Origin of the sequence: Citrobacter sp. HN-141, assembly GCF_033341895.1 — a bacterium.
GTDB lineage: Bacteria > Pseudomonadota > Gammaproteobacteria > Enterobacterales > Enterobacteriaceae > Citrobacter.
This window is the reverse complement of the sequence record NZ_JAWPBF010000004.1, coordinates 182,679-240,349: the sequence shown is the minus strand read 5'-3', so window position 1 is coordinate 240,349 and position 57,671 is coordinate 182,679. Positions and strand designations below refer to the sequence as shown.

Below are 57,671 nucleotides of genomic sequence, written 5' to 3'. Positions count from 1 at the left end.
GTGTACCGGCACCTCATGGGGTTCCATTGGTACCGTCGGAATTGCCATGATTGGTGTGGCCATTGGCCTTAATGTCTCTCTGCCCATCGCCGCTGGCGCCATTGTTTCAGGTTGCTGGTTTGGCGATAAACTCTCGCCGGTCTCTGATTCAACCAATATGGCGGCACTGGCTGCCGGTGTAAATCTGTATTCCCATATTGGCCATTTGCTGTGGACCACCGGTCCGGGATTCATTATTTGCTGCGTGGTGTATAGCTATATGGGTATGGGCATTGATGCCTCAGCCAGTGCACCAGAAAATATCACTCATTTAATGAACGCTATCGGCCAGATTTATCAGTTCAACCTTCTGTTGTTGCTACCGCCGATTATCGTTTTGTACGGCTCACTGTCGAAAAAACCGCCTATCCCGATGCTGTTTTTGTCCACCATCGTATCAATGATTCTGGCTCTGGTTTTTCAACAATTCAGCGCATCTTCGGTCGGCGAATCCGTGGTCAGTGGCTTTAAGCTCGCGATGCTTACCGGAGATCATATTCCTGCACTGTCATCTGATGTCTCACGCTTATTAGAGCGAGGCGGTGCAATCTCTATGTTCAGCAGCTTTGTGACCGTCTTCAGCGCCTTTAGTTTTGCTGGCGCCATGAGCGCGACAGGCTCCCTGCACACGGTCATTAACGCGCTGACAAAAGGGGTTCAATCAACATTCCGCCTGGTCGCTACCACCATTGTTACGACGTTCACCATCTGCGCCTGTACCGCCAATGGAACCTTACCGTTGTTATTGTGCGGCGATGCCTTTAAAGATGAATACAAAAAACGTGGACTGGCCGCGAAGAACCTTTCGCGAACCACCGAAGATGCCGGAACCGTTGTCGAACCTATTATTCCGTGGTCTGCTTCGGGCGTTTATTGCGCCACTATGCTGGGCGTGGCAACTCTTGATTACCTGCCATGGGCAATCCTCTGCTACAGCGGCGTTATTTTTGCATTGCTGTGGGCCGCAACCGGTATCGGTATTGCTAAATATGAACCAAATGAAGCTACAGAGCATATGGTTGAGCAAAAATCATAGGCTAATACGTAGCTAAATATTAGCTATCACCAGGGTAAATTTAATATATCAATTAGATATACATAAACATTCTGCGCTTTTTGCGTTGCGTAAACTATTTTCAGAGACTTTCCAGGAGTCAGCAATGTCTTTGTTTGATGATATTGTCACAAGGGATGTTAATTGTCGCAAATACGGACAATTACAACAAATGTACGGTACCAGCGATGTATTACCACTGTGGATTGCGGATATGGATTTTGTTACGCCAGATCCCATCATGAATACGTTACGCACCGTAGTAGAACAGCCTGTTCAGGGCTATAACCTGGATTATCCGCAATGGAAAGAGTCCGTTATCCAGTGGTACGCAAAACAATATAATGCCGAGCTTAAATCGCACTGGCTGCATTTTGTTCCCGGCGTTATAAAAACCATTGTCATGTCCTTGCTGGCACTTACCCGCACGGGAGACAATATATTAACCTGTACCCCAATATATGACCCCTACCCTAACCTGGTGAAAACCAGCGGCAGGCATTTACTCCAGACCCGTCTCATTGAAAAAGACGGTTGCTATGAATTTGACTGGCAAGATTTCAGCGAGAAACTTAAACAGTGCAAAATGTTTCTTTTTCCCTCGCCACATAATCCTGGTGGAATGGTGTGGTCACGGGAAACGCTTGAAAAAATCAGTCACTATTGCCAGCAGGCCGGCGTCATCATTCTCTCCGATGAAGTGCATAGCGATTTAACCCTGCCAGGTAAGCAACACCTGCCCTTTTTTACCCTCGATGACGCAGTAGGAAGTCAGTCAATCGTACTGACCTCTGTTAGCAAGACCTTCAACACGGCGGCGATCCAGGGAGGGATAGCTATTATAAAGAATGATGAACTGCGTCACCGGTTCTATCATTTTCTCGATAACTGTTATCTTGCAGAGACTCACTCACTGCAACAGGCAACGATTTATAGCGCCTATACCCATTGCGGTGACTGGCATCGGGAATTATTGGCTTATCTGGCTGATAATGTAGCATTTGTTAGAAATGAAATCGAAATGCACTGTCCGTTGATCTCGATTGTCTATGGTGGCGCATCCTATCTGCTCTTTCTGAATGCCGAAAGAATGGCGCTTAGCGAAACGCAGCTAAGCGATTTTTTTGTCCATGAAGCCAGACTTGGCCTGTCACCGGGGTCACAATATGGTCCAGGCGGAGAGGGGCACATGCGTCTGAACGTTGGCTGCCCGCGCGCCGTACTGGTAGAGGCGATGAACAGACTAAAAGCGGCATACCAGAAACGGCAGAACGCCTAACGCAGACCGCGACGCTTGCCCTGCTTCGTCAGGGCAACATTGCCCAAAGATAGTGACCGAACTGCTATAAAGTCTTTCCCTTCTGTCGGCTGGTGTTAAACTGGAAAGTGTGATCTTCATCATAACCTGCTTAAACAGAGAAAAGAGACACTGCTATGCAACATATCATTGAGGGCTTCCTCAACTTCCAAAAAGAGATTTTCCCTCAACGTAAGGAACTCTTCCGCAGCCTGGCATCCAGCCAGAATCCTAAAGCGCTTTTCATCTCCTGTTCTGACAGCCGACTGGTGCCAGAGTTAGTGACGCAGCAAGAGCCAGGACAGCTTTTCGTTATCCGTAACGCCGGTAATATCGTACCGTCTTTTGGCCCGGAGCCTGGCGGCGTGTCTGCGACCATTGAGTACGCGGTCGTTGCTTTAGGCGTGACGGATATCGTTATCTGTGGTCACTCCAACTGCGGTGCGATGAAAGCCATCGCAGAAAGCCAACCCCTGGACCCGATGCCTGCTGTCGCCCACTGGTTGCACTATGCCGATGCCGCGAAAGCCGTGGTTGAAAAGAAAACCTGGGCTAACGAAATCGATAAAGTAAATGCCATGGTGGAAGAAAACGTGATTGCCCAGTTGAACAACATTAAAACGCATCCTTGCGTGGCTGTTGGCCTGCGTAACAACGCGATTCGTCTGCACGGCTGGGTCTACGACATCGAAAGCGGAGAAATTCGTACTCTGGATAAGAACAGCAAAACTTACGTTTCGCTGGCCGATAATCCACACGTCCATTTCGAGTAAATCAGTACTGGAGCACGGATGCTCTGGCAATCCTTCCACTACGATTTCTGTTAGTAGACAAACACTCCTCTTGCGACTAGCTTTTAAACTAGCCATCAGTGTGGCCGTCGTGGAACCCGCAATAGATTAAGCGATAAAAAGGAGCAGGTACGCATGCGAACGAAAAATAACAGACTGATTAATATGTTATTTTTTCATGAGTCGTGGGATATTATGATCCTGAAAAATAATGGTTCGCATACCTTTCCCACTAATACGCTGGAAATTCTGAACCGCACCCGAGCCCAACAGCTCAAAAAGAAATATACCTTTCAGGCAGATCCTTTCATTATTGAAAAAGACAATAAAGTTTATGTTTTTTATGAAGCATTAAGCTTTCGTAATTCGCAAGGTATTCTGCGCTGCCGTATCCTTGATGCTAACCTGGTTGAGCTTGAGGATGTGAAACTCGACGGTTTTGATAACCTAAAATGCCATTTATCATTTCCTTTTTTATTTTACAGCAACGATCAGCTTTTCATGATCCCGGAGTCTTCAGAAAGGAAAGAGGTTATCTTATTCCAGTCGATAGAGTTCCCTACGCGCTGGAAACAGGTAAAAGTATTAGTACCTGACCAGGCGCTCACCGATAACGTCGTCGTCTCGTTGCATGAAAATCTTTATCTTTTATCCACCACGATGGAAGATGAGTTAGTTATCCATACAGCCAGTGATGTAACCGGGCCATGGCAAAAAATAATGCCCACGCTTAACCTGTCGAATCAACACCCCCGGGGCGCTGGCGCACCACACTGCGTTGATAATAAACTCTATTTCCTCACTCAGGAATGCACACCAGAGACGTACGGAAAGTCAATTTATATCAAAGAGTTAATCACGCTTAACGCATCCAGCTTTGATGAGCGTTTGATTGCGCAGATCAATGCCAGCATCAACCAAAGCGAGGGCGTCCACACACTGAACTTCACCGATAACTATATCGTGTATGACAGTAAGATAAGCAAATTCAGCCTGTTTTCTATACTTAAAAAAATATCTTATAAATGCCGGGTGAAATATCGGAATTTTTACCTTAACCGACGCCACCCATAACGTTTATTTATGCCGGTGGCATTAATGAATTAATGATAGTTTGCAAAAAATATATCTGGAGACAGTATGGCAATTTTAGTCACTGGTGGTGCTGGTTATATTGGCTCACATACCGTGCTGACGCTTCTGGAAAGAGGTGATGATGTTGTGGTCATCGATAACCTCTCCAACTCCTCACAAACATCCCTCGACAGGGTTGCGGAACTGACCGGTAAAGCGCCCATCGTTTATATTGCTGATGTGCTGAACAACGATGTTCTGAAAACGATTTTCTCTAACCATAACATCACCGATGTCATTCATTTTGCTGGATTAAAATCAGTTTCAGAATCAATAAAAGAGCCGCTTGCCTACTATGACAATAATGTCACCGGCACGCTGGTTTTACTACGTGAGATGCTGGCTGCGGGAGTGAAGCGCTTTATTTTCAGCTCTTCCGCCACGGTATACGGCAACCCGGAAAGCGTTCCATTAAGTGAACAATCGCCAACCGGTGGTACCACCAATCCGTATGGCACATCAAAATTAATGGTCGAGCAAATTCTGGCTGACTTTTCCCGCGCACAGCCCGATTTCCGGATCACTTGCCTACGCTACTTTAACCCAGTCGGCGCGCATCCATCGGGCAGGATTGGCGAAGATCCGAATGGTATCCCCAACAATCTGGTACCGTATATTTCTCAGGTGGCGATTGGCAAGCTGGAAAGCGTGTCGGTCTATGGAAATGACTATCCAACCCCCGACGGTACCGGTGTGCGTGATTACATCCATGTGATGGATCTGGCAACTGGCCATTTAGCGGCCCTGGATTGCCAGGAAAAAGGGGCGGCATACAAAGTCTTCAATCTCGGTACCGGTATCGGGTATTCCGTACTTAACCTGATTGCAGCCTTCGAGAAAGCGGCGCAAACCCGCATTAATTATAAGATTGTGGGCAGAAGGCCCGGGGATATTGCCGAGTGTTGGTCAGACCCGTCGTTAGCACGAAAAGAGTTGGGATGGCAGGCCATCTACACCCTGGATGAAATGATACGCGACACCTGGAACTGGCAAAAAAACAATCCGGATGGCTATCACGTTTAGTTTTCAATGATAAGGAGCCTGATGGCCAGGCTCCTTACTACGGCAGGTTACTTCACCGTTACCGCAGAGACGCGATACCAACCGTTGCTCTGCTTCCCTTCATTGGCAAAGTTAATTCTTGCCGCACCGGATTTATCCACTATCGCCGCTTCAAGAGCATATTTCCCTTTTGGCAGCGTCCCGGGCATCGGCATCGGGTAACTTAGTGGGTGCTCTCCGGGCAGCCACTGACGTATATCTTCCGGGACATTCCCTTGTGCCACCACCTTATTGGCCTCATCAACCAGACGAAATGCCAGCCTGTAGGGCAGGTAAATCGGCGCATTACCCTCATTATACCAGGTGCTTGTCAGGGTGAGTTCTTGTCCACCTTCCCAGACTGACTCATGGCTCAGGGATGCTAAGCGAAACCGATAGCCCAGTTTTGTCAGCGCCTCGTCGACAATTGGACGATACTCACGGGGCACTGTTCTCGATTTCAGGTTAATCGTACTGGTGTGCTGCTTCACCGCCCAGTCAAAAATCCCCTGCACTTCCTCTCGCGTATAGTGAAACGTATTTTTCCAGTCCTGCATGTACGAGCAGATCTCAAAACTCACTGGCGCATGTTTCCAGGCATCGTTAAATCCTGAATAGCTTTTCTGTGCGGCCTGCAGCCGTTGCGGATAATCATCCGCCATATGATTCCATGAAGCAGAAAACACGCGGAGATCGCCCAGGCAGTCCGCCCGCCAGCCCGCCCCGCGCGCGACCGCATTCGCCAGACTTTGCCCACCACTCATCAACATGATTTTTGGCGTGTTGGGGAAAGCAGAGAAATGCATCGTCACATAGCGATCTAACTGCGCCGTGGTGTAGCGCTCCAGCAATGGCTTCAGCATCGGGAAGTTGCTGTTATGCCACTCTCCCCACGCCCCCACCATGCCGATATCCACGAAAGCCAGGTTCTCGTTACCATCATAGCGCTTACCCATCGCGTTCAGCAGGCGCTGGCTATATTCAATAAATAGAGGATCGTCTAAATCAGGGATAAAGGTTTTTTTGTCCGGCGTCCAGGTTCCCTTTACGCCTTTTTTAATCAACCAGTCGGGAATTTGTGAACCGGTTTCCGGCTCAGCAAGCGCCATAAAGCGCAGTCCGACGTTCATCGCCGGTCGATGCGCCGCGGCATACCTGAAGGCGTCATCAACCAGTGCAAAATTGTACTGGCCTTCGACAGGCTCAAGGTCACGCCAGTAAAAGCGCTCATATTCAAAGCCGGTGTCGGGATAATCCGCCAGTCCAAGCGTTTCACCGTATCCCTGATGAAAACTGGCGACCCCGATACCTGGGTTTGTCAGTGGGCCCGTCAATGCTTTGGGCGTTACGGTCGTTAATGCGGCCAGTACCGTCAGCGGACAGAACAGACACAACAGCGCAGAAAACCATTTACACTTCATCGCAGTGACGCCTCCACAGGTTTGTTAACACTAGCGGTCTTTCAGGCTTAACCACCAGTCCCAAATACCCACGTGAAAATGTTGGAATACATCAATACCCAATGCGGATTTGATCATGTATAGCGTCAGTAATACGCAGCAGGTGACAAACAGCGTACCTAGCAGCAGCAAAAAAGTGAGCAACATGGTCGATAAGGTCGACTCCTGACGATGCCGCTGACGTAAGTCTCTGCCGAATAAAAAAACCAGATAAAAGCGTTTACCGAAAAATGGAAAACTTCTGCGGATATCGATTCGATGTCTTGATGCCAGAGTGCTGGCGACGATCGCTTTCTCGATCCCGTCTTTTTGTTCCGGAGTCAGTCCCTCCGATATATGCTCATCAAGTTGCGCATAAAATCGTTCGATGACGGGGGGGCGATTCTGAGGACTGGTCAAAATTAACCTATATCTTTATCAATTGAGTGATAGACATTGACTGTTTTTCTGGCAATTTCCTGCCAGTCATAATTTTGCAAATAGACATGATAGTCCATGCTATTTGCGTTGGCCCAGGCGGTTAATTTATCAGCAAGACTGGACAATGAGCCGACCCGAAAATAGGCCTCAGACGGCAACTGCACTTCCAAATTTGCGGGAATGTCGCTCACCACCGCCGGGAGGGAATACGACATCGCCTCCAGAAGCGCAATCGGTAGTCCTTCATGGTAGGAAGGCATAACGAAAAGCCTGGCCTGCGAAAACACCGCCTGAAGTTCATCTCCCCTTAAAAATCCGGTCATCACCACGCCAGGGGTATCAGCGGCAAGCTGCTTGAGTCGAATACTGTATTCCGTTGGGTGATCGGCATCGCCAATGAGCACTAGCGGCTGTTGCAAACCACTTTGTTTGTACGCAGCGATAGCATCATGCATCCCCTTTTCTTCCACAAACCGTCCGACCACCACGAAATAGTTTTTCGCCTCGAGTCCAAAGCGGGCAAGTGTGGCATGAAGGGTTTGATCTGATAACGGACGGGGTTTATTGACGCCGTTAAAAATCAAATGCGCATCATAGCGAGCATGTTTTTTCTGAATCAGTTGGTTAATGACCTCAGAAATCACTATCACCTCATTGGCATATCTCACCGCCCAGCGTTCACCCAGCAGCAATATTTTTTTGGCGACAAATCCCCATTTTTGACGATCGTAATCAGGCCCGTGGTGGGTAAAAACAACCTTCTTACCTAACACGCGTAATAATGGGATCACCAAACCCGGCCCTATAGCATGGACATGCACAATATCAGAACCGTCGACACAGGTTCTAAACGCCGCTAAAACGGAATGCACAATCGCTTCCAGTGACCGTTTTTTAGGTGCCCACAGCGCATAGGTCTCAACTTTCTTATAAGAAGATCGTTTGTAGCTAACATACGGCGAGCGGGCGATAACACAAATATCAACGTCAAACTGTTGTTTAATCGCCGGATAAAGATTCTGGCAGTGGGTTTCCACACCGCCCAATACATCCGGAATACCACGGGTACCAAAAACCGTTATTTTTTTACTCATTCTATGGCCTGCTCAGAAGTTCTTTATATAGCGCCTGTAAGGTATCCATATGTTTGCTAAGCGCATATTTTTCACTCAGGCGCGCGCGACCCCGTAAGCCCATAACGCGTGCTTTATCCGGGTCATCAACCAGAGCATCCATCGCCTTCGCCAGTTCCTGCGCATTACCCGGCTCAAATAAAAGCCCTTCAATACCGTCGCGTATTTGTTCGGGGATCCCGCCAATGCGCGACCCGATCACCGGTTTCGCGAAAGACATCGCCTCCAGTACCGCCATTGAGCAGTTTTCATAACATTCAGAGGGGAGGATCACCACGCGGGCATGCTTAATGAGCGTATTGAGGGCATCCCCTTGTTGTACATAACCTAAAAATTCAGCGTCCGGGTATTTCGCCACTAACTCGTCATGCAACGGACCGTGGCCCACTATTTTTAGCGGAGCCGGGTTACGCATTTTCTGATGAGCGGCCAGCAACGTTGCCACACCCTTTTCACGGCTCAGGCGGCCGAAGTACAGTATATAACCGTCATCGACGACCTCATCAATGGGCTGGCTATCATCAACACCATTGACGATCACATCGATTCGCGATTTCGGCAACGTTCGGAGTAACACGCCGCGTAAAAAGACGCTGGGTGAAACAATCACATCCAGAGCCTGATAATTTTGGGCAATGTATTGCCAGGTCGCTTCTAACGAGAGTAGCAAGCTTTTCGAGGCAGAGCCTTCCTGACAGCGATAGCGGAAGGCATTGAAAACGGTACCGGTGATACAGGCATCACACACCTTCCCATCACGTAACATGGAGTATGCAGGACAGACAATCTTATAGTCGTGCGCCGTCAGCACCGTTTTACAACCAAAATTACGCGCCACTTTAATCAACGCCGGCGTCAACTGATGGTAAATATTATGAAAGTGAACGATATCAGGGTGTTCTTTTTGTAAAAGCGCCAGCATTTTTTTGCAGGCCTGGGTGTTATGAATAAAGTTAACCGCGGTTTTGATGCCCCCCAACAGATTACTCTCTTGATGGTAATCGACATTGCTGACGAAATAATCCGCATAATCAGAGGGGAAATTTTTCTCATGCTGCATGGAAAAATCAATGACCTGGACACCAGCCTGTTTCAGCATGTCGCGTTCTTGAAAATAAACCGTTTCCGCGCCGCCTTTGATGAAAAAAAACTTGTTAACTAATAATACTTTCATGGCGCCTGCCCCGGTTATTCATGAATGATTTTACTGTTGGGCGGAGTCAGCGGATCGCGTACCGGATAAAAAATACCTTTGATCAGCCCCGCTGAGCGTACGATTAAATTAATAACGCTTTGCAGCCCATCTGTTAACGAGCGGTTTTGCACAATCTTCAACAAGGCAAATGCAAGTAATGGGAGAAGCGCAACGGCAAACACGTTGATATTAAAAGTGAGCAGCGCAACAAATAAGAGAATAAGGTAGAGCGCAAATACCGCCTCATTCTTCACGATGTTGAATGACTGGGAAAACCAGGGTTTCCCCCAACTACAACGCAAAAGCTCACCCGGAGCCTGGTAATAACCGCTGGACCAGCGGCGCGCCAGCATCTTAAACGTCGGCAGCGTATGTGAGGTATGGCTGAAGTAAGGAATATCCAAACGCCGCAGTTTAAAGCCCGCATCGATTAAACGCAGACCCAGCTCAGCCTCTTCATACGCGTGCAAATTACGGTTGGTCAGATAACCAATTTTTTCAATTGCCGACCGACGATACAGTCCACCGCCCCCCAGATGATCGCTATCGCCAAGAGGATAGATTTTATTGATCCGCTGCTTACGAGACTTAAATTCATAGTTAACGGCATCATCCATTTCGACGGTACCGGCCACCCCGGCATAGTCCGGTTCTGCCTGCAAAAAGGCAACAGCCTGGTCAATGAAGCCCTCTTCCAGCTCCATATCGCCATCCATCAGTAATAAATATTCCCCTTCGCTGTACAGATAGCCCAACTGATGGCCCACCCCACAACAGCGATCGCCTGGATCGGTGAGTGACACTACCGTGACGCCCTTATTGGCAGCCAACTGCTGGGTGTTATCTGTCGACAGACTGTCAGCCACAATAATTTTATGCGGATACCCGACCAACTGACGCCGAATGCTGTCGATCGTTTTCTCAATACCTTTAGATTCGTTGAGCGTCTTAATACTCACTGAAATAAATGGCTTATTGTCCATGCCATCCCCCTGCACTGCGAAGTACGGTTCGACGAATCACTAAGCTCGCCCCCAGCGATAAATAGAACAAAAACTGTAACATCGGCGTAATCATCAATATCTGGCTGTAAGGTAAGCTGATTAAACAACTGATAGCGAAAGCGTTAAATGCTGGCGCAAAGCTCAGCAACTGCAGATCCTGTTTATCCAACTGTTCCAGCATCAATACTGGTTTTGGCTGGCATACTTTCAGAATATAAATAAACAAGCCAATAAACAGCAGCGTGCCAATAATGCCAACTTCCCACAGCAGCATACTCAGAGCAGTCGAGTCTAAAATCAGGTTATAAATAATGTTCAAAAACCCAGGGGAGACCGTACTACCACTGTTTGTGGCATTAAGCCCATAGCCAAATAATGTGCCCGACAGTCCCCATAGATCGTTATTTTTTAACCAGAACAGAAACGTTGTGAAACGCCCCAACTCTCCGGTCGACATGATGTAGTTCGGATCAAAGATATAACTCAATGAATCAATAAAAATGCTTAATGAGCCTTTCGTCGGATCGCTGCCAAAAGCGGAAGAATAGTACCAGGCCAGTATCATAATCGACAGGCCGATGAGCACCAGCATTCCTGCCACAATGACGAATAACGTCTTCAGGTTTACCTTACTGACATCTTTAACATAGCTCGGCGATATCCACACCCATGCCAGAAATATCGGTGACAGCAGGATGACAAACTTGACCTCACCAATGATGCATAACCCTATTCCAAGGATGATATGCAGCGCTGCGGATTTAAACGTCGTAAGCCCGTGCTTATATTCAGAGAGTTTCAGCAACATAATTAACAGGCAAAATAACCCCATCGCCGCCGTATTGCCGCCACCCATTGGGTCTCCGCCGAATGTGCCTACCACGGAGTCCCATTTTTCATCTTCCCCGCGCACAGCCACACGCTGAGGAACAACCAGCAAAACCTGATAAATCATCACCGGGATTTGCGCATAGAACACCCAGTACAGATAGCGTGTCGCCCGATATATCTGCGATTCACGGCAAAAACCCAACAGCAAACAAACCATCACCAGCGATAACGCGATTTCATTTTTGAAGGCCACAATTGCCACGGTGACCCCGCCCTGAATCAGGGTCGATGTTCCCGCCAGCACCAGAAAGGAAAAATACAGCGCAAGGATAATGGTTTCCTGTGCATCCAGACGCAGCGCCCCGTTTCGCGTCTGCATCACCAGTAATCCCACCATCAGTAATGTCAGGAAAAACGGGAGCCACAACACGGATTGCATGCCGGTGAAATACTGCACCAGACCACACAGGATCAGCGTTATAAAGGTGTAGACCTGTAAATAATTCCCGGTATTCAGTGTCATGGCGTCACCGGCTTGTTTTTCAGGAGATTGGCCCGCTTGTTCATTTTCAGGTAAATGAACGCATAGCGAATAAATGTCAGTGAAGAGAACAATATTACTGATGCCGCGTAATCAGGGTAAAAATAGGGAACGACCACAAACGCCAGTAGCACAATCGCCAACTGCTCAAGTTGGATACGCAGAAAATAGCGGTGCGAGCCAAAAATAAGCTCAATCACCGTTAAAGGACTTATCGCCAGCGCCGGGAACAAATAGGGCAGCATGTAGCGCGACGTCTCAATGGAGTTAATCCAGTCTTCGCTAAAACCCAGCCGCATCACAATGGGATAGAAAATAAAGACGCCTAAGGTACAGACAACCCCCAGCACTAACAGCAGCATACGCACCTTCGTATACTCCTGATAATTGAAGGTGTTATTTCTGAAGTCGATGGACCATTTAGAAAAAATGGTATTGCGTACCGCGTTGCCGATAATCACTACCGGTGCCAGACAGAACCGGCTTACAACGGAAAAATACCCCGCCGTCAGCGCCGAAAACCAGAAGTTAATCAGCATAATAGGCAAGTTACTGCTCGCCATTGCCAGCACCTCAGCGCTACCGACTTTAGTGATGTGATGAATATTCTGTTTAAAAAATCGCAAATTACTTGCCGGGCGCAAATGCTGCGACGTCACCGAGCGAATATCAAACGAATGTAAAATACAGCTGGTGGTCAGCACTATCATGGCGCAGGCCCACGACCAGTAAAATGTCTGTACCTGGTGCGTGAGCAGTACCGAGAGCACCACCACCACAGAGACAGAAATACGCTGAAAGATCAGAAAATAAAAGTTGGCTGTCCGCAGCGATAAGTTTTCCGATATTAACGCCCACGCCGTTGAAAGCGTCAGCAAATAGAGAAACAGTATGTTCTGGTGAAACAACCACGCGGTCAGGACGGCATACGGTAAGGCAATGAGCGCGCTTTGCAGCAAACAGAACACTACATTTTGCGCCAGCTCGTCATCCTGCTGTTTGGGAATCAACAGCTGGGAGGCAAAGGTACACACCTGTGCCCCCACCACCGCGATACTGTAGTTGAGCGCATACAGCCCAACCTCTGCCATATCGTACTTATGTGAGATCAACCAGATAGACAGCGCACCAATCAGCTGCGAAACGACTGATGAACTGGCTATCGTAGAAGCGCTCTTCAGTAAACTCATACACGACCTGGCGTAGTCATCAGTTGGTCGGTATTGAAGTTCAATGAGCGCAACCCTTCCTGCGTTTCAAGGTTTTTTTCCTCGACCGCATTCAACACCGCGCCAATCACCACGCCCTGATTATCCTCAATCTTATCCAGTGCGCTGGCGATATTCTCCGCAGAACCGGTCCCGGCTTTCACGATAAAGATAACCCCATCAACGGCTCGTTTGATCAGTTGGATATCCTGACTTTGATTCACCGCCGCAACGTCAATAATAATGCGTTGATACTGCGACTTCAGTTCGCGCATCACGGGTTCAACGTGCTCTGACGACAGCATCAGTAACGAGGAAATGGTCGTCTTACCGTGGGGGATGAAATCAAGATTTTCAGCGATCTTAATCCGTGCCTTTTCAAGCGGAGCCTCTCCGCGCAACAGTTCCGCCACTCCGGCAGACGTCGCCGATGCCAGCTCAGAAGACAGGCCGTTGGTATTGAAGAAATCTGCATCAATAAGCAACGTTTTCTGATCGAAGCTGAATGAGCTGGCCAACAGATTCGCCAACAGGGAACGCCCTTCACCCTGCTCCGCCGAAGCAATAGCGATCGTCTGTAGCGGCCGATTATCCAGCATAATTCGGGTACGAATACCGTGGATGATATCGGCATTCAGCGGGTTCTTCAGTATCATATCCCGCACCTGTGCGCGTCCCGAAGTACCGGTAAATCGACGAATTTCGCCCAATGGCTCGATATTGAGACGTTTCTTCAGACGGCTCAGGGTGCTGATTGAATTATCCATTGCCGCTTTGACGATGAAATACATGATGCTGAATACCACAACCAGCATCACCACCATCACGAGCAGCAGCGATTTATTCGGCTTAGACGGCTTTAACGGAGGAACGGCGGGATCATACAGCACCGCATCCGCATTCACCCCAGACAGCGACAATTCCTGAGTCCGCTGATAAAGCGTCTTATACAGATCTTCCATTTTATCTAACGCCAATTTTTGGCTGTTATAGGCATCCCGTTTTGATGCCATCTTCTGGAAGATCTCTTTTTGCTCAGCAACCTGCTGCTGGTAATTCTTTTCGTCGGCCAGCGCGGCCAAATACTGCTGACGTAAGCCAAGTTTTAGCTCACCCAGTACCCGACCCGTTTGATTTTGTATTGATTGCACATCGGCTTCTGCTTTTAAAATATTGGCACTTTTAGGCCCATACACTTTGCGCAGTTCCGACAACGTGCGCTGCGCCTGGATCAGCGCAATGCGTAAATCCTGAATCTGCGCATGGTCAGAAACTGATGGCAGCGAAATAATATCGCCTGAAGATTTCCCGCGGCTATTGACTTCATTGTAAACAGACTCCGCGGCGACACGGCGTTGGGTCGCATCGGCAAGACGGTTGGTCACAATGCTTAACTGCTCTGTTTCAAAGCCATCAATACCGCGGAAGGTCAGCAGCCCAGAGTTTTTCAGGTAGCTATCCATTTCCTCTTTTTGTTTCGCTATCGATTGCTGAATCTCTTCCATTTTTTCAAAGTTGAGATTGCGAGCCTGCTCTGCTTTCAGACGCTTTTGTTCTACCGTGTAGTTGATAAAAGCCTGAGCGACGCCATTGGCTATCTCAGCGGAAAGTTGAGGCGAAGAAGACTCGTAAGAAATAGAGGCCAGATTGGTGGTACGGATACCGATGACCTTCAGGTCTTTCGACAATGTTTTCAGCGCCTGATCAACCCTCAGTTGCTGATCTTCACTGCCAGAGCCGGGCTTCACCCCGGTAAAATCCGGGTTTTCATCCAGCTTCAGATCGCGGACCGCCTGCTCGAGGATAATGCGCGACTGCATCAGCGCATATTGCGTTTCGTAGTAACCACTCCGCGTTGAATCAAAACCATCCACCTGAGGAAACGGCGAAACGTTATCGGCTTGTGCCTTAATCAGCACCGTCGCCGTCGAGACATACTTGGATGACATCATGCTGATCAAGGGATACGCCACCACCCCGGCAATAATGCCGGCCAGCGCGATTTTCCAGGCGTTCTTTTTCAGTTCTTTGGCAAAGCGGGAGAAATCGTCGGAGTTTTCTCGTTGCTTGCCGTTTTCCACTATAGATAGTTTCATCGTTAGAAGAACCCCATGCCAATAATCACGACATCCCCAGGACGAACAGAGTGCGTTAAATCAACATTCTCAAGTAGCTGATTGCTACCGGAGAGGCGAAGGTTGATATCTTTGCGATCTGCACGGTCAGTAAATCCCCCCGCCTGAGCAATCGCTTTCTCTACGGTAAGTCCCGGCTCCCAGGCGAATCCATTCGGGCTTTTCACTTCCCCTGACACGTAGAACTTGCGGAACTCGGCAAGACTCACGGTCACCATGGGATTAACCATATACCCATTGCGTAAGCGTTGAGTTAATTCACTATTCACCTGTTCTGGTGTTTTATCTTTTAAACCCAGCACCCCGATATAAGGGAAGTTTATTGTTCCACTCTTATCCACGATAAATTTCATCGTCATTTCGGGTTCCCCGTAAACAACGATATTGACAGTATCCCCCGCCCCAATTCGGTAATCCTCTGCCACCGCAGCAGGATCGTCCATTAATGGTGGCCTGGACGTTGTGCATCCGACCAACAGGATACTGAATAGGAAAAACGCGCACAGTTCTATTATTTTCATTTTAGATCTGAACCTTAGCTTTAAGCATAATCATAGAATTATCATAACCCAACGTTCTAATGACTTTCTTACTGTCGTCGGGACCGATATAAAACGAATCAGTATCCTTATTCGAGTTCAATGTATCTAATTGATATTTAATCTCAAAGTTGACAGACGGCGTGTAGTCATAGCTCATGGTTACGCTAAATACACCATTTTTATCATGTCGATCCTTGTTCTGTTTTTTATAGTCTTCCGTGGTGTATGAGTAGTCCAGCAAAGTAGAAAAACGATTACCCAGCCAGAAATGCTGATAAGAAATCCCATACTCAGTCACTAAGATATACCCCCCAACTTCCGAGGGGTCTTTAATACTTTGAGCAGAGTGGGCGGTGAAGACTGACTGATTTAACGGCTTCCACTCCCCCTTTATATCCCAGTTTAGACCATTAAAATCACTCGAGTTTGCGGCATTTTCAAATGTTTTGTACAGCCATGAAATATTCATGTCGACGTTGGTTTTCCCCGTCAACTGCGATTTCAGACCGTAAAGCAAATAGTATTCATTACTGTCTTTTTCTGAGTTGTTATCATAGTGACGCTGGTTCGTAATAAAGCTATAGCGAAAGCGCGTTCTGGATGTGTATTGGTCAAAAACTTCAGCCACCAGACTATTTTCATGCCATTCCTGCTGCTGAATATAATTGTAAAAATCCGGACTGGTATCCTGCACATCCGAGGTATTCCCGAACGTCAGTTTTTTATATAACAGCGCCAGTTCCGCTTTACCGCGTCCATCTGGTGCGCCATAGCTATAGCGCAACTCACTGTTGATAAAATTATTCGTCAGCGGAGAGTTAATTCCATACTGACGGAACTGGCTCGGCAAAAAACCCTCAGTGATATCGCGACCGCGAGATTCATGCCCAATTGAATCTTCCAGATTCAGGGTTAAGCCATGCATTTGCCCATAACGCCAGGCACCGTTAAAACGGAAAAAATGGTCGTTATAGTTATCGGCAGAATCGCTTGAGTAGTTACGATAATCGCCTGAATACATTAGCAAATACTTATCCTGGCCGCGCTCACCGATCATACTAAACACCGGCGCCGCGCTCTGGAAAGCCGACCCTATCGCATCGCGGTTATGGGGCTGATAAGTCACGTTATCATCATAACCGTAATCCACAGCAACTTTGCCCTGGAAGTCGATCCCCGCAAAGCCAATGTGTGATTTCGGCGTTAAATCAGCCCATGCGGACTGCGATATCACGATTCCGGTAATAACTATTAATTTAGTATGCATTCTTACCGACAAATCCTTTGAAAATAGTTTTAATAATAATTTTTATATCCAGCCATAACGACCAGTTTTGAATATATTCAATATCATACTGGACGCGCTTTTCCATCTTATAAAGTGCATCGATTTCCCCACGGAAACCGTTAATCTGCGCAAGCCCGGTGATCCCCGGCTTAACTTTATGGCGGATCATGTAGTTTTCGACCTGTTTGCGGTACTGTTCATTATGCGTAACCGCATGAGGTCTGGGACCGACAATAGACATACTTCCCTGCAACACATTAATGAATTGCGGGAGTTCATCCAGAGAGGTGCGTCGCAAGAAACTACCAAATTTTGTCACACGCGGATCATTCTTGGTGGCCTGGATAACCGTATCGGAATTCTCCATAACTCGCATCGAGCGAAACTTCCATACCTTAATTTTTTGTCCACTCAGGCCGTATCGATCTTGTTTGAAAAACACCGGGCCACGAGAGGTAAGTTTAATACCAATAGCAATCGCTAACATCAGTGAGGAGATCATCACCATAATGATGCTACCGAGAATCAGGTCTTCCGCACGTTTAATAAATGAACCGGCTCCTTCAAACGGTGAGCTAAAGATGCCAATGGTTTGCAGGTTGTGGATCGAACGCAGCTTGGACATATTGTTACTGTAGGTATAAAAATCAGGAACAATATAGGTATCTACCGTGGTATCTGACATCATGGCCAAAAAGTGACGAATACGATGTAATGCCACCATCGGCAATGCGATATAGATCTCGTCGATATTCCCTTGCTTAGCCTCTTCAACCAGATTAATGACCGGGCCGCGAAAGGGACTTTTTATCTTATCCACGATATCACCACAGCGGGACAACGCGCGTTCGTCATAAAAAGCCAAATCTAATTTGATATTGGAGTATTCAGCTATCAACGCATTTTCTGCTGCCACACCGTTGTCGGTCAGACCAATAATCGCCACACGAATGCTTTTTTTCGTTGAATATTTAAAAATAAAAAAACGAATAAAATAAAGAAAAGGTAAAGGAATGAAATACCAGTAAACAATTGGGGATAAAAAAGACGGTGTCAGGCTTGTCAGGTATCCAAGTGACTCCGGTTCGGCCACCGTCATGCTGATCACTTCGTTGAACGAGATTGCCAACAGTGTACAAAAAAGCAGCCGTTTTTGGTTGCGTATGCCGATGGTTTTTATCTTCTGCTGATACATTTTTGTGTATTCAGCAAGCAGCAGGAAAAACACTGAGAAGAGGATGCTCAGAATGACAATGGTCTTAAACGGCACCATATCTAACAGATGGGCGCTAAAAATTAACGTAATATTAATTACAATAAAATCGACCAGTTTCAAAAAGACTGGATATCCTTGACTGCTAATCTTTAGCGAATTTTTAAGCATATCTCAGCCCATTATTTATTGATATTTAATTGTTTTTTTCTCTTTTCATGTTGCTAATTATATCACAAGTCTAAAAAACGCAATGGTACATTGTCAGTAAATGTAAAAAATAATGTTGATTAGTGTGACCATCACCCACCTGTCACTTATATGACAATGATTTTATTCATTAATTTGTGAACAAGCATTTTGTCGTCACCACCAAAAAAGATGATAATTTACAACACAACCGTTATTGACAGATAACAATTCGTAGACTATGAAAAGTCGTTATATGTATGATGAATAACATAAAATCGTTTCTCTTCCCCCCTAAATAGCCGCTAAAATTAATTAACTGCGACGCCATACAAATAAAATCAATAAATCACATGCCGTTATTATTAATAATATTCTGCTTTCTTATTTGGAATTTTCTTAAGAATAATCTGCACCCGGGAAATAAAGATATCAGATAGTGATGCTTAAAAATCGTACCCGTACGCTCAGTCCCCCTAACGTATCGCTCCTCGACAACTGCGGGTGTGTGCGGTGTAGACGCGCAATATCGTTGACCAGAGCCAGGCCTATCCCTGCCCCCGGGACGTTGCCGACGTTATCCAGACGATGAAACGGCAGTAGCGCCTGATGTACCTGTTGCTCATCAATACCTGGCCCGCTATCTTCAACCACCAGCACCACGGCTTCCCCCTCGCGCATTAACCGCGCCGTCACCACGCCCTGCGCTGGCGTATATTTCAGCGCATTATCCAGCAGATTTCCGCACAGTTCACCGAGTAGCACCTCATCCCCTTCAATCCACAGCGCCTCCTGCTTCCCCTCATACCCCAGATCGATGGCTTTACTGCGCGCCTGCGCCAGACGGGTAAAACAGCTGGTTTGCACCACGTCATACAGATTAACGGGCGAAAAGTGCCTTTCCCCCTGCTCTTTACGCTTCACCGCGGAAAGCTGTAACAACCTTTCCGTCAACTGAATCGTGTTATCCAGCGTTGAACTCATCGCCTGTAAGCTCTCATACCATTGCTGCGGCTGCGGGCTCGCCAAAGCTACTGCCGCCTGCGTTTTTAGCACTGCCAGTGGTGTTTTGAGCTGATGGGAAGCATCTGCGCTGAAGCGCTCCTGGCGGGAGATAAGCCCTCGCAGTCGGTCGATATAGCGGTTGAACGCGACAATCAGCAGACGGGTTTCCGACCACGGCAGTAACTCCGGCAGTGGTGTCAGCAGCCCTGGTTCGCGACGAACCATTAGCGATGACAACTGGCGCATGGGGCGCAATACCCGTCGTAGCAGCCAACCGACCAGTACCAGCGTCAGGAGAACTAATAGACCTTGTGACACCCATGAGGAAAACAGCAGTTGCCGCGCCAGATAACGACGTGATTGCAGCGTTTCGGCGACATAAATTTCGGCCATGCCAACAATCCCACCCTCATTGACCGGCTGGAGCAGGCGTGCCACGCGGATCGCTTCACCGCGATATTCCGTATGATAAAACCACGCTAACGCCGGATACAGCCGGGTACGCGAGGTCGCGGGCGGCATGGCCGGTAAATCGTCATACCCCGAGATAACCTTCCCCGCCGGATCGACCACTTTGTAATACAGCCTGTCGTTCATGTTCAGTTCAAAGCTGTCCAGTACCACCCACGGCACGTTGACTTCCAGGTGTTTATTGCGCACCACCAGCCGCTCAGAAACCGTTCTGGCCGATGAGAGCAGCGTCCGGTCATACGCCTGCGTCGCGGCCTGTAATGCGCTAACGTAGCTGTTAAACGCCGAGAGTCCCCACAGCAACAGCAGCGGTAACCCCAGAAACATCAGCAGTTGCAGGTACAACGACTGGGGCTTAACCCACCTCATCACAGCGCTCCAGCACATAACCCAGGCCACGCAGCGTGGCGATACGCACGTCGCTCCCTTGCAGTTTCTTCCGCAACCGATGGATATACAGCTCAATACTCTCGGGGCTGACCTCATCGCTCAAACTGAACACCTGCTCAAACAACTGTTGGCGTGAAACCGGACGCAGTCGACGGTACATCAGTACTGTCAGCAGGGCCTGCTCACGCGGTGTCAGCGCCAGCGGTTGTCCTTGCAACAGAAAGTAACCTTCATCGTGAAACGCCAATTCTCCCAGTTGCTGTATCCCTTGCACCTGGCCTGCGCTACGCCGCAACAAGGCCCGCAGCCGGGCATCAAGCTCTTCAAGTTCAAACGGCTTAGCCAGATAATCATCAGCCCCTACATTCAGCCCCTTCACCCGATCGGCTACCGCGCTGCGCGCCGTCAGCAACAAAACCGGCAGCGTCTGCCCGCGTTTGCGCAGGCGCTGGACGACTTCCAGACCATCCAACCCCGGCATGTTGATATCCAGTACCGCCAGCGCGTACGTTTCACTGTGTAAAAGATGATCAGCCGACTGGCCGTCGAACACGCAGTCAACGGCAAAGCCGTTTTGTACCAGCGCTTTCTCCAGCCAGTGAGCTAACTCACGGTTATCTTCCGCTAATAAGAGACGCATATCACATCCTGTAAAGTTTCTGCCGCATTGAAAGGGAATTGAAAGGTTAATGTTTTAACAATCACGCAACCGAACTGCTACACATCGGCTCACATAATCACAAAAATCTTCTTCCGTACCCGAAAATCCGGTTTTCCGGCGTGAGGATAAACAATGAAAAAACAATTACTTCGTACCCTTACTGCAAGCATTTTATTGATGAGTACCTCTGCTTTAGCTGAACAAGCGCCATCGCGCACCGAATGCATTGCTCCGGCGAAACCCGGTGGTGGGTTCGACCTCACCTGTAAGCTGATTCAGGTGAGCATGATGGAAACGGGCGCCATCGAAAAACCGATGCGCGTAACCTATATGCCCGGTGGCGTGGGCGCCGTGGCCTATAACGCTATCGTCGCGCAACGTCCTGCCGAAGCCGGAACCGTAGTGGCATTCTCCGGCGGCTCCCTGCTAAACCTGTCGCAAGGTAAATTCGGCCGCTATGGCGTCGATGACGTGCGCTGGCTGGCGAGCGTAGGCACCGACTACGGCATGATTGCCGTGCGTAGTGATTCCCCCTGGAAGACGCTGAAAGACCTGCTGACTGCCATGGAGAAAGATCCCAACAGTGTCGTTATTGGCGCGGGCGCCTCTATCGGAAGTCAGGACTGGATGAAGTCGGCGCTACTGGCGCAAAAAGCCAACGTCGACCCGCACAAAATGCGTTATGTCGCCTTTGAAGGAGGTGGCGAACCGGTGACCGCGTTGATGGGCAATCACGTGCAGGTGGTTTCCGGCGATCTCAGTGAAATGGTGCCCTATCTCAGCGGCGACAAGATCCGCGTACTCGCGGTGTTCTCTGATGAACGTCTGCCGGGCCAGTTAGCCAATGTCCCCACCGCCAAAGAGCAGGGTTATGACCTTGTTTGGCCGATTATTCGTGGCTTCTACGTTGGGCCAAAAGTGAGCGATGCGGATTACCAGTGGTGGGTTGATGCCTTTAATAAGCTCCAGCAGACCGACGAATTTAAAAAGCAGCGTGATTTGCGTGGCCTGTTCGAGTTCAACATGAGCGGTAAGCAACTCGATGACTACGTGAAGAAACAGGTCACCGATTATCGTGAGCAGGCAAAAGCCTTCGGCCTTGCGAAATAAGCCCGGGGGCAAAGATGATGAGCGATCGTATTTTCGCGGGTATCTGGCTGTTGCTCTGTATAGCCGGGCTGTTCGTGGCCTGGCAAATCAGCAGCGAATACAGCTATGAACCCGTCGGGCCACGTCCCTTTCCGCTTGGCATTATCAGCTTGATGCTCTTGTGTGCCGTCGCGCTGCTGTTGCGCCACCCGGACACCATCAGTTGGCCTCGCCGCCACGTGCTGCAAAAGCTGCTCACGATGGTGATTGTGTTGTTGATGTACGCCTGGGGGTTTGAATGGTTAGGCTTTCCCATTGCCACTGCCATTCTCACCGTGGTGATTGGCATGCTGTTCGGCGCAACCATCCCGGCAGCGGGCATTTCCGGTTCGGTTCTCGGCATTCTGTTGTGGTATGCCTTCGATCGACTGCTTGACGTCACCTTACCACTCGGCGCCTGGCTGGGTTAACGGAGAAACGATGGATACCTGGATTTATCTTTCTCAGGGTTTCGCGGTGGCGATGACGCCGGAAAACCTGGTTATCGCCTTGATCGGCTGCTTTGTCGGCACCATCGTTGGGCTGCTGCCGGGCCTGGGGCCAATCAACGGCGTGGCGATCCTGCTGCCGCTGGCCTTCGCTTTGCATCTGCCTGCGGAGTCTGCGCTGATCCTGTTGGCGACTGTTTATATCGGCTGCGAATACGGCGGGCGCATCTCCTCTATCCTGCTCAATGTGCCTGGCGATGCGGCAGCCATTATGACCGCCCTTGACGGCTATCCAATGGCCCAACAGGGACGTGGCGGCGTGGCGCTTTCTATCTCAGCGGTCAGTTCTTTCTTCGGTTCGCTTATCGCTATCGGCGGCATCATTCTGTTTGCCCCGGCGTTAGCACAATGGTCGCTGTCATTCGGTCCTGCAGAATACTTTGCCTTAATGGTCTTCGCTATTGCCTGTCTCGGCAGCATGATGGCGCAGAACCCACTGAAATCATTTCTGGCAGCGCTTATCGGTCTCGGGCTCGCGACCGTCGGCGTAGACGCCAACACCGGGGTTTATCGCTTCACCTTTGACAGTGTTCATCTCTCCGACGGTGTGCAGTTTATCGTGGTAGTGATTGGGCTGTTCTCTGTCTCAGAAATATTATTAATGTTGGAACATACCAGCAGTGGCCAAACGCTGGTGCGTAAAACGGGCCGCATGTTGTTCAATGCCAAAGAGGGTATGCAGTGCGTGGGCGCAACGCTGCGCTCATCGGTGATTGGCTTTTTCGTCGGCGTTCTGCCCGGCGCCGGAGCAACCATCGCCAGTGCGATCACCTACATGACCGAGAAAAAGCTCAGCGGTAACAGCGACAGCTTTGGGAAGGGGGACATTCGTGGTGTTGCCGCACCTGAGGCAGCTAACAATGCCTCGGCCTGTGGCTCGTTTATCCCAATGCTGACGCTCGGCGTACCCGGTTCGGGCACCACGGCGGTCATGATGGGTGCGCTGACGCTGTACAACATCACGCCGGGGCCGGCAATGTTCACCGAACAACCGGATATCGTCTGGGGACTGATCGCGGCGCTGCTGATTGCCAACGTGATGCTGCTGGTGATGAACATCCCGTTAATCGGTCTGTTTACCCGCATGCTGACCATTCCGCTGTGGTTCCTGGTTCCGGCCATTGCGGCGGTTTCGGCGGTCGGTGTGTATGCCGTCCACAGCACGACCTTCGATCTGGTACTGATGGTTGGTCTCGGTGTACTGGGATACATTTTGCGTAAAATGCACTTCCCGATGTCTCCGTTGATTCTCGGATTTGTGCTCGGGGAAATGCTGGAGCAGAACCTGCGTCGTGCCCTGTCCATCAGTAATGGCAGCATGGATATTCTGTGGGCCAGCGGCGTGGCGAAAGTCCTGCTGGTGATGGCGGTCATGGTTATCGTTATCCCGCCAGTACTGCGCCTGATCCGCAAACGCAACAATAAGCCGCAGGTGGATATCGGCTAACGAATTGCCGGATGGCGGCGCTATTGCGCCCTATCCGGCCTACAATTTGGCTCGGTTGTAGGCCGGATAAGCGCAACGCCATCCGGCATTTTTATTTTCCGCGCAGCCCCTGCGTTCCTTCCAGCACATGTTCGACAAACTGCGTCAGCTTGGGCAGTGGGCGCAAATCCTGTCGCCACAACAAATGAATTGGCCGCGGTTGCGGCGTAAACCCCTCCAGCACCCGGACCAGCCGACCCTTCGCGAGCTCTTCTGCCAACAAAACTTCCGGTTGCAACAGCAGCCCGGCTCCCGCTACCGCCGCCATGCGCAGGCCGTGGCCATCGTTACAGCGTAAAATCGCGTCACGTTTCCACCTGACCTCACCCGCCACACCCGGCAGTTTCCATTCATTACGTGCCGTCCACACGGTATGCGACAAACACAGATGATCCACCAGATCCCCTGGCGTTCGTGGAGTGCCGTGTCGGGCAAGATAGTCCGGTGACGCACAGATAGCCATACGGTACGGACCCAGATATTTCGCCACGACATCCGTCTGATGAATATCCCCAATACGTATTGCCAGATCGACCCCTTCATCGACCAGATCCACCATCCGGTTGGTCAGATCTAACTCAATGCGTACCTCTGGCCAGGTTTGCAAAAAATCCGCGGCCAGCGGCGAGATAACACAGGCCCCAAAGGAGGTTGGCGCACTGATGCGTAGCGTACCCGCCGGAGCCCGCCGGAGTCGCTCGACCGAACGTTCAGCGATCGAAACCTGTTCCAGCACCCGCCGGGCTTCTTCAACGTAAACGCGCCCGGCATCGGTCAGACTCTGACGACGGGTGTTGCGCTCCAGCAGACGCGTGCCGAGCTGCGCCTCCAGCAGGGCGATATATTTCCCCACCATCACCGCTGATATCTCCAGTCGCGTTGCCGCACCGGTAAAGCTTCCACTTTCCACCACCGCGATAAACGTTTCCATGCCGCGCAGCTTATCCATATTGCAAACCTCTGGTTAGTAATCATCTAACTTTTAGCCAGTTTATCTGATTTCATTTTCATTAAAGAATAGCGGCTCACACTATTGCGGAGGTGGTTATGAAAATCGTCATTATTGGTGCCAGCGGTACAGTCGGTCGTGCAGTCACAGAGACGTTGAGCCGTAAACATGAGGTGATCCGCGTGGGCCGCACGCAGGGCGATTACCAGGTCGATATCACCTCACAAGAGAGCGTCCAGGCGCTATTTGAAAAAACAGGGCGCGTGGATGCGATTGTTTCCGCCACCGGCAATCTGTTCTTTGGCCCGCTATCGACGATGACCGACAGTGAATTTAATCAGGGTCTGCAGGATAAGTTGTTAGGCCAGGTGCGCCTGGCTTTAACCGGGCAATATTACCTGAATGATGGCGGTTCTATTACGCTTATCAGCGGCATTATCGCCCATGAACCCATTGCCCAGGGGGCAAATGCGGCGACCATAAATGCCGGGCTGGAAGGATTTGTGCGCGCAGCTGCCTGCGAGTTAGGACGCGGTTTGCGCATTAACCTGATTAGCCCGACCGTGCTGAGTGAATCTGCTGAAGCCTACGATGGATTCTTCCCCGGCTTTGAAAGCGTGCCAGCGGCAACCGTGGCCAATGCTTACCGCCGCAGCGTGGAAGGCATTCAAAGCGGACGTATTTATAAAGTCGGTTACTAACCTTTTTACTGCCGCTGTGCCCCAGCAGCGGCAGTATTATTAATCCTCTGTTTTTAAATAACATTCTCCTGTTTCTCTCCCTCTCCTGGCATTTAACCTCATCTTTTATAATGTTAAATATTTGTTGTTTTTGATCACAAATAATAAACAAACAAGCTCATTCTGTGCGCGTTTTTCAAAAATGTAGATATTTTTAATTTATGGCTACGAAACGTAGCATCGCCATGTCTCCCTGACAATCTACTGAGAGGATCGATTCTGATGAACGCACTGACTGCCGTACAACCGAACGCTGAAGATCCAGCCCAGCACTACAGCGGCTTCACGCTGAAACCATCAGCCCAGTCTCCACGCTTACTGGAGCTGACTTTCTGCGCCGAGACTACGAAGCAATTTCTGCAAGCCGTCGCGCAGTGGCCGGTACAGGCCCTGGAATACAAATCTTTCTTGCGTTTCAAAGTGGCTAAGATCCTCGACGCCCTGTGCGGCAATCAGTTGCAGCCTCTGCTACTAAAAACCTTGCTGGATCGCGCTGAAGGCGCACTGTTGATCAATGCCGTGGGCGTTGATGACGTGGCACAGGCAGAAGAGATGGTCAAACTGGCGACAGCCGTCGCGCATCTTATCGGGCGCTCCAATTTTGATGCGATGAGCGGTCAGTACTATGCGCGCTTCGTGGTGAAAAACGTCGATAACTCAGATAGCTATCTGCGTCAGCCACACCGAGTCATGGAGCTGCATAACGACGGTACCTACCTCGAAGAAATCACCGACTATGTACTGATGATGAAGATAGACGAGCAGAACATGACGGGCGGTAACTCGCTGCTGCTCCATCTCGATGACTGGGAACATCTGGATCAGTATTTTACCCACCCGCTGGCACGCCGTGCCATGCGCTTTGCCGCACCGCCAAGCAAAAATGTTAGCCAGGACGTATTCCATCCGGTGTTTGACGTTGACCAGCAGGGCCGTCCGGTCATGCGTTACATCGACCAGTTTGTCCAGCCGAAGGATTATGAAGAAGGCGTCTGGCTGAGCGACCTGTCTGATGCGCTGGAAACCAGCAAGAACATTCTTTCCGTTCCGGTATCTGTCGGTAAATTTTTGCTGATCAACAACCTGTTCTGGCTGCACGGTCGCGACCGCTTCACCTCGCATCCTGACCTGCGTCGCGAACTGATGCGTCAGCGTGGCTATTTCGCCTATGCCACCCACCATTACCAGACCCACCAGTAAGCGCGAAGGAAAATAGCGGATGTATGATTTTGTGATTATTGGCGGCGGCATTATCGGCATGTCGACAGCCATGCAGCTAATCGATGTCTACCCGGATGCCAGAATTGCGTTGCTGGAGAAAGAGTCCGGTCCAGCCTGCCACCAGACGGGCCACAACAGCGGCGTGATTCATGCCGGGGTCTATTACACTCCCGGTAGCCTGAAGGCGCAGTTTTGCCTGGCCGGAAATCGCGCCACCAAAGCCTTTTGCGACCAAAACGGCATCCGCTATGACGTTTGCGGAAAAATGCTGGTTGCCACCTCAGCGCTGGAGATGGAGCGGATGCGTGCGCTCTGGGATCGCACTGCCGCCAACGGCCTGGAGCGCGAATGGCTCAATGCCGAAGAACTGCGTGAGCGAGAGCCGAACATCACTGGACTGGGCGGTATTTTTGTCCCGTCGAGCGGAATAGTCAGCTACCGCGAAGTCACCGCCGCGATGGCGAAGATTTTCCAGGCCAAAGGTGGCGAGATCGTCTACAACGCGGAAGTCAGCGCGTTAAAGGAACACGCCGCCGGCGTTATCGTGCAGACCCGTCAGGGTCAGGAGTATGAAGGGGCAACGCTGATTACCTGCTCTGGCCTGATGGCCGATCGGCTGGTGAAAATGCTTGGCATCGAGCCCGGATTCATCATCTGCCCGTTCCGCGGCGAATACTTCCGCCTGGCGTCAGAACATAACCAGATAGTCAATCATCTGATCTACCCGATCCCCGACCCGGCGATGCCATTCCTCGGTGTGCATCTCACCCGCATGATAGATGGCAGCGTTACGGTAGGTCCGAATGCCGTGTTGGCATTTAAACGTGAAGGCTATCGTAAGCGTGATTTTTCGCTCAGCGATACGCTGGAGATCCTCGGCTCTTCCGGCATCCGCCGCGTGCTGCAAAACAACCTGCGTTCCGGGCTTGGCGAAATGAAAAACTCGCTGTGCAAAAGCGGATATTTGCGGCTGGTGCAAAAGTATTGCCCGAGCCTGACGCAGAAAGATCTGCAGCCGTGGCCTGCTGGTGTGCGGGCACAGGCGGTGTCACCGGACGGCAAGCTGATTGACGATTTTCTGTTTGTCACCACGCCGCGTTCGATTCACACCTGTAACGCCCCGTCTCCCGCGGCAACGTCAGCTCTCCCGATCGGCGCGCATATCGTCAGCAAAGTTCACGCCCTTCTGGAGAACCAGAGTAATCCCGGACGCACGCTGCGTGCGGCACGTAGCGTGGAGACATTACACGCCGCGTTCACCCGTTAACCTTTTTAAGACAGGAAGCAATCATGCAACTTAACGATCCCACCTTGTTTCGCCAGCAGGCACTGATCGACGGACACTGGCGTGACGCCAACAGCGGCGAGACCATCGCGGTGACCAACCCCGCGAATGGTCAGCAACTGGGTAGCGTACCGAAAATGGGGGCAGATGAAACCCGCGAAGCCATTGAGGCCGCGAATCGCGCCCTGCCCGCATGGCGGGCGCTGACTGCGAAAGAGCGGGCCAATATTCTGCGTCGCTGGTTCAACCTGATGATTGAGCATCAGGACGATCTCGCCCGCCTGATGACGCTGGAACAGGGTAAGCCGCTGGCTGAGGCCAAAGGCGAAATCACCTATGCCGCCTCATTTATCGAGTGGTTTGCCGAAGAGGGCAAACGTATTTACGGCGACACCATTCCCGGTCATCAAGCTGATAAGCGTCTGATCGTCATTAAGCAGCCGATCGGCGTTACTGCCGCGATTACGCCGTGGAACTTCCCGGCGGCGATGATCACCCGCAAAGCCGGTCCGGCGCTGGCGGCAGGCTGTACGATGGTACTTAAACCCGCCAGCCAGACTCCCTACTCCGCACTGGCGCTGGCAGAACTGGCTAATCGCGCCGGGGTCCCGGCTGGCGTTTTCAGCGTGGTGACCGGTTCTGCGAGCGCGGTAGGTAACGAGCTGACCGGCAACCCGCTGGTGCGCAAGCTGTCATTTACCGGCTCAACCGAAATTGGCCGTCAGTTAATGCAGCAGTGTGCCAAAGACATCAAAAAGGTATCGCTGGAGCTGGGCGGCAATGCGCCGTTTATCGTCTTTGACGATGCCGATCTCGATAAAGCCGTGGAAGGTGCGCTGGCATCGAAGTTCCGTAATGCCGGGCAAACCTGCGTCTGCGCCAATCGCCTGTACGTGCAGGACGGCGTGTATGAGCGTTTTGCCGAAAAACTCCAGCAGGCGGTGAGCAAGCTGCATCTCGGCGATGGTCTGCAACCTGACGTCACCACCGGACCGCTGATCGACGAGAAAGCGGTTGCCAAAGTGCAGGAACACATCGCCGATGCTCTGGATAAAGGCGCTCGCATTATCGCGGGCGGTAAACCTCACGCGCTCGGCGGTAACTTCTTCCAGCCCACTATTCTGGTAGATGTACCTGATAACGCGAAGGTCGCCAAAGAAGAGACCTTCGGCCCGCTGGCGCCGCTGTTTCGCTTTAAAGACGAAGCTGACGTCATCGCCCAGGCCAACGACACCGAGTTTGGGCTGGCCGCCTACTTCTATGCCCGTGATTTAAGCCGGGTATTCCGCGTTGGTGAAGCGCTGGAGTACGGCATCGTCGGCATTAATACCGGCATCATCTCAAATGAAGTGGCCCCGTTTGGCGGCATTAAAGCCTCCGGTCTTGGCCGCGAAGGTTCGAAGTACGGTATCGAAGACTACTTAGAAATCAAATATATGTGCATTGGCCTTTAATAAAATAAATACTGGAGAACACCTGATGAGCACCAATAAAGAACTAATGCAACGTCGCAGCAACGCCGTTCCCCGTGGCGTAGGCCAGATCCACCCTATTTTTGCCGAGCGTGCAGAAAACTGTCGGGTTTGGGACGTTGAAGGCCGTGAATTCCTCGACTTTGCTGGCGGTATTGCGGTGTTGAATACCGGTCACCTGCATCCGCAGATTGTCTCTGCGGTAGAAGCACAGTTGAAAAAACTGTCACATACCTGCTTCCAGGTGCTGGCCTATGAGCCGTACCTCGAGCTGTGTGAGATTATGAACAAGAAAGTGCCGGGTGATTTCGCCAAGAAAACCCTGCTGGTCACCACCGGCTCTGAAGCCGTGGAAAATGCGGTAAAAATCGCCCGTGCGGCCACCAAACGTACCGGGACCATCGCCTTTAGCGGTGCTTATCATGGCCGTACCCACTACACCCTCTCATTAACCGGGAAAGTGAACCCGTACTCTGCTGGCATGGGGCTGATGCCGGGCCATGTGTATCGTTCGCTGTACCCTTGCGCGCTGCACGGTATCAGCGATGACGATGCGATTGCCAGCATCCACCGTATTTTCAAAAACGACGCGGCCCCGGAAGATATTGCCGCCATCGTCATTGAGCCCGTACAAGGCGAAGGTGGTTTTTACGCCGCCTCCCCGGCCTTTATGCAGCGTCTGCGCGCCATTTGTGACGAACACGGGATCATGTTGATTGCCGATGAAGTGCAGAGCGGCGCAGGGCGTACCGGTACGCTGTTTGCGATGGAGCAAATGGGTGTGGCCCCCGATCTCACCACCTTCGCAAAATCCATCGCCGGCGGCTTCCCACTGGCCGGCGTCACCGGACGTGCCGAGGTGATGGACGCCGTCCCACCGGGTGGTCTGGGCGGTACCTATGCCGGTAACCCGATTGCCTGTGCCGCCGCGTTGGCGGTGCTGAACATTTTCGAGCAGGAAAACCTGCTGCAAAAAGCGAACGACCTGGGCAAAACCCTGCGCGATGGTCTGCTGGCCATCGCGGAAACGCACCGCGAGATTGGTGATGTTCGCGGGCTGGGCGCAATGATTGCCATCGAGTTGTTCGAAGACGGCGACCACACCAGACCCGATGCCAAACTGACGGCCGACGTCGTCGCGCGTGCACGTGACAAAGGGTTGATCCTGCTCTCCTGCGGGCCTTACTACAACGTGCTGCGCATCCTTGTTCCACTGACCATTGAAGACGGGCAAATCCGCCAGGGTCTGGACATTATTGCTCAGTGTTTTGCCGAAGCGAAACAGGGATAACCCCCGTATCTGAACGGGGATTGTAGGCCGGAGGCGGCGCATGCGCCGCCTCCGGAAATATTGTGATGCCCGGTGGCGCTCCGCTTACCGGGCCTACGGGTAAGGTGCAGGAAGCGACGTCAATAACAATAACGAGGTTTAAAGATGGGGCAAGTGTCACAATCACATGATTTAGGGGGCGGGCTGAAATCACGCCACGTCACCATGCTGTCTATTGCCGGGGTAATCGGCGCAAGTTTGTTCGTCGGTTCAAGCGTGGCGATTGCAGAAGCCGGTCCCGCAGTATTATTAGCCTATCTGTTCGCCGGATTGCTGGTGGTGATGATTATGCGCATGCTGGCCGAAATGGCCGTTGCCACCCCGGATACCGGTTCCTTTTCCACCTACGCCGATAAGGCCATCGGGCCGTGGGCAGGTTATACCATCGGCTGGCTGTACTGGTGGTTCTGGGTGTTAGTTATCCCACTGGAAGCGAATATCGCCGCCATCATTTTGCACTCCTGGGTACCGGGCATTCCTATCTGGCTGTTTTCTCTGGTTATCACGCTGGCGTTAACCGGCAGTAATTTGCTGAGCGTCAAAAATTACGGCGAGTTTGAATTCTGGCTGGCGCTGTGTAAAGTGATTGCCATTCTGGCGTTTATCGCCCTCGGCGCCGCGGCGATTAGCGGCTTCTATCCCTACGCTGAGGTCGGCGGCGTTTCACGACTGTGGGATCAGGGCGGCTTTATGCCCAATGGTTTTGGCGCAGTACTCAGTGCGATGCTAATCACCATGTTTTCCTTTATGGGCGCGGAGATTGTCACCATTGCCGCCGCGGAATCCGACACCCCAGATAAACACATCGTACGGGCGACGAACTCGGTTATCTGGCGTATCTCAATTTTCTATCTGTGCTCCATTTTCGTGGTGGTCGCGTTGATCCCGTGGAACATGCCGGGACTGAAAGAGGTTGGGTCGTACCGCTCGGTGCTGGAGTTACTGCATATTCCGCATGCAAAGCTGATCATGGATTGCGTCATTTTGCTGTCGGTGACCAGCTGTCTTAACTCCGCGCTGTATACGTCCTCGCGCATGCTCTACTCCCTGAGCCGCCGTGGCGATGCCCCCGCCTTTATGGGTAAAACGAACCGCAGCAAAACGCCTTATGTGGCGGTGCTACTGTCGACAGGTGCCGCGTTCCTTACCGTCATCGTCAACTATTACGCCCCGGCCAAGGTGTTTAAATTCCTGATTGACAGCTCTGGTGCCATCGCGCTGCTGGTCTATCTGGTGATTGCTATTTCTCAGTTACGGATGCGCAAAATCCTGCTGGCGCAAGGCGGTGAAATTAAGCTGAGAATGTGGCTCTTTCCATGGCTTACCTGGCTGGTGATCGCCTTTATTGTCTTCGTATTAGTGGTGATGCTCTTCCGTCCGGCGCAACAGCTGGAGGTGGTGTCGACCGGACTACTCGCTATCGGGATTATTTGCACCGTACCCATTATGTCACGCTGGAAAAAACTGCTATCGTGGCAAAAAACACCGTTGCAAAATACGCATTAAATCTGATCCCGGCGCAGGCCGGGACATTTATTCAGGAGTAAGACCATGACCGCCATTTCCCAACCGACGGCCATTGATGGGTACCGCTGGCTGAAGAACGATATCATCCGCGGTATATATCAGCCTGATGAGAAACTGCGTATGAGCCTGCTGACCTCACGTTATGAACTGGGCGTTGGGCCTCTGCGCGAAGCGCTTTCGCAACTGGTTGCAGAGCGACTGGTCACGGTGGTCAATCAGAAAGGGTATCGGGTGGCGCCGATGTCCGAGCAAGAGTTACTCGATATTTTCGATGCCCGCGCCAATATGGAAGCCATGCTGGTGGGTCTGGCTATCGCACGTGGCGACGACGCCTGGGAAGCAGAGATTCTGGCGCGCGCACATATGCTCAGCAAGCTAGAGGCCGTTGACGCCAGCGAGCAGATGCTTGATGAGTGGGATCAGCGCCATCAGGCGTTTCACACGGCGATTGTTGCTGGCTGCGGTTCGCAATATCTGCTGCAAATGCGTGAACGGTTGTTCTCTCTGGCGGCACGATACCGTTTCATCTGGTTGCGTAAAACGGTGCTGTCGGTAGAGATGCTGGAAGATAAGCACGATCAGCATCAAACGCTGACCGAAGCGATTCTGGCGCGCGATGCCGCCCGCGCCAGCGAGTTAATGCGCCAGCACCTGCTGACGCCAATTCCCATTATTCAGCAAGCCATGTCCAGCAAACTGCTGACGGGAAAAACCTAGTCGCGGGTTTGGACCCAGAAGGCATGGATAAGGCCTGGGATGTAGCCCAACAGTGTCAAAACGATATTGAGGATAAATGCCCAGCCGAATCCTTTCCCCAGCAACACGCCAAGCGGAGGCAGAATAATAGTAAAAACGATTCTCCAGAAACCCATACACACTCCATACAAGCAAAAAAATAATCATTTCTTAGAAATCTAAGGTTAGTGAGTTTATCCAACTCTGCCTGGCTTCCCCTGCTGTTTTACCCTCCTTTACGCTCTTTACGCTCTTTACGCTCTTTACGCTCTTTACGCTGGCGTACGATGCCTATTTATTTTAGAATTAACTTAACTTAGTAAATGCTAAAGTATATATGACTGAACTCGAACAACTGCAGGCCAGCGCAGAACAGGCTGCCGCCCTGCTCAAAGCGATGAGTAATCCAAAACGGTTACTGATTTTGTGCATGCTGTGTGGCTCACCGGGTACCAGCGCGGGAGAGTTAGCCCGCGTTACTGGTCTTAGTGCATCGGCCACCTCTCAGCATCTGGCAAGAATGCGCGAAGAGGGACTGATAGACAGCCAGCGTGATGCCCAGCGCATCCTTTACTCCATTAAAAATACGGCCGTGAATTCGCTGATCGCCACATTAAAAACACTGTATTGCCCATAAGGAACCACTATGACCATTGGGATGATTTCCCCCCACGAGGCGCAGGCGCTGTTAGCCCAGGGCGCAAAACTGATTGATATCCGCGATGCTGACGAGTATCTGTACGAACATATCCCCGAGGCGCACCTGGCACCGTTATCCACCCTCGAGCAGGGTTCACTCCCCGCAAACTTACGGGCTGAGCGCATTATTTTTCACTGCCAGTCAGGCAAGCGTACACAAAACGCGGCGGCAAAATTGAATGCCGCCGCCGCGCCGGCACAGGTCTGGCTGCTTGAGGGCGGGATCGACGGCTGGAAAGCGGCAGGTCTGCCGGTTGCAAAAGATGGCTCACAACCGTTGCCGCTAATGCGTCAGGTGCAGATTGCCGCAGGCAGTCTTGCCTTGCTTGGCGTCATTCTCGGTTATGCCGTTAACAGCGGCTTCTTCTTACTCAGCGGTTTTGTTGGTGCGGGGCTGGTACTTGCGGGTATAACTGGCTTCTGCGGTATGGCGCGACTGCTCGACAAAATGCCCTGGAACCGACGTACTCATTAAGCGGTAATAGAAGAAACAGCGCTGTACCCGCCGATTGACGTGATCTATGGTGGGCTTTGTGATTAAGAAAGGAGCGCAATATGTTTAAACCTGGCGATCTGGTGCAACCGCGTATGGGCGGACCAAAACTGAAAGTTGTCGAAGTGAAAGACGAACAAATTGTGGCAGTACAAGCCAGCAATGAAAGCGGCGAAAAATACACCCTAAAAACTGCTGATGTCACGCGATATTCTGAAGAAGGCGATTTCGGCGTCTGCTGAAAATAAGCGGTGAGGTTCCCCTCACCGCATTGATATTAGATCAAAAAATCATCGAGAGATTTACCGGCAGCCAGCGCCTGCGCAATCGGCTTCGGCGTGCGGCCTTGTCCTGTCCATGTTTTTGTTTCACCGTTGATGTCCGTAAAACGATATTTCGCCGGACGTGGCTGACGTTTTTTAACCGAACGCGATGGTGCCACCGACATGCTCAACAGTTCTTCAGGATCAATCCCATCGGCTCTCATCATCGCCAGCAGTGTATTAATTTTTTCCTGCTGTTCTGCACGTTGGCGCTGCAGCTGTTCTTCTTCGTCACGTCGTTCTTTGGTGACTACCCGGAGTTTTTCCAGCATATCTTCCAGAACCTCGACGGATAATTCACGCGCCATGACACGTAGCGATCGAATATTATTTAAGTTTTTTAACATTGAACTCATATTAATAAAACCTCTTTAACGCAAAAACAGAAATCGGTATTACGAAGCAAATTGTATGCGAGTATTTTTTCTTTTTCCAGTCTCTTTTTTGTCGCAAGATATTAAAACGGCAATCGCTATTATTATATATCTTGCCATACGGTGCGCTTTAGTCAGCGATATTTTATATTCGGCCAGCAACCAGAATAAATAGACTTCGGGATATCTCACTGCCGCACCAGATAAACCAATACAGGCATCGCGCAGGCGTTGCGGTAGATATGCGCAATATTCGTCAACATTCAAAAAGGAGCGCAAAAAGTTCAGAAAAACAAGTCAAAATAACATATTGATTTTTAATGATTTTAATTTGCATGACAACGAAAATGCCAAAACGAACAAAAAACAAACCACCACAGAGCATTTTATCGACAAAAAGGCAATAAATAAAAATTTTAAGCTAGTTGCTAGTTATTATGTAGGCAGATATCCTATTAAAACGCGAAAGCGACAAGACAAATCACTAGCAACAAAGGTATTGAAAACCTTTTTTCCCCTTTTTACAAGGAGCATTAACATGTTCTCTCCGCAGTCACGCTTGCGTCATGCTGTAGCAGACACGTTCGCGATGGTTGTTTATTGTTCTGTCGTGAACATGTTGATCGAGATATTCCTTTCAGGAATGAGCTTCGAACAGTCACTGTATTCCAGACTGGTCGCTATCCCCGTCAACATCCTGATCGCCTGGCCATACGGTATGTACCGCGATTTGTTTATGCGTGCGGCACGCAAAGCCACGCAGGCAGGATGGGCAAAAAATCTGGCGGATGTGCTGGCCTATGTCACGTTCCAGTCACCGGTGTATGTGATTATTCTGCTGACGGTTGGCGCTGACTGGCACCAGATCACGGCTGCGGTAAGCTCCAACATCGTGGTCTCAATGCTGATGGGTGCAGTATATGGTTACTTCCTTGATTATTGCCGCCGCCTGTTTAAGGTCAGCAGCTACCACCAGGCTAAAGCATAAAACATCTCATCGCGACTGGCACCGCCAGTCGCGTTATCAGTTTGAACTCACGTCGCCAAACAACCCATTCAAATAACGTTCCAGCGCGATACGCGAGCTAAAGCCGTGTGGAATACCATAATGTTCATGAGTATCGCCGGCTAAATAAAGCGGGAATTGCTGATAGTGATCGCAGGTTTTAATATCCGTGGCCGGTTCTGCCAGTGAAGAACTACGCTCTTTTAGCGTGGGATGAATCACCAATGCGGTACGTCCCATCCGCGCTTCACGGTTTACATATACATAATTCTCGCCACGTCGATAACCGTATGTTTTCTGTGTGACTACATCAACGGTAAAGCCCACTTTTTCAAGTACGCGCGCCACCTCATCAGGTCGTAAATACATATTATTTTCCTCGTTATCTTTTACTGCGGGCTTACCTTACCTGATTCAGCATTAGCAACGCTTTCAGAAAAGTCCATAAACGAGTGCAGACGGTGAGATGAATATCTTAAGAACAACGCAAATTTATGTCAGCGCCAACCGGAGTTGATATGCAGCCTGCTGCGCTATTTCCGCCGATCGGATATTGGTAAATGACAGTAATATTCCCCCCTTACCTGTTGAGGTGACGCGCCACCGGCTTAAGGCCTGAACCGCCAGTCCGGCCTGATTCGCTTTGCGTACTAACGCAGTGTCATCCCCCGCCACGGCGATCACCAGTTGGATCCCGCCCTCTTGTGGCAACACGCTAAAACCCTGCTCTGTCAGGGCGCTTTCCATCCATTGACGCCGTTGGGCATAATGCTGTCGCATACGTTTTAAGTGTCGCCAGAAGTGGCCGTCTCGCATAAAATCCGCCAGCGTTTGCTGCCATAAAACCGGAACGCTACAGGCCGTTAGCGCCGCCTGTTGGCGAAAATGTGCGACCTGAGTCAGCGGAACCACCAGCCAGGCGGTGCGTAAAGCGGGAAACAACGATTTACTGAACGTACCCGCATAAATCACCCGCTGCGGCGCATCCAGACTTTTAAGCGGTGGTAACGGTTTGCCGTGGTAACGAAACTCACTGTCGTAGTCATCTTCGATTACCCACGCCTGTGCGCGATCGGCCCATTCCAGCAACTGGTGACGGCGGGCCAGAGAAAGCGCCACGCCCAGTGGGCTTTGGTGTGCAGGTGTCAGCAAGACAAAACGCGCCTGTGGGTAGTGGCGGATCCCCGCGCTGACATCAAGGCCATCGGCATCAACCGCTACAGGCATCAGCTCAACGCGTTCCTGGGTGACCACGGGCCGAATCAATGGAAAGCCGGGATCTTCGACCCACATCCCCTCGCCGGGTGTGGCCAGCGCGCGCAGGATCAACATCATTGACGCCGCATAACCCGACGTAATAAAAACCTGCTCCGGAAGACATTCAATGCTGCGTGACACTCGCAGGTAATCGACTATCGCCTGGCGTAACAGCAGTTCACCGCAAACATCCCCCACCGCAAGATCAAAACGTGTTTGGGTACGCAAACGTCGACCCATGACCCGTGCCCAGATATCGCGCGGAAAAAGATCGAGAGCAGGCAATCCCATCTGAAAAAGCTGTGGTGTGCTGTGTTCTCCGGCGAATACGGCAGGGGTTGCGGACGAGGTTTCCAGTCGCAATTGCTCGCTGACAAAGGTTCCCGCCTGCCCGCGTCGCGCAAGCCAGCCCTGTGCCACCAGCTCAGCATAAGCGTTTTCTACCGTCGAACGTGAAACCCCCAGCTCCTGGGACCAGGTTCGGCTGGAGGGTAATCTTGTGCCAGGCTTAAGATCGCCCTTCTCAATAGCGGTTTTTAACTGACGGGCAATTTGCTGGTAGCGCGACATTTATGGTCTGCTTTTTAAGTAAAAATATGGCTCTCTTTAGCAGACCATTATAGTGCTACATTGCAGGTCATCCAAATGAGGAGCAATACCATGACAATGTTACGCCAGCCCTATTACGAACTCAGTCCTGAAGTCTATAACGCCCTGGTTCAGGCAAGCAAAGCGCTGGAAAACTGCGCACTGGAACCCACGCTGACGGAACTGATTTACCTGCGGGTTTCACAAATCAACGGCTGCGCATTTTGCCTTGAAATGCACAGCAAAGCGCTGCGCAAAGCTGGTGTGGAACAAGCCCGTCTGGATGCGCTGGCGGGTTGGCGGGTGAGCCACCATTTCAGCGAACGGGAACGTGCCGCACTGGCATGGGCCGAGTCCGTCACTCATGTCGCCAGCAGCCATGCCGAAGACGATGTTTATCTGCCACTGCTTGACCATTTTAGCGCCAAAGAAATAAGCGACCTGACCTTCGCAATCAGCCTGATGAACTGCTTTAACCGCCTCGCAGTGGGTATGCGTATGTAATTTTGTGCCGCCGGATGGCGGCATAAATGCCTTCTCCGGCCTGGGATGCGCTCTCCTGTAGGCCGGATAAGACGCGACGCGTCGCCATCCGGCAACCTGTTATAATCCATATCCCATTCCCGTCCCGCTCATCACCCAGGGTATCATCAACCTAAAATTCCCATATCTTGTATGGTTGAATCTTCTTTCATCTACATCTAGTATCTTCTCTATCAGCACGCACACAAGCCGATGTCCATTATGCATCGCTCATTTACCCTTAAATGGAAATACGAATCATGAGTATTATTATTTACACTCGTAATAACTGTGTTCAGTGCCACGCCACCAAACGGGCGATGGAAAGCCGTGGTTTTGACTTTGAGATGGTGAATGTCGATTTGCAGCCTGAACTGGCAGATACCCTGCGCGAGCAAGGTTTTCGTCAGTTGCCTGTCGTAGTGGCAGGCGAAACCCGTTGGTCAGGATTTCGCCCGGACATGATCAATCGCCTGCGCCCGGAACCACGCGTGGTCAGCGCATGACGACGCTCGTCTACTTCTCCAGCAGCTCCGAGAATACGCACCGCTTTATGCTGCGTCTGGCGCTGCCCGCCATCCGCATCCCGCTTAATGAACGCGAGCGGATCCAGGTAGACGAGCCTTACATTTTAATCGTGCCGTCTTACGGCGGCGGCGGTACGGCAGGCGCCGTCCCGCGTCAGGTGATCCGCTTTTTAAACGATCCTCATAACCGGGCATTAATCCGTGGCGTGATCGCCTCCGGCAACCGCAATTTCGGCGAGGCCTATGGGCGTGCGGGTGAGGTCGTCTCACAAAAATGCGGCGTGCCATGGCTCTATCGTTTTGAGCTGATGGGTACGCAAAGCGATATCGAAAACGTTCGAAAAGGAGTGAGCGAATTTTGGCAACGACAACCGCAGAACGCGTAATCCAGCCCGCGCTGGATTATCACGCCCTGAACGCCATGCTAAATCTGTACGATAAAGCCGGGCGGATTCAGTTCGATAAAGATCATCAGGCGGTGGAAGCTTTTTTGGCTACCCACGTCCGCCCTCACTCGGCGGTCTTTGCCAGTCAGCAGGAACGCCTGGACACGCTGATTCGTGAAGGCTATTACGACGAAAGCGTTTTAGCCCGCTACGATCGCGCGTTCGTGGTGCAGCTGTTTGCCCACGCCCATGCCAGCGGATTCCGCTTTCAGACCTTCCTCGGTGCATGGAAGTATTACACCAGCTATACGCTGAAAACCTTTGACGGCAAACGCTACCTTGAAGATTTTGAGGATCGCGTGACGATGGTGGCACTCACCCTGGCACAGGGTGACGAGGCGCTCGCCATGCAGCTTACTGATGAAATGCTCTCCGGTCGTTTTCAACCCGCCACACCAACCTTCTTAAACTGCGGCAAACAGCAGCGTGGCGAACTGGTTTCCTGCTTCCTGCTACGCATTGAAGACAACATGGAGTCCATCGGCCGGGCGGTTAACTCAGCGCTGCAGCTTTCCAAACGCGGCGGCGGCGTGGCATTTTTACTCTCAAACCTGCGCGAGGCAGGAGCGCCTATTAAGCGTATTGAAAACCAGTCTTCCGGCGTGATCCCGATAATGAAAATGCTGGAAGATGCGTTTTCTTATGCTAATCAGTTGGGCGCACGTCAGGGCGCTGGTGCGGTGTATTTGCACGCGCATCATCCCGATATTTTGCGTTTTCTCGATACCAAACGTGAAAATGCCGATGAAAAAATCCGCATTAAAACGCTCTCGCTTGGCGTGGAGATCCCGGATATCACCTTCCGTCTGGCCAAAGAAAATGCGCAGATGGCGCTGTTTTCACCGTATGACGTAGAACGCCTTTACGGCACAGCATTCGGTGATATCGCGGTGAGCGAACGCTATGACGAACTGGTTGCCGACGCGCGCGTGCGCAAAAAATACATTAGTGCCCGCGACTTCTTCCAGCGACTGGCAGAGATCCAGTTCGAGTCTGGCTACCCCTACATTATGTTTGAAGATACGGTGAATCGTGCGAATCCGATTGCCGGTCGTATCAATATGAGCAACCTGTGCTCGGAGATTTTGCAGGTCAACAGTCCATCAACCTATGATGAGGCACTGGGCTATACGCAGGTAGGGCATGATATTTCCTGCAATCTTGGCTCGCTGAACATTGCTCATACCATGGATTCACCTGACTTTGCCCGGACCGTTGAAACAGCCGTGCGCGGCTTAACCGCCGTCTCGGACATGAGTCATATCCGCAGCGTTCCTTCCATTGAAGCCGGGAACAGCGCGTCACACGCCATTGGTCTCGGACAGATGAACCTGCATGGTTATCTGGCGCGGGAAGGCATCGCCTACGGTTCCCCCGAAGGGCTGGATTTCACCAATCTTTATTTTTACACCATCACCTGGCATGCGCTGAATACGTCAATGAAACTGGCCCGTGAACGCGGTACATCTTTTGCCGGATTTAGTCAGTCACGCTATGCCAACGGCGAGTACTTTACCCAGTATCTGCAGGGAGACTGGCAGCCAAAAACAGAGAAAGTCCGCGCACTGTTTGCCACAAGCGGCATTACGTTGCCAACCCGGGAGATGTGGCAGCAACTGCGGGATGATGTGATGCGCTACGGCATCTATAACCAGAATTTACAGGCCGTTCCGCCGACCGGCTCAATCTCCTATATCAACCACGCGACCTCAAGCATTCACCCGATTGTATCGAAAGTGGAAATTCGTAAAGAGGGTAAAACAGGGCGCGTTTACTACCCTGCCCCGTTTATGACCAACGAGAATTTGGCCCTGTATCAGGATGCCTACGAGATTGGCCCACAAAAGATCATTGATACCTATGCCGAGGCGACACGGCATGTCGATCAGGGACTCTCACTGACGCTTTTTTTCCCCGATACCGCTACCACCCGAGATATCAACAAGGCACAGATCTACGCCTGGCGTAAGGGGATCAAATCGTTGTACTACATCCGGTTACGCCAGTTGGCGCTGGAAGGAACCGAAATTGAGGGTTGCGTGTCATGCGCACTGTAAGGAGAACAGAATGAAACTATCTCGCGTCAGCGCCATCAACTGGAACAAGATTGCAGATGATAAAGACCTTGAGGTATGGAATCGCCTGACCAGTAACTTCTGGCTACCGGAAAAAGTTCCGCTATCCAATGATATTCCGGCATGGCAAACGTTGAGCGCTGCCGAGCAGCAGCTCACTATCCGCGTATTTACCGGCCTGACGCTGCTCGACACGATTCAGAATATCGCCGGCGCCCCCGCGCTGATGGCGGATTCAATCACGCCACATGAAGAGGCGGTACTGTCGAATATCAGCTTTATGGAAGCCGTGCACGCACGTTCCTACAGTTCTATTTTTTCCACGCTTTGTCAGACCAAAGATGTGGATGCGGCTTACCTCTGGAGTGAGGAAAATTCTCCGCTCCAGCACAAGGCACAGATAATTCTGACGCATTACGCCAGCGAAGAGCCGCTGAAAAAGAAAATAGCCAGCGTATTTCTGGAATCCTTCCTGTTCTATTCCGGCTTCTGGCTACCGATGTATTTCTCCAGCCGCGGCAAGCTGACGAATACCGCTGACCTTATCCGCCTGATCATTCGTGACGAAGCAGTTCATGGTTATTACATTGGCTATAAATACCAAAAAGGTCTGGAGCACGTTTCACCCTCTACGCGTGACGCGCTACAGAATTATGCCCTCGATCTGTTGATGGAATTATATGACAACGAAGTTCGTTATACGGAGGAACTGTATGCGCAAACCCCGTGGGTGGAAGATGTCAAAGCCTTTCTCTGCTACAACGCCAATAAGGCGCTAATGAATTTAGGTTATGAGGCCCTGTTCCCGGCAGAAATGGCGGATGTGAACCCGGAAATCCTCGCAGCGCTCTCACCCAACGCAGACGAAAACCACGATTTCTTCTCCGGTTCAGGGTCATCTTATGTGATGGGTAAAGCCGTCGAAACAGAAGATGACGACTGGAATTTTTAACGTTTCCTTACGCGGAAAATACCTTACATTTTTCGCGTTAATATTTTAACGAGATCACATTTTTATCACACAAATAGGATTGGGTGATCTACACTCAATATCAGTCGCAATATTCGCCTGTATTTCAACAATTCAGGCGCATTTTCAGTGTCATTTACAAAAAATATCCCTCAAGGCTCATCCGCGCTCAGCCCTTATATCATGGGAAATCCCGCCATCTGACGTTTGGCAATATTCATGCCACAAACAAATTCAGGGTTGTCTCAGATTCTCAGTATGTTAGGGTAGAAAAAGGTCACTATTTCCATCAGGTAATATATCGATATAAACAAATAACAGGAATCATTCTATTGCATGGCAATTAAATTAGAAGTTAAAAATCTCTATAAGATATTTGGCGAGCATCCCCAGAGAGCGTTCAAATATATTGAAAAAGGACTTTCAAAAGAGCAAATTCTGGATAAAACAGGGCTATCGCTTGGCGTTAAAGACGCCAGTCTGGCCATTGAAGAAGGCGAGATATTTGTCATCATGGGATTATCCGGTTCGGGTAAATCCACAATGGTACGCCTTCTCAATCGCCTGATTGAACCCACCCGCGGACAGGTATTGATCGACGGCGTAGACATTGCCCGAATCTCCGATGCTGAACTTCGCGAGGTGCGCAGAAAAAAGATTGCGATGGTGTTCCAGTCCTTTGCCCTGATGCCGCATATGACGGTGTTGGACAATACGGCATTCGGCATGGAATTAGCCGGTGTTGGCGCGGATGAACGTCGAGAAAAAGCGTTAGATGCGCTACGTCAGGTTGGTCTGGAGAATTATGCGCACGGCTACCCGGATGAACTTTCCGGGGGAATGCGCCAGCGCGTGGGTCTCGCCCGCGCATTGGCCATCAATCCCGATATCTTATTAATGGATGAAGCCTTCTCTGCGCTCGATCCGTTAATTCGCACCGAGATGCAGGATGAGCTGGTAAAACTACAGGCGAAACATCAGCGTACCGTGGTCTTTATTTCCCACGATCTTGATGAAGCGATGCGTATTGGCGACAGAATTGCCATTATGCAAAACGGTGAAGTGGTCCAGGTCGGTACACCGGATGAAATCCTGAATAATCCGGCGAATGATTATGTGCGCACCTTCTTCCGTGGCGTAGATATTAGCCAGGTCTTTAGCGCTAAAGATATATCCCGCCGTAGCCCTGAAGGGCTAATTCGTAAAACGCCAGGCGTCGGCCCCCGTTCGGCCCTGCAATTACTGCAGGACAAAGATCGCGAATATGGTTACGTGATTGAACGCGGCAATAAATTCGTCGGCGTGGTGTCGATCGATTCATTAAAAACAGCGTTAAGCCAGGCGCAAGGTATTGATGCGGCATTAATCAACGAGCCGCTAGCCGTGGATGCACAAACTCCTCTTAGCGAGTTACTTTCTCATGTCGGTCAGGCCCCGTGCGCGGTGCCGGTTGTCGATGAGGAACACCAGTATGTGGGCATTATTTCAAAACGCATGCTGCTACAGGCTTTAGATCGCGAGGGGGCAAACAATGGCTGATCAAACCAATCCGTGGGATACCACACCGGCGGCCGACAGCGCCGCGCAATCTGCTGATGCCTGGGGGACGCCTTCAGGCGCACCTGCCGACGGCGCCAGCACAGACTGGCTGACCAGTGCATCGGCACCGGCACCAGAGCATTTCAATATTATGGATCCATTCCATAAAACGCTGATCCCGCTGGATAGCTGGGTCACCGAAGGGATCGATTGGGTGGTCACCCATTTCCGTCCTGTCTTCCAGGGCATTCGTGTCCCGGTGGATTACATACTCAATGGCTTTCAGCAACTCCTGCTGGGTATGCCTGCGCCAGTGGCTATTATCCTGTTTGCCCTGATTGCCTGGCAAATTTCCGGTATCGGAATGGGCGCCGCCACGCTGATTTCACTGATTGCTATCGGTGCTATCGGTGCCTGGTCGCAGGCCATGATCACCCTGGCGCTGGTACTAACCGCGTTGCTGTTCTGCGTGGTGATCGGCCTGCCAATGGGGATCTGGCTGGCGCGCAGCCCGCGTGCGGCGAAGATTGTCCGACCACTGCTGGATGCCATGCAGACCACCCCCGCGTTCGTCTATCTGGTGCCGATCGTCATGCTGTTCGGTATTGGCAACGTCCCCGGCGTAGTGGTGACAATTATCTTCGCCCTGCCACCCATCGTGCGTCTGACCATTCTAGGGATTAATCAGGTCCCAGCCGATCTGATTGAAGCTTCGCGCTCATTTGGCGCCAGCCCGCGTCAGATGCTGTTTAAAGTGCAGTTGCCGCTGGCGATGCCCACCATTATGGCAGGGGTGAACCAGACGCTGATGCTAGCACTCTCCATGGTGGTTATCGCGTCGATGATCGCCGTCGGTGGCTTGGGTCAGATGGTTCTGCGCGGTATCGGTCGTCTGGACATGGGTCTGGCTACCGTTGGTGGTGTGGGGATCGTGATCCTCGCCATCATTCTCGACCGCCTGACGCAGGCCGTGGGCCGCGACTCGCGTAGCCGAGGTAACCGTCGCTGGTACACCACCGGTCCGGTTGGGTTCCTCACCCGCCCTTTCACTAAGTAGTTCACTCGTTGCCCGGTGACGCATTGCTTACCGGGCCTATACGTCCCTCCAATAATTAAGGAACAACGATGCGACATACCGTCCTTTTTGCCACAGCGTTTGCCACCCTTGTCTCCACCAGCACTTTCGCTGCCGACCTGCCGGGCAAAGGCATCACCGTACAGCCAATCCAGAGCACTATCTCTGAAGAATCCTTCCAGACGCAGTTAGTTAGCCGTGCGCTGGAGAAATTGGGTTACACCGTAAATAAGACAAGCGAAGTCGATTACAACGTCGGCTATACCTCTATTGCCTCTGGCGATGCGACGTTTACCGCCGTGAACTGGCAGCCGCTGCATGATGATATGTACGCCGCAGCCGGCGGAGATAAAAAATTCTATCGCGAGGGGGTATTCGTAACAGGCGCGGCTCAGGGTTATCTGATCGATAAGAAAACCGCTGAGCAGTACAAAATCACCAATATTGCCCAGCTAAAAGATCCGAAGATCGCCAAAATCTTTGACACCAACGGTGACGGTAAAGCCGATATGATGGGCTGTTCGCCGGGCTGGGGTTGTGAAGCAGTGATTAACCACCAGAACAAAGCGTTCGATCTGGAAAAAACAGTCGAGGTCAGCCACGGTAACTATGCGGCGATGATGGCTGACACCATTACCCGCTTTAAAGAAGGCAAACCGATCCTGTACTACACCTGGACACCGTACTGGGTCAGTGACGTGATGAAACCGGGCAAAGATGTCGTCTGGCTGCAGGTCCCGTTCTCTTCTCTGCCCGGTGAACAGAAAAATATCGATACCAAACTGCCGAACGGCGCGAACTATGGCTTCCCGGTAAACACCATGCACATTGTCGCAAACAAGGCCTGGGCGGAGAAAAATCCGGCGGCGGCGAAACTGTTTGCCATCATGAAATTGCCACTGGCAGATATCAACGCGCAGAACGCAATGATGCATGATGGTAAAGCCTCAGAAGCTGACGTTCAGGGCCACGTTGATGGCTGGATCAAAGCCCACCAGCAGCAGTTCGACGGCTGGGTAAAAGAAGCGCTGGCTGCGCAGAAATAACCCACTCGTAGGCCTGATAAGCATAGCGCTCTCAGGCCCAGTAACCCCACCAATGCCGGATGGCGGCGCGATGCGCCTTATCCGGCCTACACCCCCTTCCCACACCGCACAATCCATCACCCAACAAATCAGCAACATTTAATCACTTCCGTTATGATTGTTTTCTGCAACCCATTATTCAGTTGAAAACAATGACCAAACCCACTCACGGGCTTAGCCCGGCACTGATTGTTTTAATGTCTGTGGCGACCGGCCTCGCCGTTGCCAGTAACTATTACGCCCAGCCGCTGCTCGACACCATCGCGCGAAACTTTTCGCTGTCGGCCAGTACTGCGGGCTTTATCGTCACTGCAGCACAGCTTGGCTACGCTGCGGGGCTCCTGTTTCTGGTACCACTTGGCGACATGTTTGAACGCCGGATGCTGATTGTCTCGATGACACTGTTAGCCGCAGGCGGCATGTTGATTACTGCCAGCAGTCAGTCGCTGGGGATGCTGATCCTCGGCACTGCGCTAACCGGGTTGTTCTCAGTTGTCGCACAGATCCTGGTTCCGCTGGCGGCGACGCTTGCCACGCCAGACAAACGCGGTAAAGTCGTTGGTACGATTATGAGCGGCCTGTTGCTGGGGATTTTGCTGGCGCGAACGGTTGCTGGGTTGCTGGCGAATCTCGGCGGCTGGCGCACCGTGTTTTGGGTGGCCTCAGTATTGATGGCGCTGATGGCGATTGCCCTGTGGCGTGGTTTGCCGAAGATGAAATCAGAGACCCATCTTAACTACCCGCAGCTATTGGGTTCCGTGTTTAGCCTGTTTATCCACGATAAATTACTCCGCACCCGCGCGATGCTGGGCTGCCTGACCTTTGCCAACTTCAGTATCCTCTGGACATCGATGGCATTTTTACTCGCCGCACCACCGTTTAACTATTCAGAAGGCATGATTGGCCTGTTCGGCCTGGCCGGGGCTGCCGGTGCGTTAGGCGCTCGTCCGGCGGGCGGTTTTGCCGATAAGGGTAAATCACACCTCACGACTAGCGCAGGCCTGCTGCTACTGTTGCTCTCCTGGCTGGCTATCTGGCTCGGACATACATCAGTGCCGATGCTGATTATCGGTATCCTGGTACTGGATCTGACCGTTCAGGGGGTACATATCACCAACCAGACCGTTATCTATCGCATTCACCCGGACGCACGTAATCGTCTGACTGCCGGGTACATGACCAGCTATTTCATTGGTGGTGCGGCAGGTTCGCTGATTTCAGCGTCAGCCTGGCAGCATGCCGGCTGGGCTGGCGTTTGTCTGGCAGGTGTGACCGTTGCCGTACTCAATCTACTGGTCTGGTGGCGAGGTTTTCACCGCCAGGAAGCCGTAAATTAGGCGTATAACGTCCGTTTACCTTTGATTGGGCTCCTCAGGGTGTTAAGGAGCCCATCAGTCTGCTAAGGTTATAACGTATTGAGCCAGGTTATTTTAATTTCGGTAATGAAGCCTATAATCCTATGGAAAGCCCTGTTCCCCAGTCTGAATTCCGTTCTGCAACGTTAACTGAAGGATTCAAAGACAGTCTACCGATAGTTATCAGTTATATTCCGGTCGCATTTGCATTTGGTATGAATGCGACTCGCCTGGGCTTTACTCCCGTTGAAAGCGTTTTTTTCTCCTGCATCATTTACGCCGGCGCCAGCCAGTTTGTCATCACAACCATGCTCGCCGCAGGCAGCTCACTGTGGGTCGCGGCTCTGACCGTCATGGCGATGGATGTTCGCCACGTTTTGTACGGCCCTTCTCTGCGTAGCCGTATCGCCCGACAGCTGAGCAAACCTAAAAGCGCGCTATGGGCCTTTGGCCTCACCGACGAAGTCTTTGCCGCAGCAACGGCGAAGCTGGTGCGGGATAACCGCCGCTGGAGTGAAAACTGGATGATCGGCATCGCGCTATGCTCCTGGGCTTCCTGGGTTCTTGGCACGGTTATCGGCGCATTTTCCGGCACTGGCTTACTGAAGGGTTTCCCGGCGGTAGAAGCGGCGCTGGGGTTTATGCTCCCGGCGCTGTTTATGAGTTTTCTGCTGGCCTCTTTCCAGCGTCAGCAAACGCTATGCGTCACGGCGGCATTAGCCGGTGCGCTGGCTGGCGTGACGCTGTTTTCCATTCCGGCAGCCATCCTGGCAGGCATAGCCTGCGGATGCCTGACCGCGCTCATTCAGTCGTTCTGGCAGGGAGGTCCTGATGAGCTATGAGGTTCTGCTGCTCGGTCTGCTGGTCGGCTGCGTCAATTACTGTTTTCGCTATTTGCCACTGCGTCTGCGAATGGGGAATGTGCGCCCGACAAAGCGCGGAGCCACTGGAATATTACTCGACACCATCGGTATTGCATCAATTTGCGCCCTGCTGGTGGTGTCTACCGCGCCAGAAGTGATGCACGACGCCCGTCGTTTTGTGCCTACGCTGGTGGGGTTTGTGGTACTGGGTGCAAGCTTCTATAAGACCCGCAGCATCATCATTCCGACTTTACTGAGTGCTCTGGGCTATGGATTAGCCTGGAAAATGCTGTTTGTCTCATAGATTAAAATAATCATTTTAAATAAATAATACATTTACTTTATTTGTCACTGTCGTTACTATATCGGCTGAAATTAATGAGGTTATACCCAAATGGATAGTTCGTTTACGCCCATTGAACAAATGCTAAAATTTCGCGCCAGCCGCTACGAAGAGTTCCCTTATCAGGAAGTGCTTCTGACCCGTCTTTGCATGCATATGCAGGGCAAGCTGCTGGAAAACCGCAATAAGATGCTGAAAGCTCAAGGGATTAACGAGACGTTGTTTATGGCGTTGATTACGCTGGAGTCTCAGGAAAACCACAGTATTCAGCCTTCTGAACTGAGCTGCGCACTTGGCTCGTCACGAACTAACGCCACCCGCATCGCGGATGAGTTAGAAAAGCGCGGCTGGATTGAGCGTCGCGAAAGCGATAACGATCGCCGCTGTCTGCATCTGCAATTGACCGAAAAAGGCCATGCTTTTTTGCAGGAGGTATTACCGCCTCAGCATAACTGCCTTCATCAGCTTTGGTCATCTCTCAGCACCACCGAAAAAGATCAACTTGAGCACATCACCCGTAAACTTCTGACCCGTCTTGATCAGATGGAGCAGGATGGCGCGGTATTAGAAGCGCTGCGCTAACGCGCTGACTCGCTCAGAAATCCAGATTTATAAATGAAAAACCGACAGGCCAGCACGCACAGTGCTGGCCTTTCTGATAAACAGGTCGGCTCCAGCCGATGTGAAAAAAATAAGATCGTGGAGAACAACATGAGCGCAAATGCGGAGACTCAAACCCCGCAGCAACCGGTCAAGAAGAATGGCAAACGTAAAAGTATGCTGCTGCTTCTGACCTTGCTCTTTATTATCATTGCCGTGGCATATGGGATTTATTGGTTTTTAGTACTGCGTCATATCGAAGAGACAGACGATGCGTACGTGGCAGGGAACCAGGTTCAAATTATGGCGCAGGTATCAGGCAGCGTGACGAAAGTCTGGGCTGATAACACTGACTTTGTAAAACAGGGCGATGTCCTGGTCACTCTCGATCAGACAGATGCCAAACAGGCATTTGAAAAGGCCAAAACTGCGCTGGCGTCCAGCGTGCGCCAGACGCACCAGTTGATGATCAACAGCAAGCAGCTGCAGGCAAGCATTGAAGTACAGAGAACCGCGCTGGCCCAGGCACAAAGCGACTTTAATCGCCGTGTCCCGCTGGGTAACGCCAACCTGATTGGCCGCGAAGAACTGCAACATGCCCGCGATGCCGTCGCCAGCGCTCAGGCTCAGCTTGATGTCGCAATCCAACAATATAATGCGAACCAGGCAATGATTCTGGGTAGCAAGCTGGAAGATCAACCCGCTGTACAACAGGCCGCCACCGAAGTGCGTAATGCCTGGCTGGCGCTGGAACGTACTAAAATTGTCAGCCCGATGACCGGCTATGTTTCCCGTCGTGCCGTGCAGCCTGGCGCGCAAATTAGCCCGACTACGCCGCTGATGGCGGTTGTTCCGGCCACTAATCTGTGGGTGGATGCCAACTTCAAAGAAACACAGCTGGCGCACATGCGTATTGGCCAACCGGCGACCGTTATCAGTGATATTTACGGCGATGATGTGAAATACACCGGGAAAGTCGTCGGCCTGGATATGGGTACGGGCAGCGCTTTCTCCCTGCTTCCGGCGCAAAACGCGACCGGTAACTGGATCAAAGTCGTCCAGCGTTTGCCGGTACGTATCGAGCTGGATGCGCAGCAGCTGGCACAACATCCACTGCGTATTGGTTTATCGACACTGGTTACGGTAGATACCGCTAATCGTGACGGGCAGATCCTGGCAAGTCAGGTCCGCACGACGCCAGTATCTGAAAGTAATGCACGTGAAATCAACCTTGATCCGGTCAATAAGATGATCGAAGAGATCGTGCAGGCCAACGCGGGCTAATTCAAAGGTGCGTGTGATGCAACAGCAAAAACCGCTGGAAGGCGCGCAGCTCGTCATTATGACGATTGCGCTGTCCCTGGCGACATTCATGCAGGTGCTGGACTCCACCATTGCTAACGTGGCGATCCCCACTATCGCCGGGAACCTCGGCTCTTCACTGAGCCAGGGAACCTGGGTGATCACCTCATTCGGGGTGGCGAATGCTATCTCTATTCCGATCACCGGCTGGCTGGCAAAGCGCGTTGGCGAAGTAAGACTCTTCATGTGGTCAACTATCGCCTTCGTCATTGCCTCATGGGCATGTGGGATGTCCACCAGCCTGAACATGCTGATTTTCTTCCGCGTCATTCAGGGGATTGTCGCCGGTCCGTTAATCCCGCTCTCGCAAAGCCTGTTACTGAATAACTATCCTCCCGCCAAACGCTCCATTGCCCTCGCGCTCTGGTCGATGACGGTGATTGTTGCCCCGATCTGTGGCCCCATTCTTGGGGGCTATATCAGCGATAACTATCACTGGGGCTGGATATTTTTCATCAACGTGCCAATCGGTGCTGTAGTGGTATTGATGACGCTGCAAACCCTGCGCGGTCGGGAAACCAAAACCGAGCAGCGGCGTATCGACGCCATTGGTCTGGCGCTACTGGTCATTGGTATCGGCAGTTTGCAGATTATGCTCGACCGCGGCAAAGAATTGGACTGGTTCGCCTCGCAGGAAATTATCATCCTGACGGTTGTCGCCGTGGTGGCAATCAGCTTCCTCATCGTCTGGGAGCTTACCGACGAGCACCCCATTGTCGATCTCTCGCTGTTTAAGTCGCGAAACTTTACCATCGGCTGTCTGTGTATCAGTCTGGCCTATATGCTCTACTTCGGCGCAATCGTCCTGTTGCCGCAGCTATTGCAGGAGGTGTATGGATATACGGCAACCTGGGCGGGTCTGGCGTCTGCGCCGGTTGGGGTGATTCCAGTGATCCTGTCGCCGATTATCGGCCGTTTCGCACACAAGCTGGATATGCGTCGGCTGGTCACGTTCAGCTTCATCATGTATGCCGTCTGTTTCTACTGGCGTGCGTGGACGTTCGAACCCGGTATGGACTTTGGCGCATCGGCCTGGCCGCAGTTTATTCAGGGCTTCGCGGTGGCCTGTTTCTTTATGCCATTGACCACCATCACGCTATCGGGTTTACCGCCTGAACGAATGGCGGCAGCATCGAGCCTGTCTAACTTTACGCGAACGCTGGCGGGTTCTATTGGTACATCGATCACCACGACGATGTGGACTAGCCGTGAGTCGCTACACCATGCACAGTTAACGGAGTCCGTTAACCCCTACAACCCCAACGCACAGGCTATGTATGACCAACTGCAGGGATTGGGGATGAGCAAGGAACAAGCCTCTGGCTGGCTGGCCCAGCAGATAACCAATCAAGGGCTGATCATTTCCGCCAACGAAATCTTCTGGATGTCGGCGGGGATCTTCCTGGTGCTGCTTGGTCTGGTATGGTTTGCCAAACCGCCATTCGGTGCAGGCAGTGGCGGCGGCGGCGCGCACTAATAGCGATTCGTCGGTACTGAGAATCAAAACCCAATATAGATATTGAATCTATATTGGGTCCAATTCATTGACATATTCAATATAAATTAATGCCAAACCGGAGCAATTTTTGATATTTTTCGTTGTCTCTTAGTCAGAGAATCACCTTAGCGATAAACCAATCAATAAGGAGATACCAATGGACAACATTAATGCTTTCGCGCAAAAACATCTGGATATTCTGGTAAGCGCTGCAATGAGCCCAGATAATAAGATATTGCATAATGAAGCAACTAAACTGCATGGCGTAGTCGAGTGTCTGAAGTACATTTTTACTTTTGGAATTAAGGACTCAGGGGAGAAACGTCTTAAGTCTGTCATCAATAGTCTCTCGCGCTCTCTGGCTTCAGAGGGTATGTCCCCGCGAAAAACACTGAACAGTATTATTGATAAACCCGGTATTTCTATTAGATTCACTATTGATAAGTCAGAAAAATCGCTACAAGGTGAATATGAATTATGTATAAATAAGAACACGGATGGAGCATACTCACTGAACATTAGTGAAGAAAACGTATCTGAACCATTAGAATTACAATTAAGTGAAGCGCAGTTCACATCAGGGGCTAGATATCTTAGTACCATATATTTTCTGGATGAACATAACCTATCAGAAGCCGAACAAAAATATATTGATTCTGGATACCTCGATCTATCAGGGGAAGATTTAAGCGAACTTGATATGAGCGATTTGGATTTGAGTAATGCTGACCTTTCTCTGGCAAATCTAACCGGAACAAATCTAACAACTGAACAACTACTTGATACTAATTTAATACGTAACAATTTTAGCGAAGATAATCAGCTTGAGGCAGCAGAAAAGTTGAATGAGATAATGTTGTTGGAAAAAAATATCTTCAGTAAATATAATAAATTATTCGAATCCATTAAGAATATAGCTAAACCAGAGTGTCAACAATTGTTTAGTAAAACATTGATTGAAGAAGATTCGAACATGATGGTTTCATATTCAATCGCAGGAAACATTATTGCTAATGAATCAATATTACATTATACCATGCAGAAATTTTCAGAAGCAGGAATGGGTAATTTAAAGCAGATTAACGACAAATTATCAAAACTCTTTTTTGAACAACCTGCTGTATATAAAAATATCATTCCTGCCAAATCAAGCCTTAGAAAAATAACAACACTAGATGAATGGCGTGAAGCCTCACAATCTGGTTACTTTGATGCAGAAAAAATGGCACTACTTTCGCAAGGACTCCGTACGACCACAGAATACAAGAATTTCATCAAGGATCTAAAAGATGATCTGAAATCATTGAATATCACTAGCCAAGAGAGTTATTTTAAAATATCGGACGAATGTGATGTTCTGATCGGAAAATATGACTATAGCACCAATTTCGGCGCAGAAACCTTAGGGCACTACACCTCTTTTTATAGAGAATTTGGCAAATTAATTGATGTTATTTTTAATAAAAGATAAAGGTAAAATTCAATAGCGATTACAACTACATTCTGACGATATAATTTAAAGGTGCAATAACCACGCGCATTGATCAAAAAAAGCCAATTCAGATGAACTGGCTTTTTTATGCCTGACATTTGGTGACCCGATAGCACGATGCTTAGCAGGCCCGCCCAGACTAAATATGCAGTTCCTGCAGCTTGTCTTTTGGCAGCGCCAGCTCTTCATTGCTGTTAACGCGGACATCTCGTTCCAGAATATGACGGGCAATGTCCTGCGCTTCGCTGAGCGAGTGCATCTGATACGTACCGCACTGGTAGACGTTCAGTTCCGGGATCTGATTCTGATCCTGCACTTTCAACACATCTGCCATTGCCGCTTTCCAGGCATCAGCTACGCGTTGTTCGTCCGGCGTTCCAATCAGGCTCATGTAGAAACCGGTACGGCAACCCATTGGCGAAATATCGATAATCTCAACGCCGTTACCGTTGAGGTGGTTACGCATAAAACCAGCAAACAGGTGTTCCAGCGTATGAATACCTTTCTCAGGCATCACTTCTTTGTTCGGAATGCAGAAACGCAGATCAAACACGGTGATAGCGTCGCCATGCGGGGTGTTCATCGTTTTTGCAACCCGGACTGCAGGAGCTTCCATCCGGGTGTGATCGACAGTAAAACTATCTAACAACGGCATTTAGCCACCTCCGATAAATTTTTTTAAAATATTCTGAACTCTTTGTTCCGGGGCGAGTCTGAGTATATGAAAGACGCGCATTTGTTATCATCATCCCTGTTTTCAGAGATGAAATTTTGGCCACTCCCGAGTGGCCTTTTTCTTTTGTATCAGGCGTGCTTTTCCAGCCACACGCCAAACGGCTCAGTATCTGCCGCTTCAATCTCCTGCTGACGGCGCCTGGAAGCCGCACTTTCAGCAATAAATTCTTCTTCCTGCAGCAGTTCCAACGGTTCTTCGCGCAGCAGGTTACGGTAGGCTTCACCCAACGCTTTACCCGTTCCGCCAATACCTGTATCAATCATAGACCGCAGGATCCGCGCTGAGAATGTCAGCTCAGGATTATCAAAGCAGGCAACCAGTTCGTCACAGACTTTTTGATATTCCTCTCCCCCGTGAATGCTGTCCAGCGTTTGTGCCACACGTTTCAGATCACGGAACAGATCTTTACCCACTTTGGGCAGCGGGAACTGAGCCGTTTCACAACCAATACCTAACGTCAGACCTGGCTTGCGCCCTTCCAGAATAACGCGATTCCAGTTAGTACGCGTACACAGCAGCTCGTCGCTACTCATTTCCGGCGCATCAGCCAGAACGCACCAAACCATGAACAAATCGAGGAAGCGCACCTGCTGTTCATCTACGCCGATTGGCGAGAATGGGTTGATGTCGAGTGAACGCACTTCGATGTACTCAATGCCGCCGCGTAGAAGCGCATCAGACGGCGTTTCACCGCTGCGAGTCACGCGTTTCGGACGAATTGGCGCATACAGTTCATTTTCGATCTGCAAAACGTTGCTGTTGATTTGCAGGCGCTTACCGTCTTTCTCCAGACCGATCGCCGCGTATTCTTCTGAAGGCGTTTTAATCGCGCGCTTCAATCCTGCCACATACTCATGCAAATCGTTAAACGTAATTCCGAGATTGCTTTGCGACTTATTGGTATAACCCAGGTCACTCAGACGCAGCGACGTGGCATAAGGCAGGTAATACATACCACAATCGGTTTTTTCAAACGGCAGCATTGTCGGCTTTCCTTGCAGGAAGGAGGAACAAATTGCGGGTGAGGCGCCAAACAGATACGGGATCACCCAACCGAAACGGTAGTAGTTGCGGATCAGACGGAAATACCCTGCTGACACTTTTTCTTTAGCGTCTTCATCGCCATCTGTTACGCCACATTTCGCCTGCCAGAAAGCCATCGGCAGCGAGAAGTTGTAGTGTACGCCGGAGATAGTCTGCATCAACGCGCCGTAACGGTTTTTGAGGCCTTCACGGTAAAGGGTTTTCAGACGACCGATATTCGACGTGCCGTACTGCGCCAGCTCGATATCCTGACCTTCGGCAATATAGCAAGGCATGCTCAGCGGCCACATACGCTCATCGCCAAGATTCCTGGCGGTATAGCGATGCAGATCGCGCATGAACGTGAGCATTTTGTGAATGTCATCGCCCGGTGGAGTAATAAACTCCAGCAGCGTTTCGGCAAAGTCAGTGGTTATCCATTTATGCGTTAGCGCTGAACCTAACACTTCAGGATGGCCTGTCGTTGCCAATGAACCATCAGCATTAACACGCAGCGTTTCGCGTTCGAGCCCGCGTTGAATCCCCTCTAACGCATGAGGATGTTTTTCCAGCCAGGCCAGCGCCTGTGATACGTCCGGGATCAAATTGACCTCCCGCCTGTCAAAATCGTTTTAATTAGCATAATGGTATTGGTCACCCTGAAGGTTATTCCACAACACAATTAGTGCCACCACATAATGCCTTGCGTCGTAACCGCCGCGACCACAACATAGCGCAGCGCTTTGCCAAGGCATAAGAAAAAGAGAACTGGGCCCCACGAGATGCGCATCCATCCCGCTAACAAGCACAGTAAATCACCCACAACCGGCATCCAGCTTAATAATAGTGTGACAGCGCCATAGCGCCTCAGCCAGCCAGTGGCTTTCTCTTGCCAGCGCGATGTTTTACGCAACGGAAAGAAACGCCCAAGGATAACGTTAGTTAACCCTCCAAGGCTATTACCCATTGTTGCTGTTAAAACTAAGACCCAGGGATGACTCGCTCCAGAAACCAGTAAGGCAACTAAAACAACTTCAGAATTTCCAGGTAATAGCGTGGCGCTGAGAAAGCTGCTGGCAAACAGTGAGAGGAGCGACAGTCCATCACTCACAGTAACCGAACATCCACGGCATCCATTCCTGCCGCACGCGCTGCCTGTAACCCAAAATCGGCATCTTCAAACACAACGCAGCGAGCCGGAACGACGCCCATACGCTCAGCACATAACAAGAAGGTATCAGGAGCCGGTTTATGGCGCTGTACGTGATCGGCCGCCACCACGGCATCAAAATAACGACGCAGCCCAAGGTGAGTAAGCAGAGCTTCTGCAATGGCACTTTCGCTCCCTGTGCCTACTGACATAGGACGGCGACCATACCAGGCTTTCACAACATCGACCAACGGTAAAGGCTGGACGCTATCCAGCAGCATGCTTTTAACCTTATCGGTTTTTTCACGCGCCAGTGCATGGGGGTCAAGATCGGCATGGTTCAGTTCAATCACCGATTGGGCAATACGCCACGTTGGGGAACCGTTGAGAGCGACCATAGCCTGCTCATCAAAACGTAGCCCATAGCGTCCTAATACCTCATGCCACGCTTTACGGTGCGTAGGTTCGGTATCCAGGATGGTACCATCCATATCAAAAATTAAACCTGCATAACGTTCGTACATCGTCTTCTCACAAGCCGATTAACCAGACGTTATTTTATCGTAATTGATTGATTTTGTCGCTGACAGCGAATTGAGGATTGTTCAGGGAAGACAAGGAAATAATTCAGGGGGAGGTAAGAAAACAATTCAGGAGAAGATGGTGCATCCGGGAGGATTCGAACCTCCGACCGCTCGGTTCGTAGCCGAGTACTCTATCCAGCTGAGCTACGGATGCATCGGTGAAACTAGATTGGAGAAAACAAGAGATGGTGCATCCGGGAGGATTCGAACCTCCGACCGCTCGGTTCGTAGCCGAGTACTCTATCCAGCTGAGCTACGGATG

At 50.9% G+C, this 57,671-nt stretch carries 56 protein-coding genes and 1 tRNA gene (1 of these 57 only partly in view); 34 read left to right on the top strand and 23 right to left on the bottom strand.

Translation table 11 applies throughout. The annotated features are described in order from the left end of the window. The 5 genes from nhaC to galE form a co-directional block, all read left to right on the top strand. Positions 1-1,075 carry the 3' portion of a Na+/H+ antiporter NhaC gene (gene nhaC, locus RYZ59_RS07225; protein ID WP_318045823.1) on the top strand. The gene continues 386 nt to the left of window position 1, outside the view, so 1,075 of the gene's 1,461 nt are visible here — the last part of the coding sequence; the start codon falls outside the window, past its left edge; the stop codon is at positions 1,073-1,075. 124 nt (positions 1,076-1,199) lie between these two features. Further along, a complete protein-coding gene (locus tag RYZ59_RS07220) occupies positions 1,200-2,372 on the top strand; it encodes a PatB family C-S lyase (RefSeq protein WP_318045821.1) in 1,173 nt (390 codons plus the stop codon). Positions 2,373-2,527: 155 nt separating this feature from the next. Then, a complete protein-coding gene (locus tag RYZ59_RS07215; RefSeq protein ID WP_005122990.1) occupies positions 2,528-3,163 on the top strand; it encodes a carbonic anhydrase in 636 nt (211 codons plus the stop codon). 153 nt (positions 3,164-3,316) lie between these two features. Beyond that, positions 3,317-4,255 (top strand): hypothetical protein, encoded by a 939-nt coding sequence (locus RYZ59_RS07210; protein WP_318045818.1) that lies wholly within the window; start codon positions 3,317-3,319, stop codon positions 4,253-4,255. Between the two features lie 66 nt (positions 4,256-4,321). Continuing rightward, positions 4,322-5,338, top strand: coding sequence for a UDP-glucose 4-epimerase GalE (gene galE, locus RYZ59_RS07205; protein ID WP_318045816.1), 1,017 nt, complete (start codon positions 4,322-4,324; stop codon positions 5,336-5,338). Positions 5,339-5,385: 47 nt separating this feature from the next. On the opposite strand, the gene RYZ59_RS07200 is transcribed toward galE, so the two are convergent. From RYZ59_RS07200 to tctD, 13 genes are all read right to left on the bottom strand, one after another. Beyond that, the gene (locus RYZ59_RS07200) at positions 5,386-6,777 is read right to left on the bottom strand and encodes a DUF4832 domain-containing protein (RefSeq protein WP_202037971.1); all 1,392 of its coding nucleotides are present in this window, start codon (positions 6,775-6,777) and stop codon (positions 5,386-5,388) included. A 30-nt stretch (positions 6,778-6,807) separates the two neighbouring features. After that, the gene (locus tag RYZ59_RS07195; protein WP_101742956.1) at positions 6,808-7,215 is read right to left on the bottom strand and encodes a hypothetical protein; all 408 of its coding nucleotides are present in this window, start codon (positions 7,213-7,215) and stop codon (positions 6,808-6,810) included. Between the two features lie 2 nt (positions 7,216-7,217). Next, entirely contained in the window at positions 7,218-8,330 is a 1,113-nt protein-coding gene (locus tag RYZ59_RS07190; protein ID WP_318045812.1) for a glycosyltransferase family 4 protein, read from the bottom strand. A 1-nt stretch (position 8,331) separates the two neighbouring features. Then, entirely contained in the window at positions 8,332-9,543 is a 1,212-nt protein-coding gene (locus RYZ59_RS07185) for a glycosyltransferase family 4 protein (protein ID WP_318045811.1), read from the bottom strand. Between the two features lie 14 nt (positions 9,544-9,557). Then, complete coding sequence (locus RYZ59_RS07180; protein ID WP_202037968.1) at positions 9,558-10,547, bottom strand: glycosyltransferase; 990 nt, start codon at positions 10,545-10,547, stop codon at positions 9,558-9,560. Further along, positions 10,537-11,922, bottom strand: coding sequence for a capsular biosynthesis protein (locus RYZ59_RS07175; RefSeq protein WP_318045809.1), 1,386 nt, complete (start codon positions 11,920-11,922; stop codon positions 10,537-10,539). Before RYZ59_RS07175 ends, RYZ59_RS07180 begins: the two co-directional genes overlap by 11 nt. Beyond that, positions 11,919-13,130 (bottom strand): capsular biosynthesis protein, encoded by a 1,212-nt coding sequence (locus tag RYZ59_RS07170; RefSeq protein WP_318045807.1) that lies wholly within the window; start codon positions 13,128-13,130, stop codon positions 11,919-11,921. The genes RYZ59_RS07175 and RYZ59_RS07170 overlap by 4 nt, the downstream gene beginning before the upstream one ends. Next, on the bottom strand, positions 13,127-15,244 hold the full coding sequence (locus RYZ59_RS07165; RefSeq protein ID WP_318045805.1) for a polysaccharide biosynthesis tyrosine autokinase: 2,118 nt from the start codon (positions 15,242-15,244) through the stop codon (positions 13,127-13,129). Before RYZ59_RS07165 ends, RYZ59_RS07170 begins: the two co-directional genes overlap by 4 nt. Positions 15,245-15,246: 2 nt before the next feature. Next, the gene (locus RYZ59_RS07160; protein ID WP_202037964.1) at positions 15,247-15,804 is read right to left on the bottom strand and encodes a polysaccharide biosynthesis/export family protein; all 558 of its coding nucleotides are present in this window, start codon (positions 15,802-15,804) and stop codon (positions 15,247-15,249) included. A 1-nt stretch (position 15,805) separates the two neighbouring features. Then, positions 15,806-17,092 (bottom strand): outer membrane beta-barrel protein, encoded by a 1,287-nt coding sequence (locus tag RYZ59_RS07155; RefSeq protein WP_137383560.1) that lies wholly within the window; start codon positions 17,090-17,092, stop codon positions 15,806-15,808. After that, positions 17,082-18,497: an undecaprenyl-phosphate glucose phosphotransferase gene (locus RYZ59_RS07150; RefSeq protein WP_318045802.1), complete on the bottom strand. Its 1,416-nt coding sequence runs from the start codon at positions 18,495-18,497 to the stop codon at positions 17,082-17,084. Before RYZ59_RS07150 ends, RYZ59_RS07155 begins: the two co-directional genes overlap by 11 nt. Positions 18,498-18,947: 450 nt before the next feature. Beyond that, positions 18,948-20,360: a sensor histidine kinase gene (locus RYZ59_RS07145; protein WP_318045800.1), complete on the bottom strand. Its 1,413-nt coding sequence runs from the start codon at positions 20,358-20,360 to the stop codon at positions 18,948-18,950. Next, a complete protein-coding gene (tctD, locus tag RYZ59_RS07140) occupies positions 20,347-21,021 on the bottom strand; it encodes a transcriptional regulator TctD (protein WP_116360823.1) in 675 nt (224 codons plus the stop codon). Before tctD ends, RYZ59_RS07145 begins: the two co-directional genes overlap by 14 nt. A gap of 153 nt (positions 21,022-21,174) precedes the next feature. On the opposite strand from tctD, the gene RYZ59_RS07135 reads away from it, so the two are divergent. The 3 genes from RYZ59_RS07135 to RYZ59_RS07125 are packed head-to-tail and all read left to right on the top strand — an operon-like array spanning position 21,175 to position 24,126. Next, complete coding sequence (locus RYZ59_RS07135; RefSeq protein WP_061068421.1) at positions 21,175-22,152, top strand: Bug family tripartite tricarboxylate transporter substrate binding protein; 978 nt, start codon at positions 21,175-21,177, stop codon at positions 22,150-22,152. Between the two features lie 14 nt (positions 22,153-22,166). Further along, complete coding sequence (locus RYZ59_RS07130) at positions 22,167-22,601, top strand: tripartite tricarboxylate transporter TctB family protein (protein WP_105242189.1); 435 nt, start codon at positions 22,167-22,169, stop codon at positions 22,599-22,601. A 10-nt stretch (positions 22,602-22,611) separates the two neighbouring features. Beyond that, on the top strand, positions 22,612-24,126 hold the full coding sequence (locus tag RYZ59_RS07125; RefSeq protein ID WP_137383555.1) for a tripartite tricarboxylate transporter permease: 1,515 nt from the start codon (positions 22,612-22,614) through the stop codon (positions 24,124-24,126). 91 nt (positions 24,127-24,217) lie between these two features. Here RYZ59_RS07125 and RYZ59_RS07120 read toward each other — a convergent pair whose 3' ends face one another. Further along, positions 24,218-25,114 (bottom strand): LysR family transcriptional regulator, encoded by an 897-nt coding sequence (locus RYZ59_RS07120; RefSeq protein ID WP_318045795.1) that lies wholly within the window; start codon positions 25,112-25,114, stop codon positions 24,218-24,220. A gap of 98 nt (positions 25,115-25,212) precedes the next feature. Between RYZ59_RS07120 and RYZ59_RS07115 the strand changes: the two genes are divergently transcribed. The 7 genes from RYZ59_RS07115 (at position 25,213) to csiR (ending at position 33,406) form a co-directional block, all read left to right on the top strand. Beyond that, the gene (locus tag RYZ59_RS07115; RefSeq protein ID WP_318045793.1) at positions 25,213-25,815 is read left to right on the top strand and encodes a short chain dehydrogenase; all 603 of its coding nucleotides are present in this window, start codon (positions 25,213-25,215) and stop codon (positions 25,813-25,815) included. Positions 25,816-26,076: 261 nt separating this feature from the next. Further along, on the top strand, positions 26,077-27,054 hold the full coding sequence (glaH, locus tag RYZ59_RS07110; protein ID WP_318045790.1) for a glutarate dioxygenase GlaH: 978 nt from the start codon (positions 26,077-26,079) through the stop codon (positions 27,052-27,054). Between the two features lie 19 nt (positions 27,055-27,073). Beyond that, positions 27,074-28,342 (top strand): L-2-hydroxyglutarate oxidase, encoded by a 1,269-nt coding sequence (gene lhgO, locus RYZ59_RS07105; RefSeq protein WP_318045788.1) that lies wholly within the window; start codon positions 27,074-27,076, stop codon positions 28,340-28,342. A 23-nt stretch (positions 28,343-28,365) separates the two neighbouring features. Beyond that, entirely contained in the window at positions 28,366-29,814 is a 1,449-nt protein-coding gene (gene gabD / locus RYZ59_RS07100; protein WP_318045786.1) for an NADP-dependent succinate-semialdehyde dehydrogenase, read from the top strand. Between the two features lie 25 nt (positions 29,815-29,839). Next, a complete protein-coding gene (gene gabT / locus RYZ59_RS07095) occupies positions 29,840-31,123 on the top strand; it encodes a 4-aminobutyrate--2-oxoglutarate transaminase (RefSeq protein ID WP_318045785.1) in 1,284 nt (427 codons plus the stop codon). 144 nt (positions 31,124-31,267) lie between these two features. Beyond that, complete coding sequence (gabP, locus tag RYZ59_RS07090; RefSeq protein ID WP_202037956.1) at positions 31,268-32,668, top strand: GABA permease; 1,401 nt, start codon at positions 31,268-31,270, stop codon at positions 32,666-32,668. 45 nt (positions 32,669-32,713) lie between these two features. Beyond that, the gene (csiR, locus tag RYZ59_RS07085) at positions 32,714-33,406 is read left to right on the top strand and encodes a DNA-binding transcriptional regulator CsiR (RefSeq protein ID WP_318045782.1); all 693 of its coding nucleotides are present in this window, start codon (positions 32,714-32,716) and stop codon (positions 33,404-33,406) included. Here the strand turns inward: csiR and RYZ59_RS07080 are convergent. Further along, complete coding sequence (locus RYZ59_RS07080) at positions 33,403-33,561, bottom strand: YqaE/Pmp3 family membrane protein (RefSeq protein WP_006687217.1); 159 nt, start codon at positions 33,559-33,561, stop codon at positions 33,403-33,405. The two genes, csiR and RYZ59_RS07080, sit on opposite strands and share 4 nt — an antisense overlap. Before the next feature lie 200 nt (positions 33,562-33,761). Here RYZ59_RS07080 and RYZ59_RS07075 point away from each other — a divergent pair, with 200 nt between their 5' ends. From RYZ59_RS07075 to RYZ59_RS07065, 3 genes are all read left to right on the top strand, one after another. Then, the gene (locus tag RYZ59_RS07075) at positions 33,762-34,061 is read left to right on the top strand and encodes an ArsR/SmtB family transcription factor (protein ID WP_137383545.1); all 300 of its coding nucleotides are present in this window, start codon (positions 33,762-33,764) and stop codon (positions 34,059-34,061) included. 9 nt (positions 34,062-34,070) lie between these two features. Then, a complete protein-coding gene (locus RYZ59_RS07070) occupies positions 34,071-34,598 on the top strand; it encodes a rhodanese family protein (protein ID WP_318045779.1) in 528 nt (175 codons plus the stop codon). 80 nt (positions 34,599-34,678) lie between these two features. Continuing rightward, the gene (locus tag RYZ59_RS07065) at positions 34,679-34,858 is read left to right on the top strand and encodes a hypothetical protein (protein ID WP_137383543.1); all 180 of its coding nucleotides are present in this window, start codon (positions 34,679-34,681) and stop codon (positions 34,856-34,858) included. Positions 34,859-34,893: 35 nt separating this feature from the next. On the opposite strand, the gene stpA is transcribed toward RYZ59_RS07065, so the two are convergent. Further along, the gene (gene stpA / locus RYZ59_RS07060; protein WP_318045777.1) at positions 34,894-35,295 is read right to left on the bottom strand and encodes a DNA-binding protein StpA; all 402 of its coding nucleotides are present in this window, start codon (positions 35,293-35,295) and stop codon (positions 34,894-34,896) included. A gap of 556 nt (positions 35,296-35,851) precedes the next feature. On the opposite strand from stpA, the gene alaE reads away from it, so the two are divergent. After that, positions 35,852-36,301 carry an L-alanine exporter AlaE gene (alaE, locus tag RYZ59_RS07055; RefSeq protein WP_003037259.1) on the top strand — a complete coding sequence of 150 codons (450 nt, stop codon included), beginning with the start codon at positions 35,852-35,854 and terminating at the stop codon, positions 36,299-36,301. A gap of 36 nt (positions 36,302-36,337) precedes the next feature. Here alaE and RYZ59_RS07050 read toward each other — a convergent pair whose 3' ends face one another. Beyond that, on the bottom strand, positions 36,338-36,688 hold the full coding sequence (locus tag RYZ59_RS07050; protein ID WP_005122944.1) for a DUF2002 family protein: 351 nt from the start codon (positions 36,686-36,688) through the stop codon (positions 36,338-36,340). A 123-nt stretch (positions 36,689-36,811) separates the two neighbouring features. Further along, entirely contained in the window at positions 36,812-38,146 is a 1,335-nt protein-coding gene (locus tag RYZ59_RS07045; protein ID WP_318045774.1) for a PLP-dependent aminotransferase family protein, read from the bottom strand. Between the two features lie 90 nt (positions 38,147-38,236). Between RYZ59_RS07045 and RYZ59_RS07040 the strand changes: the two genes are divergently transcribed. From RYZ59_RS07040 to RYZ59_RS06970, 15 genes are all read left to right on the top strand, one after another. Continuing rightward, positions 38,237-38,668, top strand: coding sequence for a carboxymuconolactone decarboxylase family protein (locus RYZ59_RS07040; protein ID WP_137383540.1), 432 nt, complete (start codon positions 38,237-38,239; stop codon positions 38,666-38,668). Positions 38,669-38,946: 278 nt separating this feature from the next. After that, positions 38,947-39,192 (top strand): glutaredoxin-like protein NrdH, encoded by a 246-nt coding sequence (gene nrdH, locus RYZ59_RS07035; protein ID WP_202037950.1) that lies wholly within the window; start codon positions 38,947-38,949, stop codon positions 39,190-39,192. Beyond that, the gene (gene nrdI, locus RYZ59_RS07030) at positions 39,189-39,599 is read left to right on the top strand and encodes a class Ib ribonucleoside-diphosphate reductase assembly flavoprotein NrdI (RefSeq protein WP_202037949.1); all 411 of its coding nucleotides are present in this window, start codon (positions 39,189-39,191) and stop codon (positions 39,597-39,599) included. The genes nrdH and nrdI overlap by 4 nt, the downstream gene beginning before the upstream one ends. Next, the gene (gene nrdE, locus RYZ59_RS07025; protein ID WP_318045770.1) at positions 39,572-41,716 is read left to right on the top strand and encodes a class 1b ribonucleoside-diphosphate reductase subunit alpha; all 2,145 of its coding nucleotides are present in this window, start codon (positions 39,572-39,574) and stop codon (positions 41,714-41,716) included. Before nrdI ends, nrdE begins: the two co-directional genes overlap by 28 nt. A 10-nt stretch (positions 41,717-41,726) precedes the next feature. Beyond that, the gene (gene nrdF / locus RYZ59_RS07020; protein WP_318045768.1) at positions 41,727-42,686 is read left to right on the top strand and encodes a class 1b ribonucleoside-diphosphate reductase subunit beta; all 960 of its coding nucleotides are present in this window, start codon (positions 41,727-41,729) and stop codon (positions 42,684-42,686) included. A gap of 354 nt (positions 42,687-43,040) precedes the next feature. Continuing rightward, positions 43,041-44,243, top strand: a complete 1,203-nt coding sequence (gene proV, locus RYZ59_RS07015; protein ID WP_202037946.1) for a glycine betaine/L-proline ABC transporter ATP-binding protein ProV — start codon at positions 43,041-43,043, stop codon at positions 44,241-44,243. Further along, complete coding sequence (gene proW, locus RYZ59_RS07010) at positions 44,236-45,300, top strand: glycine betaine/L-proline ABC transporter permease ProW (protein WP_318045766.1); 1,065 nt, start codon at positions 44,236-44,238, stop codon at positions 45,298-45,300. The genes proV and proW overlap by 8 nt, the downstream gene beginning before the upstream one ends. Before the next feature lie 68 nt (positions 45,301-45,368). Further along, complete coding sequence (proX, locus tag RYZ59_RS07005; RefSeq protein WP_318045764.1) at positions 45,369-46,364, top strand: glycine betaine/L-proline ABC transporter substrate-binding protein ProX; 996 nt, start codon at positions 45,369-45,371, stop codon at positions 46,362-46,364. Between the two features lie 191 nt (positions 46,365-46,555). Further along, complete coding sequence (locus tag RYZ59_RS07000; protein ID WP_318045763.1) at positions 46,556-47,740, top strand: MFS transporter; 1,185 nt, start codon at positions 46,556-46,558, stop codon at positions 47,738-47,740. A 122-nt stretch (positions 47,741-47,862) separates the two neighbouring features. Further along, positions 47,863-48,600, top strand: coding sequence for an AzlC family ABC transporter permease (locus RYZ59_RS06995; RefSeq protein WP_137383531.1), 738 nt, complete (start codon positions 47,863-47,865; stop codon positions 48,598-48,600). Next, a complete protein-coding gene (gene ygaH, locus RYZ59_RS06990; protein ID WP_137383530.1) occupies positions 48,590-48,925 on the top strand; it encodes an L-valine transporter subunit YgaH in 336 nt (111 codons plus the stop codon). Before RYZ59_RS06995 ends, ygaH begins: the two co-directional genes overlap by 11 nt. A 90-nt stretch (positions 48,926-49,015) precedes the next feature. Further along, positions 49,016-49,546, top strand: a complete 531-nt coding sequence (gene mprA, locus RYZ59_RS06985; RefSeq protein ID WP_005122929.1) for a transcriptional repressor MprA — start codon at positions 49,016-49,018, stop codon at positions 49,544-49,546. Positions 49,547-49,675: 129 nt separating this feature from the next. Next, entirely contained in the window at positions 49,676-50,848 is a 1,173-nt protein-coding gene (emrA, locus tag RYZ59_RS06980) for a multidrug efflux MFS transporter periplasmic adaptor subunit EmrA (RefSeq protein ID WP_048213008.1), read from the top strand. A 16-nt stretch (positions 50,849-50,864) separates the two neighbouring features. Beyond that, a complete protein-coding gene (gene emrB, locus RYZ59_RS06975; RefSeq protein ID WP_005122927.1) occupies positions 50,865-52,403 on the top strand; it encodes a multidrug efflux MFS transporter permease subunit EmrB in 1,539 nt (512 codons plus the stop codon). Positions 52,404-52,581: 178 nt separating this feature from the next. Further along, positions 52,582-53,895: a pentapeptide repeat-containing protein gene (locus RYZ59_RS06970; RefSeq protein WP_318045762.1), complete on the top strand. Its 1,314-nt coding sequence runs from the start codon at positions 52,582-52,584 to the stop codon at positions 53,893-53,895. Between the two features lie 160 nt (positions 53,896-54,055). Here the strand turns inward: RYZ59_RS06970 and luxS are convergent, their stop codons facing one another. The 5 genes from luxS to RYZ59_RS06945 form a co-directional block, all read right to left on the bottom strand. Continuing rightward, positions 54,056-54,571, bottom strand: a complete 516-nt coding sequence (gene luxS / locus RYZ59_RS06965; RefSeq protein WP_005130532.1) for an S-ribosylhomocysteine lyase — start codon at positions 54,569-54,571, stop codon at positions 54,056-54,058. A gap of 149 nt (positions 54,572-54,720) precedes the next feature. Then, positions 54,721-56,280, bottom strand: coding sequence for a glutamate--cysteine ligase (gene gshA / locus RYZ59_RS06960; protein WP_318045761.1), 1,560 nt, complete (start codon positions 56,278-56,280; stop codon positions 54,721-54,723). Between the two features lie 77 nt (positions 56,281-56,357). Beyond that, positions 56,358-56,786 (bottom strand): YqaA family protein, encoded by a 429-nt coding sequence (locus RYZ59_RS06955; protein WP_042313100.1) that lies wholly within the window; start codon positions 56,784-56,786, stop codon positions 56,358-56,360. Next, positions 56,783-57,349 (bottom strand): fructose-1-phosphate/6-phosphogluconate phosphatase, encoded by a 567-nt coding sequence (gene yqaB / locus RYZ59_RS06950; RefSeq protein ID WP_040232255.1) that lies wholly within the window; start codon positions 57,347-57,349, stop codon positions 56,783-56,785. Before yqaB ends, RYZ59_RS06955 begins: the two co-directional genes overlap by 4 nt. Positions 57,350-57,486: 137 nt before the next feature. Next, a tRNA-Arg gene (locus RYZ59_RS06945) sits at positions 57,487-57,563 on the bottom strand. Positions 57,564-57,671 lie beyond the last annotated feature (108 nt).

What these genes read in the sequence shown, in the direction of transcription:
- RYZ59_RS07170 (WP_318045807.1), bottom strand. Translation starts at nt 13,130, where the DNA reads ATGAGTTTACTGAAGAGCGCTTCTACGATAGCCAGTTCATCAGTCGTT.
- RYZ59_RS07160 (WP_202037964.1), bottom strand. Translation starts at nt 15,804, where the DNA reads ATGAAAATAATAGAACTGTGCGCGTTTTTCCTATTCAGTATCCTGTTG.
- RYZ59_RS07210 (WP_318045818.1), top strand. Translation starts at nt 3,317, where the DNA reads ATGCGAACGAAAAATAACAGACTGATTAATATGTTATTTTTTCATGAG.
- gabT (WP_318045785.1), top strand. Translation starts at nt 29,840, where the DNA reads ATGAGCACCAATAAAGAACTAATGCAACGTCGCAGCAACGCCGTTCCC.
- RYZ59_RS07125 (WP_137383555.1), top strand. Translation starts at nt 22,612, where the DNA reads ATGGATACCTGGATTTATCTTTCTCAGGGTTTCGCGGTGGCGATGACG.
- RYZ59_RS07040 (WP_137383540.1), top strand. Translation starts at nt 38,237, where the DNA reads ATGACAATGTTACGCCAGCCCTATTACGAACTCAGTCCTGAAGTCTAT.
- RYZ59_RS06970 (WP_318045762.1), top strand. Translation starts at nt 52,582, where the DNA reads ATGGACAACATTAATGCTTTCGCGCAAAAACATCTGGATATTCTGGTA.
- yqaB (WP_040232255.1), bottom strand. Translation starts at nt 57,349, where the DNA reads ATGTACGAACGTTATGCAGGTTTAATTTTTGATATGGATGGTACCATC.
- RYZ59_RS07220 (WP_318045821.1), top strand. Translation starts at nt 1,200, where the DNA reads ATGTCTTTGTTTGATGATATTGTCACAAGGGATGTTAATTGTCGCAAA.
- glaH (WP_318045790.1), top strand. Translation starts at nt 26,077, where the DNA reads ATGAACGCACTGACTGCCGTACAACCGAACGCTGAAGATCCAGCCCAG.
- RYZ59_RS07165 (WP_318045805.1), bottom strand. Translation starts at nt 15,244, where the DNA reads ATGAAACTATCTATAGTGGAAAACGGCAAGCAACGAGAAAACTCCGAC.
- RYZ59_RS07155 (WP_137383560.1), bottom strand. Translation starts at nt 17,092, where the DNA reads ATGCATACTAAATTAATAGTTATTACCGGAATCGTGATATCGCAGTCC.
- gabD (WP_318045786.1), top strand. Translation starts at nt 28,366, where the DNA reads ATGCAACTTAACGATCCCACCTTGTTTCGCCAGCAGGCACTGATCGAC.
- gabP (WP_202037956.1), top strand. Translation starts at nt 31,268, where the DNA reads ATGGGGCAAGTGTCACAATCACATGATTTAGGGGGCGGGCTGAAATCA.
- RYZ59_RS07200 (WP_202037971.1), bottom strand. Translation starts at nt 6,777, where the DNA reads ATGAAGTGTAAATGGTTTTCTGCGCTGTTGTGTCTGTTCTGTCCGCTG.
- RYZ59_RS07045 (WP_318045774.1), bottom strand. Translation starts at nt 38,146, where the DNA reads ATGTCGCGCTACCAGCAAATTGCCCGTCAGTTAAAAACCGCTATTGAG.
- tctD (WP_116360823.1), bottom strand. Translation starts at nt 21,021, where the DNA reads ATGCGTCTCTTATTAGCGGAAGATAACCGTGAGTTAGCTCACTGGCTG.
- stpA (WP_318045777.1), bottom strand. Translation starts at nt 35,295, where the DNA reads ATGAGTTCAATGTTAAAAAACTTAAATAATATTCGATCGCTACGTGTC.
- RYZ59_RS07145 (WP_318045800.1), bottom strand. Translation starts at nt 20,360, where the DNA reads ATGAGGTGGGTTAAGCCCCAGTCGTTGTACCTGCAACTGCTGATGTTT.
- csiR (WP_318045782.1), top strand. Translation starts at nt 32,714, where the DNA reads ATGACCGCCATTTCCCAACCGACGGCCATTGATGGGTACCGCTGGCTG.
- emrB (WP_005122927.1), top strand. Translation starts at nt 50,865, where the DNA reads ATGCAACAGCAAAAACCGCTGGAAGGCGCGCAGCTCGTCATTATGACG.
- RYZ59_RS07215 (WP_005122990.1), top strand. Translation starts at nt 2,528, where the DNA reads ATGCAACATATCATTGAGGGCTTCCTCAACTTCCAAAAAGAGATTTTC.
- RYZ59_RS07180 (WP_202037968.1), bottom strand. Translation starts at nt 10,547, where the DNA reads ATGGACAATAAGCCATTTATTTCAGTGAGTATTAAGACGCTCAACGAA.
- RYZ59_RS07050 (WP_005122944.1), bottom strand. Translation starts at nt 36,688, where the DNA reads ATGTATTTACGACCTGATGAGGTGGCGCGCGTACTTGAAAAAGTGGGC.
- RYZ59_RS07135 (WP_061068421.1), top strand. Translation starts at nt 21,175, where the DNA reads ATGAAAAAACAATTACTTCGTACCCTTACTGCAAGCATTTTATTGATG.
- RYZ59_RS07070 (WP_318045779.1), top strand. Translation starts at nt 34,071, where the DNA reads ATGACCATTGGGATGATTTCCCCCCACGAGGCGCAGGCGCTGTTAGCC.
- RYZ59_RS07065 (WP_137383543.1), top strand. Translation starts at nt 34,679, where the DNA reads ATGTTTAAACCTGGCGATCTGGTGCAACCGCGTATGGGCGGACCAAAA.
- nrdH (WP_202037950.1), top strand. Translation starts at nt 38,947, where the DNA reads ATGAGTATTATTATTTACACTCGTAATAACTGTGTTCAGTGCCACGCC.
- RYZ59_RS07185 (WP_318045811.1), bottom strand. Translation starts at nt 9,543, where the DNA reads ATGAAAGTATTATTAGTTAACAAGTTTTTTTTCATCAAAGGCGGCGCG.
- nrdI (WP_202037949.1), top strand. Translation starts at nt 39,189, where the DNA reads ATGACGACGCTCGTCTACTTCTCCAGCAGCTCCGAGAATACGCACCGC.
- RYZ59_RS07115 (WP_318045793.1), top strand. Translation starts at nt 25,213, where the DNA reads ATGAAAATCGTCATTATTGGTGCCAGCGGTACAGTCGGTCGTGCAGTC.
- RYZ59_RS07130 (WP_105242189.1), top strand. Translation starts at nt 22,167, where the DNA reads ATGATGAGCGATCGTATTTTCGCGGGTATCTGGCTGTTGCTCTGTATA.
- lhgO (WP_318045788.1), top strand. Translation starts at nt 27,074, where the DNA reads ATGTATGATTTTGTGATTATTGGCGGCGGCATTATCGGCATGTCGACA.
- RYZ59_RS07175 (WP_318045809.1), bottom strand. Translation starts at nt 11,922, where the DNA reads ATGACACTGAATACCGGGAATTATTTACAGGTCTACACCTTTATAACG.
- galE (WP_318045816.1), top strand. Translation starts at nt 4,322, where the DNA reads ATGGCAATTTTAGTCACTGGTGGTGCTGGTTATATTGGCTCACATACC.
- alaE (WP_003037259.1), top strand. Translation starts at nt 35,852, where the DNA reads ATGTTCTCTCCGCAGTCACGCTTGCGTCATGCTGTAGCAGACACGTTC.
- emrA (WP_048213008.1), top strand. Translation starts at nt 49,676, where the DNA reads ATGAGCGCAAATGCGGAGACTCAAACCCCGCAGCAACCGGTCAAGAAG.
- proX (WP_318045764.1), top strand. Translation starts at nt 45,369, where the DNA reads ATGCGACATACCGTCCTTTTTGCCACAGCGTTTGCCACCCTTGTCTCC.
- RYZ59_RS07120 (WP_318045795.1), bottom strand. Translation starts at nt 25,114, where the DNA reads ATGGATAAGCTGCGCGGCATGGAAACGTTTATCGCGGTGGTGGAAAGT.
- nrdF (WP_318045768.1), top strand. Translation starts at nt 41,727, where the DNA reads ATGAAACTATCTCGCGTCAGCGCCATCAACTGGAACAAGATTGCAGAT.
- RYZ59_RS07190 (WP_318045812.1), bottom strand. Translation starts at nt 8,330, where the DNA reads ATGAGTAAAAAAATAACGGTTTTTGGTACCCGTGGTATTCCGGATGTA.
- ygaH (WP_137383530.1), top strand. Translation starts at nt 48,590, where the DNA reads ATGAGCTATGAGGTTCTGCTGCTCGGTCTGCTGGTCGGCTGCGTCAAT.
- mprA (WP_005122929.1), top strand. Translation starts at nt 49,016, where the DNA reads ATGGATAGTTCGTTTACGCCCATTGAACAAATGCTAAAATTTCGCGCC.
- RYZ59_RS07000 (WP_318045763.1), top strand. Translation starts at nt 46,556, where the DNA reads ATGACCAAACCCACTCACGGGCTTAGCCCGGCACTGATTGTTTTAATG.
- proW (WP_318045766.1), top strand. Translation starts at nt 44,236, where the DNA reads ATGGCTGATCAAACCAATCCGTGGGATACCACACCGGCGGCCGACAGC.
- RYZ59_RS06995 (WP_137383531.1), top strand. Translation starts at nt 47,863, where the DNA reads ATGGAAAGCCCTGTTCCCCAGTCTGAATTCCGTTCTGCAACGTTAACT.
- RYZ59_RS07150 (WP_318045802.1), bottom strand. Translation starts at nt 18,497, where the DNA reads ATGCTTAAAAATTCGCTAAAGATTAGCAGTCAAGGATATCCAGTCTTT.
- RYZ59_RS07080 (WP_006687217.1), bottom strand. Translation starts at nt 33,561, where the DNA reads ATGGGTTTCTGGAGAATCGTTTTTACTATTATTCTGCCTCCGCTTGGC.
- proV (WP_202037946.1), top strand. Translation starts at nt 43,041, where the DNA reads ATGGCAATTAAATTAGAAGTTAAAAATCTCTATAAGATATTTGGCGAG.
- RYZ59_RS07075 (WP_137383545.1), top strand. Translation starts at nt 33,762, where the DNA reads ATGACTGAACTCGAACAACTGCAGGCCAGCGCAGAACAGGCTGCCGCC.
- luxS (WP_005130532.1), bottom strand. Translation starts at nt 54,571, where the DNA reads ATGCCGTTGTTAGATAGTTTTACTGTCGATCACACCCGGATGGAAGCT.